Genomic DNA, 55,349 nt, shown 5'->3' on the forward strand with positions numbered 1-55,349 from the left:
CCAACATTGGTCACTTCCACTGTGCCGTCTGTTTTGACTTGGAAAGTGATATCAGTCACTTTGAGGTAACCTGTTGGTGCTGCTTCCTCATGGAAGGTGTAAGTGCCTGGTGCCAAGTTCAATTCTTTAGACTTACCAGCTTCTGAAGTCCAGCTTTCTACTGCTTGACCTTCTGCCTTGTCGCCCTTGTAGATCTTGATCTGAGCTCCCGCGATTTCTGTACCACCAAGGTTTACTTTACTGAAAGTAATCGCTTTTTCAGTTGGTGTCTTCTTGTTGACAATATCACGAGATACCGATTTATCAGTTCCGAAATCTTGTGAACCAATCTTGATTTCCTCAGTTGATTTGTCATATCCTTCTGGCGCTGTCACTTCCCGGATGGTATAGTTGTCTCTCAACAACTCTCCTACGCTCGCATTACCATCAGCATCTGTTGTCAACTTGCCAACTACTGCTCCAGTACTGTCACGAACCACTTCAAATTCAGCACCTTGAAGATTTTCACCTGCCTCATTTACCTTATGGATCTTAATAGAGAATACATATCCTTCAGCCACCCCACCAGCAATCTGATAGGTACGAGTGCTAGTTGATTGTTCAGTCAGACCACCATTATAATTCATCTTGGCTACGTTCGTAATTTTTTCGCCATCAACTAAATCATAATTTGCTTTAGCCCTATATTCAATCATATAACCAAAGCCATTAGTATCTCCTAGAGGTAAAGTGAATCCATCTCCGCCCGGATTTACAGTCATTTGTTTCTTAAATGTTTCTGTCATATCCTGAGCATTAGACCATTTCCAATCTCCGTTATTCCAACGCCAATCTACTTTATAAATACGAAAAGTATCTGGTAAGAAGGTAATATTTGGAGATGAGAACGCATCTTTGATGGTTACATCACTGTAGTTAGCCATATTACGGTTTACAGTAATATTGTAACGAATGACATTTTTCTCGTCATCCTTATACTGGAAAGAACTCTTTTCAATCTTAGAGTCATACTGTTTAGGAGGTCCATTATAATGAACAGTTCCTGGAACTAAGGTCCGTGTTCCTATTGTAAATCCAGCATTCAAGTCGCCTTCTTGACTCACTACATCATGGTCAACCCGAGCATAGAAGAAAAATTCTCCACGGACACCAGATTTTTGCTCAACATAATTTGTATATGTTAAGGTAATCGTTTTGTTTGCAGAATCCAAAAAACCATTTGCAACAAGATTACCTGACTCGTCCTTAAGCTCAATGGCTGAAGAGTTCGCAAAAGCATACTCTGGCGGCAAGGTGATTGTCGTCGTATCTCCTTGATGTACTTGGTTATCAGGCAATACAAACTTTGCGTAAACTCGGAAATCTTGCCAAATATCAATCCCTTGTGTTAAGTCTCCTCCAGAAGAATTTTTGAGACTCATCTCAGTAATGACATCATTAAATTCGGCTGCCTGCACTTGGGCAAGAGGAGTTAATGATGGCAAAACCACTCCCAAACAAAGAATAATGACGTGAAGCCAAGTTCTAATTCTTTTGTTCATGCAATCTTCCTTTCTCATAATATTCAGTTTTGAATGTACAATGTAATTGTATACTAACTGATTTCCCCATCTTATCAGTGTTTACCTTTACAAAAAAGTAAACATTTTTTATAGATACATTACGCCTTCATTCTACCATACTATCAATAAAAAGACCATACGTAATCAGTCTTTTTTTAATATTCATTCAATTTTCATTAACTTGCTAGCATTGAACAAATAATTACATTAACTTTCAAATTAAATCTGGTGCTACTAAATCCAATCTTTTCTTACTTTTTTGTGTCTGAAATACCACAAAATACCGGAATAATATCCGGTTCAAATGATTTATTTTCTAAAAGTCAAGGCGTAGAATTTACCATCCCAGAGGAATTTCAACTCCTTCTCTTTGACGCCCGCTGGAACTGCCGCCTCAATTTCTCCAAGATCAACAGTAGCATCCTTAAAATAGTCCTTGCTAAAGTGGTTTTTCTTATATTGTTGGTCCACATAATCCGCCGTCTCATCTGAAATCAAAATCTTAGTCCCTGGTTTGGCCACCCTTAGCATTTCCTGCATGGCCTTGGCCTTATCGGTAAAGAAATTGATTCCACCAATATGATAAACGATATCAAAACTATTATCCGCAAAGGGTAGATCTTCCGCACAGGCATGAAAGAGTTGCAGATTGGTCTTCTTGGAGCAAGATTTCTGACATTTTTTCAGCATGCCTATAGAAATATCTGCCCCGAAAAAGTCTAAGCTTTTCAGATCAATATTCTTAGGGATGTAGCGCAGGTCTTGACCAGTCCCGATAGAGACATAAAGAACTGACAAATGGTCCTTCCATTCTATTTCAGCCATTAGCTCCCTTCTCAGCTTATCGACTGCTTTTCCATAAAGAAGGCCACCCAGCCATTTTTCACTCAAATCATACCAGCGAGCAAAGCGATTATACATAGTCATATACTTAGCATTGTCGCCTGAGATATAGTCTGGATTCAGAGCCAGGTAGATGTCTCCATCTTTTTGAAAATCATCCACCTCCAAGCCTGACTTTAGTTTCTCTTGTATCTTTGTTTCCATCATGTTTCTTGTCTCCTTTTTCTATTTGACAATTATTATAGAGAATTCTGAAACAAAAAAAAGAGATTTTCAGCAAGTGGCTACCCAGCATTAGCAACCGGAAGAAATCTCTTAACAAGTTGCAGAAAAAGAAACGAATTTTATACAAAAGAGTCTAAATTTTTCTGCTTTCAGCACTTTTTGTCCAATCGATCCGAGTTCTTCCAGCCTTGAAGTTGCATCAACCTGTTTCTTACCTGGTTCTTTTTGTTTGGAAGATTTTCTTTCCTCCTTATCTGAGGTGTCGTACTATTTCTATGCAAGTCCGCGATCTCTTAGGATAAGAACGGAAATCAGAGCCAGTCAGATGCCCCAATTTTCTTGAACCTAAACATAGGAGTCCTCCATTTAGGTGAAACTTGATGAGACTAGAACTCCGCCAAAAATGTCTGTACAGTCTTGACATCTTCTGAGCTACCGCCTCGGTCAATATCACAGATATGCTGGAGACCATATTTTTCGATAATCAAGGCAGTCGCCCCACAGAAGGTCCGGCCGTGTTTAACAGAGTCGCCATTGTTAACAAAACCTTTAATCAGCCCAGGATGTTTCTTGATAAAGCGTTTGGTAGACCAAGGAATTTTCCCAGCACCAGCATTTCGAGTAATGAGAATACAAGGCTCTTCCAGTTTCTCCTTGATGCTCTGTGTCGGATAGCCCAGTGATTCTGCAAATCGTTTTCCAATACCAGTATTTGAATCATAAACTACAATCATCTTCATCACCTACTTTCTTAAAAAAGGATAGCAAACCAGGCCGCAAAGCCTAAAACCACAACATCAGAGATGAGCATAAGCATAAACTCCAAATCTGGCATCATGTGAATGTACATCAGCAATGATAACGTTGCCAAAGCCAGCACTGTCAGCTTCGCAACTACTGGCAATCCCGGAATCAAAGTTGCTCCAATTAGGACAACGATGAGACCTCCGACTAAAAATGACTGAAAATCTATACTTAAACTAAAACCAACTGTTACACCGCCATAGCCAATAGTCAAAAGACCAATCGCGACCAGACAGATACCTAAAATAAGCATTCCACTCATGGCAAATCCTCCTTGCTTATTCATTCTTTTCCTCACTTTCTATTTTTGAATGAATAATTCCAGATATTCATTCATATCATGATAAAAAATATTGTATTTTATCTAATTACGTTCCTTTCCATTTCCGAATCACAGGGCATAATCCATCACCTCCTTTGTTTATGAATGAATAATTTTATAAATTCATTCATTGTCACTTCTAAGAAAAGGAATTTCCTCTATTTGGAAAAAATCCCCTTAACAAAATATTTCACTAAAGTCTCAAGACTATCGAAGTAGCCTGAAAATTCCTGCTCTGTGACATGCATGTCTATGTAGTAAATCAAGTCATAAACCTTCATGATCTCAGAAATTCTTTCCTCCGAAAAACCCTCTTCCTGCAAGCGCTGGCTGAAAGTCTGAATCAGAAACTGATGAAAGGCATTGGACGCTCGGCCGGAATCTTGATTATAGTAATTGTGCAGAATCTGAGAAATGCCTGGCTTGTTCCACTCGGCTAAAATTTTATTGGGCGAAATCAACTCAAAAGTGACTGCAAAAAGCTGTTCAACAATTGCTTCGGGCTCGCCCTGCCAGTCTACGCGTTTCATGGTTTCCTCACGTATACGGCTATTTTCAGCTACATAAACCTCCAAGAAGATAGCTTCCTTGGACTCATAATATTTGTAAAAGGTTCCAACAGCCATCTGGCTTCTCTTGGCAATATCAGAAATTCCAGCTGCCTTATAGCCTTTTTCTGCAAAGACTTCTCTAGCTGCAGCCAGGAGCTCATTTTTTTTATCCATTTTCCTGTCTCTTTTGTGAATGAATTTTATTTTTTATTCATTCATATTTTAACACTTGTTTTACAAAAGTCAAGTATTTTGCTATACTACAGTCTAGATATTCTTTGAATATCAAATTATTATACCGAATTTTATTGGAGGTTTAGTAATGCTTAAAGAAAAACGCAATCAGGGAATGATTGGCCTACTAATTATTACTCTAATTTTTCTTGGAATAGCTGGCGCCATGGCCTTTATCCAGTACCAAAAGGCTAATCCTAAAATTGCCTACTCAGCAGACACCGCTAAAGTTTCTTCTGAAACAGTTTATACTGAAGTTTATGATATCTCTCCAGAACCTATTTTCCCAGTAAATGATAAAACTGAGGTTTGGCTGGTTCAATATAAGGATGGATATGTTGGCATTCAAGCAAAAAAAGGTGACAAGCAAATCGCCAAGCTAGTTGAGCAAGCAAATAAAGGAGAGCTAAAGAAAAATCCTGCACGACTTGTCGGTACTTACATAAATACAGGTGTCCAAAAGAAGGATCAATCATATATTTCCAACTATGCTAGCTTGATGCATAGTCTAAGAAATGAAGCTGGGGATATCTCAGGCAAAATTGCAACCAGCTCTTATATCTCTCTTTCTGAGTTTGACTCTGATAATTCCAAATTCGTCTTTTACGTCCTTTTCCTAGTCGGTTTATCTGTCTTTTTTGTCGGAACTGGACTTTTCAACCGCAGAAAGAATGTTCAAGCTTATAATGAAATTTACTCAATTTATCCAGAAGTCCAAGGAAATCTTAATCTCTTACTAGAACAAGCTTCCTTCCATGACGAAGAATTGAAAATCATCATCTATAAAGATCACCTGATCACTTATTATCGTGGTGTAAGAACTGTTGACCTCAAACAGGTTATCCACCTCTATCACCATATTTTCACCATGCATCGAGGCTTTGCATCCAACAGAAATTCTACTCTGATAGCTGTTCGATCAAATAACAAGAAATATCAGATGCCTATTCGAAATATTGGCAAAACGACAGATATTCAACTTCGGTCTACTTTTGACTATCTCTACAATTACTTCCCTCATATCAGATTGGGGATATAATATCACATAAAACTCAAGCTAGAAAATCTAGCTTGAGTTTTTTAGATATAAAAACAGGAGCAGGATACAATCCCAGCTCCATTTTTTATGATATGCTTGTCAGAACATTTTTCAGTAGATTACTTGCCTTCTTTTTCCCTTCTGCGCTTGGCCAAGGCGCTGTTAATCTTCTTGGTCTTAAGATTTGTATCCAAGTAAAGAAAGAGCCATACAAAGAGATAAATCAGAATAAAATCTAGCCAAAAATGCCAGTTGAAAATTAAAAATCCCCAGTTATTGTAGACCATGAAACAGCATGCTAAGACTGCGACAGCGACAAAATGCAGTAAAATCGAGACTAAAAAAGAGAATCGGTCTTCAAGAGTTTTTAAAATTGAACTGACAATCCCAATCAAACCGCTCATCACCATGACACTGATGATATTACTAGTTGTGGGCGGATGTTTTTGAATAGAGAAAGCAAGGACAATCAGATAGACTGCACTCCCTGTCTGGATGCCCATTAATAAAGCGTGTAGACATTTTTTTATACTCATCACTTACCTCCTAGATTCCCAGATATTCCATCAAGAACTTGACATAGCGACGGCTGACTTCAGTCTTGATTTGATTGGTCAGCTTGGCCGTCATATTGCCAGAAAAGCTGTCAGACAAAGACTCCAAATGGTCAATATTGATGACAGCATGCCGGGAAACCTGGATAAAGTTCGAGCTGTTAATCCGCTGCTGAAAACGAGTCAAGGTCTCTGTTGTCTGGTAGATGCCTTCTCTGCTGTAAATCATCAGAGTTGTCTGGTTGATGTCTGCTAGGATAATATCTTCAGTCTTCAGCATGACCAGTTTATCATCCGACTTGATAGGCAGGACGCCACTTGGCCCAGCCTTGTACTGCTCTAAATAATCTAAGATGGCCTTGGCTTCTGCCGCTAGCTGGTCTGCCTTGACCACAACCAGCGGATCCTTGGAAGAAACGGTCGGATCTGTTTCAAATTTTGCTTGCAAGAGGAAGCTCCCTATTCACATTCTATTGTAGTTTCAGCCGGCGGATGACAATCATATTTTGCACTATCCAAATAAGCGCTATTGCAACTAAAACTATTCCAACTATATAGAAAGTTTCTGTCCTTGTCAAGAGCTCCTGCCATTCAATGCGAATTCCCATTGTTTTTTCAAAAGCTACTCGTGACTGGCTGTTATTGGCAAAAGTGTCTGCTAGACTTTCCTTCATGAGAAGCTGTCTGAAAAGAGATGCCATGTAGTTAGAAGGCGTAAGCTTCATCAGGTTTTGTGCCATGTTCGGCAAGTTTCCAATAGGGATATAGGTTCCCACTAGAAAACCAGAGGTCGCTCCGACTACTGTCGCTAATTTACCTAGACTATCCACTGATTTGAAGCGTTGAACAATCAGAGCATTTATCAGTGTGGCCAAGAGGCTGTTCAAGATCATCAGAAGCACCAGGTAAGAAAGATTTCCCCATTCAAAAGAAATTTTATCCGCCTGCATAAAATAGCTGAGCATAAAGGTAAACATAATGACCTGCATCAAAAAGCCGATTATAATAGAGCTGATAAGATAACTAAGCTGCAAGCCCCACGGTCCTAAGTCCGTGATAAAAAGATCGTCTGTTACCATCCGCTCCCGGTCTTCGACCTGCCGTGAGAAAGCTGCCAATGTGGTTGTTAATGCTGTAACTGCCAACACACCACCAATCAGCCACAAGTCCATCAGCTGGCTGGAATAGCCTCCAGAATTACTTTTCAAAAAAACGATATAAAGCACAAAGGGAATAATGGCTCCAAAGAGGGACAAAATTACCCCACTGCGGTTGCGAAAATAAAGTAAAAAATTGCGTTTAATCAAAGCGAGCATATTAGCGTACCTCTCTTCCTGTCAGTGCCATAAAAGCATCGTCCATGGTTCCGGGTTGGAATTCAAATTGTTCAATATAGGGACCTGTCTGAGCCAATAAGGTCAGTGCTTCTTGAGTCGTTTTAGGGTGGAGGATAAATTCCCCTTCCTTGATTTGCTCCCACGCGCAGTCTCTTGGCAAACTTTTCTCTAAACCTACTACATCTTGACTCAAAATCCGTAAGATATTGCGGGCGTAGTTTCCCTTAATCTGGTCTGCAGAGCCTTGAGCAATAACCTGACCATGATCTACGATATAAATCTTATCCGCATCGTCTGCTTCATTAAGATAGTGGGTTGTCAAGACAATGGTCATCTTCTCTTCTTTCTGAATTTGCTTGAGCAGGCTCCAGATACTCTCCCGAGTCTGAATGTCCAGCCCCGTTGTAGGCTCATCTAGGAAAAGCAGGTCGGGACTATTGAGCAAGGCTCGTGCAATGTCCACCCGACGCTTTTGACCACCAGAAAGTGTCCCGTACGGTTGCTTGACAAAGGCTGAGAGACCAAGCTGAGAGACCAAGCGTTCGATTCTACCTGCAGGCATCTCCTTGTACTGCTTGGCTCTGATAGTCAGATTTTCCAAAACTGTCAGTCGAGCGTCCAACACACTGTTTTGGAAAACCACACCCAACCTAATTTTTTCAGCATAGCAAATCTGCCCAGACGACGGCTTCAAGAGACCTATCAGCATCTGGATAGTCGTAGACTTGCCTGCTCCATTAGGTCCTAGAATAGCTGTAAAACTGCCTCTCTCAATCTGAATATCGAGGCCATTAACTGCCACCTTATCGCCATAAAGCTTGCTAAGATTTTTTGTTTCTACTAACATGATATTTTCTCCTGTCCTTAACTTCTGAGACTATAATAGCAAGTCTTTTTTGAAAAATCTCAGCTTTTTGGACAAGCGGTAAAATGAGGGAGACAAGAGGTAAAAATCTAGACATCAAAAAAGCCCTGACCAGAGGTCAGGGATAATAGACTAGCGTGTAACAATCTTTCGATAGCTACGTGAAGTTAATAAGAACACTAAAATATAAGCTAGTAAAAAGACGCTACAGGTGATAATCGTTGTCTGAATTAATAAGGGCGTATTAGTCACACCTAAAAGCGCCACAATCAAACTAAGCATATGAAAAGCAGCTGCAACATGGCAGAAAGCAAAAATAAGTGGCAAGAAGAACACTGTTACGATTTGCTTACGTATAGTGCGCTTGGTTTGCTTCTCATCAAGACCAACCTTTTGCAAGATGACAAAGCCATCACGATCTTCATAGCCCTCAGAAATCTGCTTGTAGTAAATCACCAAAACAGCCCCCAACAAGAAAATGACTGAGAGAAACAGACCTATAAAGAGTAAGGTACCTGTCACCTGTTTTTGATTTTGCTCTGCCACTTCTCTATCAAAGCTTACTGCATAACCACCAACTTGCAGACGGTCCATTTCTTCTGTTACTGCTTTTTGTACTTTATCAGAAAACTCCTGGTTGCTCTTCGTGTTACTAGAGATACCAATATAATATTCATGCAAAGCGTCCAAACCTACCTCATTTATATCATTAACAACCATGTTTAACATAGCACCCCCAACCATCATATGCCCGTTGGGTAAGTGTCCATGAGTAAAATCTTGTGAGGAAATTTGCTTGATTTTCCAATCCTTGCCATTGATACGTAAAGGTTGATTTTTATCTAGTGATAAGTTTCTACCATAGATAAGTGTTTCACCATCAGCTAAGTTCAATGTTTCTCCTGTCATCTTTTCATAGTCCCGACGGCTTACAAGCATAAAGCTACCTACCGCCTTGCTGAAAGATTGAGGTGCTTGCATAAAGTTACGATCTCCAACGGTTACTTCATTACCTGATATCTTAGAAAGCATTGATGTTTGATAGAGATAGTCAGAGTAAGTCGGATTTTTCAGTCCAGTCTCTTGAGCGATTTGCTTCACTTTTTCTAGTAGAAGTTCATTTCTATCTACTGTATCTGGCAAGGATACTGTGACATTATAGTCTTTTGGATAGAGAGTATCAATATAGTCTTTGCCGCCAACATAGATATTAATTGTTCCTACCAAGGTCACCAGAAGCATGGTTGAAAGGATGGAAATCGTAGCCAGACCTGCAGCATTTTTACGCATCCGAGAAATCAAGTTAGATACTGAAATAAAGTTCTGAGGCTTGTAATAGTAACTTTTACGTTTTCTTAGAAAATTTAAAAATGTAATCGATCCAGCATTAAAGAGCAAATAGGTTGCTACAACAACCATGAGGACCGCAAGAAAGAAATTGGCAATTGCTGCAACAGGCTTTGTAACTGTCAAGGCTATATAATAAGCAACTCCCATGAGAATGACTCCCAAAAGGGTCTGCAAACCTAAGAATTTCCCTTTCTTTTCTCCTGCTTTCTTTTCTCGCATAAGGTGGAGCGAGCTATAGCGCAAAAGTCTCATTGAATTAAGAAAAAGAATGATAACAAAAGCTAAGCCCAGACTGACTAAAGTCAACCAAATGTTAGACCATTGGAAGGTTGAGGCTAGCACAACAGGCATCCCCATAAACTTCAAGAGCAGGGCATAAAGGAGCTTATCTAGTAGCATACCACAGATAATTCCTAGTCCGACAACCCCAGTATATAAAAGACACAGCTCTATGAACGTCATAGTGAGTAGGTGCCTTTTTTCCATACCAAGTATACTATAAATCCCCAGCTCTTTGGAGCGATTTTTCATGACAAAACTATTGGCATAAGTCACAAGAATCAATACCGCAATTTGAATAACCCAAATCCCAAACTGCAGGGTCATACGAGCCGCTGTCCCACCATAAGTTGTCTCCATATTACTACTATAAGTCAAGGAAATAAAACTATAGAGTATCGCTGTTGCTACAATCGTGGATAGAACAAAGGGATAATAAAGACTGCGGTTCTTAACAAGATTTGAAAGAGCTAGTTTACTGGTTAGTTTGAACATAATCACCCACCTCGCTTGCCATAACGGTTAAGGTATCAGAAATCTCCTGGAACATCTGACGTTCCGTCTTGTCACCTCGAAAGATCTGATTGTAAAGAATACCGTCCTTGATAAAGAGCACCCGCTTGGCTCGGCTAGCTGCTGATGTCGAGTGGGTCACCATGAGAATAGTCTGACCCCGATCATTAATATCGTCAAAAACATCCAAAAGCGCAGCCGATGACTTGGAATCCAGTGCCCCTGTTGGCTCATCCGCTAATAAAATCTCTGGCTCAGTGATGATGGCACGCGCCACTGCAACCCGCTGCTTCTGACCACCGGAAATCTCATAAGGAAACTTCTCTTGCAGCTTGTTAATTCCTAATTCAGTACAAGTGTTGACCAATTTTTGCATCATCTCGGTGACGGGACGTCGAGAAAGCACTAAAGGCAAGAGGATATTATCCTTTACCGACAAGGTATCCAGCAGGTTAAAGTCCTGAAAGACAAAGCCTAGCTTTTCTCTGCGGAAGCTAGATGCTTGGCTATTTTTGATAGTCGCTGTATCAGTCCCATTCAGAAAGACTTGCCCTTCTGTGGGCTTGTCCAGCATGGCTAAAATATTGAGGAGTGTTGACTTACCTGAGCCAGACTCTCCCATGATGGCCACATAGTCGCCCTCATCCACTGTAAAGTGAATATCTTTCAGAGCTTCTACTTGATTACCCTGAAAACGGGTCTTGTAAATCTTTTTTACGTGTTGTACATCTAATAAACTCATAACTTCTCCTTTAAAATCCTAAGTACATTTCTTGAGCTACCTGATTGGCCTGGCATCCGAATTTCGTCCATTCAATTTCTTTTTGACTTGGACGAATGGAAGATCTGTCTTTCTTATGACTTATTTTAAATACTTTCATTCTGAACACTTCTTTCTTTTGATGATCTTATTCTACCGAATTTGCACTCGGCTTTCCATAACCTAACCTTACAATCCAGAAAGGAATCTTACACTTTTGTAAGATAGAATGAGCCCTATTTTACCCAAAAGGCTATCAAAGCAATCAGCCACAGATGGGCTGGATAGAAAATGTAGAAGAAATATTTGCTCCACTTACTGGTATTACCGCGCTCGCCATTGTAGAGATAAAGAAAAGGTAATACAGTGATAAAGAGCCAGTCTGAATTGTAGAGCATCATCGAAAGGGTTTCTGACAAGCTTGGATAAACTTCGATACTCATGACAAACAGCAGAACAGCTAGAGCAAGGTAGAGCAGATTGCGCAGAGCTTCGTTCTTTCGATACCCGTAAGTAATAAGCATAAACGGAATCATGACCATGCCACCTTCTGTCAAGAAAGCAGCTACTAGAAAGACTACTGCTCCTAAGCCATAACAGATCCATTTGTCGCGCCCATTAAGTTCAAGTTTCTCTTTAGAAAATCCAAAGAAAATCCCCAAACTCAAAACACCACAAGCTAGTGTTAAAAAGATATTATTGGAGTTGTGTATTTCTTTTGACTGTAAAAGAAAATTTAAAATTACATTTCCAAAGAACATGAGCCCCGCCCAGAAAAAGAGACGAAGATTATATATAATGCGGTTGCGCGTGTGAATAAAACCCTCTACTGCTGCAAAGGCGAACCAGACTCCTACACAGCGGGTCACTGCATGAAAGATACCATCCCATCCAGCTGGTAGTAAGCCAGGAATCTTATCAACGTGATCCAAAACCATTAAAAGTGCCATGATTAGTTTTATTTGAAAGCCATTGAGGCCATTCCCTTTTTTCATTTTCCTTCTCCTTTTTCTTTTATAGTCTTATCTTATAAAAATTAAAGAAAACCTGCCATAACATAACCTTTCAATTCAAAAGAAAAACCTTACAAATTTGTAAGGTTAGGTGAAAGTTATGATGTGGAGGAAAATTTCTGCTTTCTCGAAAGAATGTGTGCCTTGGACTTGACAGACCGTATTCCTCGCTCTCTTTTTTAATAAGCTAGATCGGCTCCTGCTACTTTCTAAGTATCTGTAATAGGCTATACCTTGCCTCCATACGAAAAAGGATAGGGAGCAAAATTAGACATAAACCCATAAGCATCATTTACTTTATAAAATTTAATTTCCTTCTGTCTTATCTCCTTTGTCTTTTACCAAATATCTACTGATTAGTCATTCCCTATTTTGGGGCTGTTCTTATGATGTAATCCACTTTACTATAAAGGCCAGTGCCCTGTTTCAGCATAAATCATGACTTCGTATGCTCCCCTAGAAGATTCAAATGCTTTATCCATCAGTTCTTTAGTAATAGGATAGCGGACTTCTGGACTCATGGCTCCGCCAATTTCTTTAAAGAAGCTAATTTCGTAATATCCGTCTGTCTCATATACAATAAATCCATTACCTCTATGTACAATCGTATCCGATTGATTATAATCTTCTAACTCATCTTTCTTTGGCCAACGATGATGTTCACAATAAAACATTACTTCTAAAGAATCTTTTTCTGATTTTGAAACACGTTCTGCTAATTTTCGGCTAATGGGAAAGTTAAGCACTTCTTTCCCTCTACTCCACAGAATCTCATAATCATTATTGTTTTTTAATATCGTACAATTTTTGTATTGCTGCATTTCTGTTGTCATATAAATCAACTTTCTTTACTTTTTTAATTCTTCTTTATCATAGGCAAAAAAGATCTAGTTGGTGCGCACATTTCTTATCAAGCTCCCCATTACCCTCTTTCGCTTGTGCAAATTATTGGCTAAACACAAATAGAGAATAAACAAAAGCATCGAGTGGAAAAATAATGGCAAAAAACTAGGATATAACAGGAAGACGACTAAAGATACTAACAAACTAATAAAGCTACCACGAATTACGGAAGAAACAACAGCTCCACTTTTCTTTACTACCTCTAGGAATTCTAAATACTCCAAATCAGTAAATAGAGCCGGATATAAATCCAAATCTTTCTTAAAATGGACATCTAGCAATTTTCCGATAAATAAGGAAAGACAAGAGAATAAAATTAAATAAAGATACTTGTGCTCAGCTATACTAAAAATTATCAGACCATTCAGGAATCTAATAAATGGAAGAACTAGTAATATCAGGGAAAGAATAACGTACTGTTGACTCTTAGAAGTTCTTTCTGGAATCGAAAAAAACAATTTCTTTGTCTTTAAGTCATAATAGACTAATTTGTTCTTAAATTCTCCTAGATGAACTAGTTCTTTATAATGCTTTCTCTTTTCTTTCATTTTCTTTTTTCAGTTCTTTCTCCAATTGTTTTAAAAAAACTAAAATTTCGCTTTTATAATCCATGGTCTCATCTACAAATCTTCTTGCTAAACCAAAAAAGCTGACTTCATCCATCGTTTCCCCTTGTCCTATGCGTTCAGCCAGCTTGTAAATATCCTGAATGACCCCAGGATATCGTTTCTGGCTCGGATATTCCAAGTTAATCAGTCTTTTAATTATTTCTTCGTATTCTTGCTAAATAAATATGCATCACACCGCTAATCCTGTAACATAGCTAAAAATTCTGTAAAGTTATTAGCTACAAACTCTATAGCAGGCTCCAGTTCGTAGGATTCCTCGTGGTACCAGATACAAATGCTTGGATTTTCGGGATTCTCAATATAGTTTAGACAAATAAAGTCACCGCCAAACAATGCTGCTATGGGGACCAACTCAAACCCCAAAATATCTTCATGGACAAACAAACGTTCATCCAGTTGGGACATTACAACATCAATGTCATACATGCCAAGTGGATTGTCTTTTGTATTTTCTAATACACACAAGAATCTCTCGATCAAAAAGGACCTATTTGTATTTTTAGAAGGACGAAAACCATTTTTTCTCTTTATAAAATTCTTATAATCATCAGGTAGTCGAACTTTCCACGCTACTTCTCTTTCCTGTAATAACGCATCAGTTGGCAAGGGGTAGATAATCGATTGATCTTGTTGTGTCATATTCTTCTCCTACAGTTCCTCGCCTTTTACTTCCTCAAACCATTTTTCAAACTCTAGACGTGGAAGCAATTCTTCATCCTTGTCATAACGCCCTTCATAACTATAGCGACTATCAAGGCTGTTTTTCTGTGCATCGTAAATCAACCACATTTCAGTTGGATGTTCACGATTGTATTCTTGGCAAACATCAAGCATTTTCTGTATATCTTCAAGACCATATCGTAATACTGAAAACATCATATTATCAGAATCGTCTACTTTAGTATCTAAAACACTGTTAACCTTGTGTAATTTGACAAAAACTCCATTAATTTTATAAAAAACATCAAAAGAAAGTAATGCTTCTTCAGAAATGCAATAAATGTATACTTTTTCAGACTGATTTTGGACATATTCTAGTGCTAACGAAATCATGCTAGCCTGAACTTCCATAAATTTATCTTCAAAATTTTTCATAGCAACAATCCTATTCTCTCTAATTCTTTTATGGCCTCTTCCTTCGAGGGCAATTGATCACGCGCAAGGAAGTCTTTAACATCCTGTACGTGCTCATAAAAATTACTATTGATTTCTTTTAAATTCTCAATGAAAATCTCTATCAAAGAACCGTCAATATTTTCCAAAGGAGACGGAAGCTCTTTCTTATTTTCATATGAATAAGCTTCTTTTGCAGTGGTAGCTATCGCATAACTGATATTATCCCATGATGCCACATGCACCTCATTGTCATCTAATTGCATATAGATAAAAAGTCCACCAAAATCCGTACCATCATCTAATAGAGCATAGAGCTCATCTCCACTTTTATCTCTCTTTTCCCAAAAACTCCAGCAAGCATCCAAGGCCGTCTGAATATGAGAGTTATAGGGCGAGCTCAACTGATGAGCAATTTCTTCAGAAAAAGTAAGCATAAAATAGCTTTCAAACATATTCTCTCCTTGTCTAGTACTATCTGGACGAGTTGGTTTTAGAAAGTCCTGTCGTCAATTTAAGACTGCTGAATCATTGTTTCAACTTGATTTCTTGAAGCAAATCACCAAAGTAATTGTTAACCAGAGGATCATTCGAAAGCTGTCCAAGATTTAGTGCTGGTATTTGGTCCAATAATTTGTTATTTTCAGCTATCAGTTGCTGGTAACTCGAAACAAAAGCTTCTAGCGTTTCCTCATCAACACATTCAATTGTTTGGGGTAGGTACTTTTCTCCAGAATGCTGATACGAATGATAGCAAACCAAGACAAAATAATTGGCAATACAGCTCCATACAAGAGGATTGGTCTCCTTATCCAGCTCCATAAATGTTAAGATATCCTTTTCATCCACATTCTCCAATCGACTATACAAAATATCTGGACAAATCTTACTATCCTGGTCAAGCGCTTGATTAGCAAGCTTCAAGGAATCCATAACGAAGTCCTTGTATTCTTTATGACTAATTAAATCGACTAGATTAAAGGTCAATTCTTGAAGGAAGTATAATAAGCTAGCATTACATTTCATTTGTTTTTCCTTTTATTTCACTATCTTACAATAAATAAACTACGCCTCTTTATAGCTAACAGTTCCGATAAATCTTGTATTTTCCCTTGCTAGTACATTAGCACTATAATGATAATTGTAAAGCAAAATGATGGTGTTGCTTGGAGGAATAACCGTTTTGATTCCTTCCTCTTTTAAATTTCGAAGAATAGTCTGTTCATAAGATGCACCTTTCAACATCTGTTCGAGGTTTGAGTGATTCCTATCATCAACCTGAGCTTCTAGCCAATCGTCATCAATATCATCCAAATCAATGCCATTCTCTATTAAGAATTGAGACGGAACTGCCTCTCCATCCTCATCATAGCGTATCTGGAAATAATGGTCTAATTGAGATTTATCAGCAAAATTTCCAATCCAAATGGACGCTGTATTTTCTGTTTCCATTCATTTCCCCTTTCGATTAATCAACCTATATTTCAAATCCATGATTAGTTTTCTTGGACTAGAAGGTCATATGGAAAGTACTCCAACTCCTTTAAGCGTTCATCAAAGATTCCTTTGATCTTACAAGTAGCAGCGGTGTCAAAACTCCAGTAGCCATCATAACCTCTATTGTCATACTTATGTGTTCCATACCAAGGTTCATCCGAGTGGCTATAATACCAGAAACCCTGCGCCTTGGCTACACTCTCATAGTTGTCCTCAATCATATTTTGATACTCTAGAATCGAATGGAAAGGGACTATCTTATCATGGAATAGATAAACCATGTAGTATTCAATCAAGCCATCTGTGTGGTCCATATGCTCATAAATAGCCTTTAAATCATCCAGAAACTCTTCCTTGAGCTCACTATAGAGAACTCCCAAGGAAAAGATGTTAACTGCCAAGTCAAATGGAACTCCCTCTGAGGCAATGAGTTTGAGATAAGACAGAATCCCTTGATAATAGGGAAAAATCTCCTCTTTCGAAGCCCCTATAGAATAGGAAAGTTTCACTAGTTCTTCATTATTCAAAACCAAATCTTGATAATGGAACAACAAATACTTCTCCGCAATTTCATCCGTCATCTCGATATCTTCTCTTAAACGGTTTTGTAAACGAGTAACGCGTCTTTCAAAATACTCTTGATTTTTATGTTTATCTCTTAACATAAGGTAACTCCTGACTTTGCTCAACATCACTACTAATCTAATATCTCTGATAGTTTCTCTATTATCTTTTCTTTGTTCTTTTCCTTATCAACTGATAGGTAGTTTTTAAAGTTATCTAGGGACTGGATTTGATTTCCAATAATAGTTCGCAACTGCTCATTGAAGAATTCTTCTTGTTCAGCATCGATCTCTTCCAATAAGGCAGGTTTATAGTCTTTTCCCTCACACTCATAAGCTAACGAGGCTATGGAAGCACCTGCTTCAATAATACAATTCCACCTTGATTCATATTTTGGATCATCCTCTTGCATATAAATAAAAGCCCCTCCAAATTCAGTTCCATCATCGAGAAGGAAATAGAGGTCATCTGCAGACACTTCATGATTCTCTAGCCATTTCCAGCATACTTCAAGAATCTCTTCAATCTGCTTATAAAACTGGCTTCCCTGCATCGATTTGGATAACCATATAGCTATTCCTAACTTAAATAGTGCTTTATTATATTTATTCATGGGTACGCATTTCTTTCAACTTTGCTCTTAGTTCTGTATCAACTCTTTGAATTCCGAAAATGTTTTAGCTAAAAAATAAGCATTATTCTCATCGCTCGAGGCTTCTAATTGATACGTATCATCGTAATAGTATATACCTTCGTTATCATCACCACTTTGCCAAAATAGTAGAAATCCGTGCTGAATAGTATCACCAATAATAATGGAATGGTCAAAAATATAGTTACGATATTCTTCTGTCCACTGTTCTATATCTGCATTTTTAATTCCAGTATTTATACCAAACATAGTATCAATATTAATAACTTCATCAATTTGATGAATCTTAATTGAATTTTCAAATGTATAAGATAAATTCCTTCCTCCGTTTTGTGTAACTAAAAATTCTTTATAGTCAACTGGAAGTTTGATATCAAATCGTTTTTCTAAAGGTTTGATATTTTCATCTTCTGTATGCCCAAATGGGTCTATAATTAATACCATTTTATCTACCTCCGATATAATGCCTCTTTGCTTGAGGTTCTCAGCCATGTTTAGATGTCCCTGCTAAGAATAACCTTGTTAACGTAACAAAAAGGAAAGGACATTTTCGATAAAAACTAGGAGAAAAACCAGCTTTCCTACTTTTCTTGGACTAGAAGGTCATATGGAAAGTACTCTAGGTCTTTCAAACGTTCGTCGTAGATTCCTTTGATCTTGCAGGTTGCGGCGGTGTCAAAGCTCCAGTAGCCATCATAACCTCTATTGTCATACTTATGTGTTCCATACCAAGGTTCATCCGAGTGGCTATAATACCAGAAACCCTGCGCTTTGGCTACACTCTCATAAGTATTTTCTATCATATTTTGATACTCTAGAATCGAATGAAAAGGAACTATCTTGTCATGGAATAGATAGGTCATGTAGTATTCAATCAAGCCATCTGTGTGGTCCATCTGCTCATAAATAGCCTTCAAATCATCCAAAAACTCTTCCTTACGATCACTATAAAGAACTCCTAATGCAAATATATCAACCGCCAAGTCAAAAGGAACTCCTTCCGAAGCGGCCTCTTTTAAGTTGGAGAGGATCCCTTGGTAATATGGAAAGAGCTCCTGAACATCCTTCCCTAGAGAGTAGCCAACTCTTAATAAATCTTCATAATTAATGACCATGAACCTAAAATGACTCATGAGATCTTTAGGTTTTTCCTTTTCATAATCTTCTATATCTTCCTGTAAGCATTTAGAATACCATTCAAATGCCTCTTGGAAGTATTCCTCAGTTTTGATTCTATCTCTTATCATGTATTAACTCCTTGTCTATGGGCGGATAATGTTCGCCTTCTTATCGAGATTATTAATCATAATGTCGCCATTCTTCCTAACCTTCACTAACTGATAACCAACATCTCCAGAGTCCATTGCAGTCACAATTTCTTCAAAATTTCTACCTACGACTGCATCTTTTAAGCGATCTCCTATCCACTCACGGCTCATCTGCTTGATTTCCGGATTCTTCAAGTAACTTAAGCGAGCACTACCATACTTAGCTTCTGCGATGATATAGGGTGGGTGACCATTAGGGTTGTGGTAGACTCCATCAATTCCCAGATGGGTGGCTCCATCGATTTCTGTGGTCATGTCCAAACTGATGCGCTCATAACCCAGCTGACGATAGATTTCGTCCGTACTCATCTCGCCGTAGTTCCCTTTACGCATATTACTGATCAGCTCAATAGTGCCGTCATCAACCTCTGATATGATCCCTCTTTCTACATTCAAAAATTGAGATAAACTTTATTGTTTTAAGAATGACTTTATTCTTGTTTAATTGTTTCTATAATATATTTAAAATCGGCGACTAATTCATCATAATTCTTTTTAACAAATAAATAATAAGCCTCAATCCCCCTGTGGATAATAGCATTTACAGTAGGGTGAAATTCTCTATCTGTTGCATCAATCATAAATTGCGTCATCTGATAAGCAGTTTCCGTTGGATAACGGAGTTTATCAATGCCGATACGAATCATCAGCGCTTGTACATCGGTTGGTGGTATTGATTCTTCATGAGCTTTTCCGTTTAACATCCCAAAAATATAGGCTGCCACTAACTGTTTGTCAAGATCATCATCCAAATCAATCGTGACCAAACTTAAAAATTTGTCGACCATTTCGATAGCTTCATTTACAGTGTTTTCTTTCATGTTTTCTCCTTATAAAACCTTATAGTACCCCTTGGTATAACCGCAAGGGATGTAGCCTGCTTGATATAAAGCATACAAATCATCATAAAATGTTGACTCAGCTTGGGGAACCTCTTTTTTGATGGTCAAGTACCTAGCTATGCCAATGATATCAAATTTAATCTGATCTTTCATGGATGCTACTAGTTTACCTTCCCCGATCAGGTTATCTAATCGTGCTTCAATTTCAGGAATTATTTCCTCTTTTGCGCTAATTCCCAGTGAGTTCCAGTGCTTATGAATATCACTATGATTTTTAAAAATATAAACACTAAAATCACCACCTTTCTCTAACACAAAATTCTCCCACTTCAAACTATTGATACTCTTTTCTGCTTCCTGAAGTTTCTTTATCTGTTTGATGGGAACAATCGTTTCTCTGCTTTCCTTTAAAAAAGGAAGCGAGATTAAACTTTTAATAACGTCATCGTTTATTTTCATAAATAACCTCTATTTTATTTTGGGTAGATTCAGTTTTCCTGGTATTCTAGGAACAAATTTTTGAGCTGTTAGTCCATAAGAAATCTGCTGTTCCATAGCTTTGGATACAACATCCTTGGCTTGCGCCCAGTACCCCAGTCCTTTGTGAAAAGGCACTTAACTGAATATTAAGTGCCGATATCAAAAATATTATAGCTGATTTTCTTTCACTTCCTCAAACCATTTTTCAAATTCTAGTCGTGGAAGCAATTCTTCATCCTTGTCATAACGTCCTTCATAACTATAGCGACTGTCAAGGCTGTTTTTCTGTGCATCATAAATCAACCACATTTCAGTTGGGTGTTCACGATTGTACTCTTGGCAAACGTCAAGCAATTTTTGTATATCTTCAAGACCAAAGTGTTGTACTGCTACCATCATATTTTTTGAAGTGTCTACTTTTTTATTTATAATTTCATTCACTGCATACATTTTTGTCACAATTCCATTAATTTTATAAAAAACATCAAAGGAAAGTAATGCTTCTTCAGAAATGCAATAAATATATATTTTCTCTGCCTGATTTTGGACATATTCCATAGCTAGTGAAATCATACTAGCCTGAACTTCCAAAAAATTATCTTCAAATTGTGTCATTGCTACATTCCTTTTATATTTTCAATAAAACTTCCGCTTTGTCTGAGTTTAGAAAATCTTTCAGTATATGCAAAGTATGTTCAATAGAATCTTTATTACCACCATACACTCTTCTTATACTCTTATCATCAATAAGCTTGGATAAAAATGTGACTGAAAATTTCTCTTCATCAGTTTGAGTAAACCAAATGTTAAATAATCCACCCTCTCCTGCTTCCAATTGCGTATTTTTACCTGTTGATGAAATACCTATTATCATATGATAACCGTTATACACGAACGGAAAATTAAAATTTTCATCTTCTCCTTCATTAATCGCAATCGTATCAAGATCAATCGAAAAAATTTTCTCTAAAGCTTGCTTGACATTCTGATAACCTAAACTATCTCTTATTGGTAAGTATTGTTCGCTCATTTCTAAGGACTCCACATATTCCTAAAAATCCTCACTTTTATATCTTTTTTCTCTCAAAAGATTCATTTCATTCTTGAACATTTCATCTTCTATGAAAAAAACTATCCTTATAAAACCTTATAGCATCCCTTGGCAAAACCACAAGGAATGTAGCCTGCTTGGTATAAAGCATACAAATCATCATAAAATGTTGACTCAGCTTGGGGAAGCTCTTTTTTGATGGTCAAGTAGATGGCCAAGCCAATGATATCAAATTCAATCTGACTCCTCATTGAGGCAAGAAGTTTACTATCCGCAATCAGTTTATCTCAACGCGTTTCAATTTCAGGAATGATTTCCTCTTCTGCACTATCTACTAGTTCATTCCAGTGCTTATACATGTCGCTATGATTTTTAAAAAGATAAACAGTAAAATCTCCACGTTTATCTAAGACAAAATTCTCCCATTTTAAACTATTAATATTCTTCTCCGCTTCTTTTACAGTCTTTAACTGAGTAATCGGTAGACTTGTTTCTCTTTCTTCCTTCAAAAAGTCTATACTTATTAATTCATTTATCACCTCTGAATGGATCTTCATCTTTATCCCCTTTCTAGAAATCAAGCTATTCTTTCAGATAAAAAGCTTCGTTTTCTATTCTCCCTGCACCAACAAGTCATATGGGAAGTACTCTAGATCTTTCAAGCGCTCGTCGTATATTCCTTTGATCTTGCAGATTTCATCAATAAATATAAAAACTACAAATAATTTGAAGAAAACTTATACTTATAGGAGTATATCCTGATAACCAATTTCAGACAATACGCCATTGACAAATTTTATTCCTATGCCATTTTCTTTATCCCAATCACACTCACATAAAAAACCAAACTCTTCAACATTTTCGTCAAAAGTTAAAGGAAACATGATTTTCTTTGGTTGTAACAAAGAATAAATCTTATCTTTGTCACCAATTATATCTAAAAAATATTGTTTTTCTTTATGATTCGTGTAGCTTGAAACAATATCTGATATTTCACGATTGTAATATGATAAAATTGCCACATCTGCCTCTTTTGCTATTTCATCCATGTGATTCTCGAAAAATATATAGGCTTTTTCCTGATTAATTTCAAAATCAGCATCTTCATTCGCATCAATATTGGTTTCCAAAATATGGTGCTTATTGAAAATCTCTAGAGAAATGTCTTTTGTCCAACCGTAATTAAATTTTATTTTACCAAAAGTCTTATGATTTATTCCCATTGTTTTTACAACTGTTTTTTCTTTCAATATAGTATCGCTAAAAACTCTGTAAAGCTATTTGCTACAAACTCTATAGCAGGTTCCAGGTCATATGATTCTTCGTGATACCAGATACACATGCTTGGATTTTCGGGATCCTCTGTATAATTTAGACAAACAAAATCACCACCAAATAATGCTGCTATGGGGATTAGTTGCATTCCGACATAATCTTCATCAAAGACAATGCGACCTTCCAATTGTGTACTCACAACTCCGATATCATAATCCTCTTCTGCCTTCTCACCTGAAATAGCTAGTATAGCTAAAAAGCGATCGATTACTTTCTCATTATTCCCAAAATGAAAATACCGTTTTGACGGAATCAATCCATTCTCATTCTTTATAAATTCCTTATAATCGTCAGGTAATTTAACCCTCCACGCTACTTCTCTTTCCTGTAATAGCGCATCAGTTGGCAAGGGATAGATGATTGCTTGTTCTTTCTGAGTCATATTTTCTACTTCTTTCTCTATTTAAAATCTTTATACTTCTAGCTCTGAAGAATTAATCAGTCTCTTCCTTGTACCATAATGGAGAGGGGTACATATAAGTTCCGCTGTTTGCTACATCTCTTCGTCCTTCAGGAACTGTAAAATCTAACAGCTTGAAGAATTTCTCTTTTGCTTCCAAAAAATTAGTAAATTCAAATGTTTTTCCCATAATATAAGACCTATCATCTCTACAATTTAGCAAATAAAATATGACAAGACAATTTATCGTTTTTTTGACTCGCTATTTTTGAATATAGTTGATCTTATTTGAACTGTTTTTTCCTCTGATTTCATCTGAATTGTAACACCATAGATTGTATAACTAGAATAGCTAACTCTTATTCGACAGGTCGTATCTTCTGGCATATCGTACTTATTTTTAAGATATTTATAGAGGTCAGAATGATTTTCTGGTTCATAGATAATATCACGAAGCTCTGTTTCCGCACTCTTAAAAGTTTCCTTCACATCCAAGGAGATGAAATAATCTCTAGAAACCACTAAATTAAGAATTTCTTCGTCAAATAAAGAATTTATCTCTGAACCATAATTTAGTTTACCATTAGAATAAGTAACAGGAACTGTCTCTTTAGTGTCCCTAGTTGTTATTGTGTAATTCCCCTTAATATCAGCTTGAGTGATATCTAAGTCCACTTCGTATTTTTTGACTTCATCTTGATTTTTTATATAAACTCTACTAGTGTATGACTTTAGCCCAGTAAAATCTTTCTTGTCTTGTTCTAAAAATTTAAACAGGGGTTCAAACATTTTTTCAAATTCATACTGTTCCTTTGTTCTGTTTTTGGGAATGGTTTCACCACCAAAACTACATCCATTCAGGACAAAAAGTGTCGAAAGCATTAGCGTTACACTGACAACCCACAATAAGTCTTTTTTCATTTCTTTCTCCTTAATATTTTATGTCCTATTATACCACACCTCCATTTTCATCTGAAATGGTTTCCATTTTAGGATAAGAAAAAAACACTGATCCTTCAGTGCTTTTTTGATTGAATTATTGCCCCCTGCAGGAATATAAAATATGCTCAGAAAGCCTATTCTAATAGGATTTAGGATAAACTTGGTCAATATTTGGTCAAAAATTTCGCTAACTTTTTATCCAACTCACTCTGGCAATTCTACCTTTAAGCTCATATCCGTTGGTTGCAATACCTTCTGAACAGCTGCGAGAAAGGCCAACCCATTATCAGATGGAGAATACTGGAATGTGATATGGATGACTTTTTTGTCAAACTTATCACCGTATCGTGCCACATACTGCTTGCTTTCGAGGAAGTGAATGTAATTGTTAATTTTTTCTTGCAGAATTTCCAGATGGACTGCTTCTATCTCCTCCTCCCAGCCAACTGGGTCCGCTAAGAGAAGCTCCAAATGATTATCAACGGTGCCAATAGCATCAAGTTCAGTTGGCTTGAGTTCTGAAGAGATAGCTTTATGTAACAGTTCTTCAAATTCTTGATTAGAAAACAGCCGTTTCACTGATGATGGATTTACTAGAATACGAGTAGGTGTTGATCTAAAATAATTTTGTCTAGCGATTTCCTTACTTTCCTTAGTCACCCATTCTCCAGTTTCTAAGAATAGTTCCACCTCATAAGCATCTTGTTCGGATCTCAAAGCCTTGTCTACTAATTCTTTACTAACTGGATAAGTAACTTCTCTTTCTTGAAGTCCCCCTGTCATCCAGGACATTGTATAACAACCATTTTCTTCAGTTATAATAAACCCATTTCCTTTTATTTGACTCATACTACCACTCCCCAGTTCTTTCTCTTATGAAACGTTTCTCTCACTAGCCTTCTTTTCTCCCACAAGTAATTGCATGATCGCTGGCCATTTTCTAAATTGATAGTCAAATCTGAACATGAAGATTACTAATAGACAGAGGAAGCAAAAGATCACTGCCTTGACTTCTTTCTCTATAATAAATAAAGCTACGGAAAATGGAGTTGTGATGATGAAAAAAGATAGTATAAGTTGCAAAAAAACTTTTCGTCTTTTTAATCCCTTAATAAATGCTTCTTTTTGAGCACCTTCTAACTCTGATTTTTTTAATTTTAGACTAGAATGATAATAGCCAATTATTAACTTTGCTGAAAAATAAGCTGGTAGACTCAGGAAAACGACCAAAAATACTCTGATCCACATATTTTCCAATAAACCAATTTGAGTGATTAGAGCAGAAATTTTATCTATAAGGAATAAAGTGATGGGGACCCAGACGTAATACCAGTTACTTGGAGTAGAAGTCTCCTCCATTAGGATCTTATTTTCCCAATCAAAATGGTATTTTTTATTGTTCCAGATTCCTAAATTAATGATTGACTTCACATTTTCACTTACCTTTCAGTTAGAACTTTCTACTAGGGATTATACTCAATCAATCGCCAAGCGTTTTTCAGCTAGTCCAATTTTTACCGTTGTTCCTTGACCGACTTGGGATTCTAAGGACAAGGAATTACCCAGTTGATCGGATATTTTTTTTGATAAATAGAGTCCTAATCCAGATGATTGATGAGTAAGGCGACCATTATAGCCTGAAAAACCTCTTTCAAAGACACGTAAAATATCACTGTCCTTAATTCCCAAACCAGTATCTTTCAAATAGAGGAAATCATCTTGGCAGAAGATTTCAATTCCGCCTTCCTTGGTATACTTGAGGCTATTAGATAAGACCTGCTCCAAGATGATCATAAACCATTTTTTGTCTGTCACAATGGTTCGATCCAAATCGTGCAGGTTCAGTGTCAAACCTTTCTGGATAAAGAAAAGAGCATATTTTTTAACTACTTCCTTGACCAAATCTTCCAGATTTTCCTTCTTCAAGACGAGGTCGTCATGGAAACTTTCCAAGCGCAGATATTGAAGAACTAGGTTGACATAAGATTCGATTTTGAAAAATTCTTGGCCCAGTTGCTTCTTGGCATCTGGATCTGTCAAGTCCTGCACCAGCAAAGATCCAGCAGCGATTGGCGTCTTAATCTGGTGGGCCCAGAGGGTATAGTAGTCCATCAAGTCGTTGTAGCGCTCTCGTTCTAGGACTGATTGACTCTTTTTTTCAGCTTCCATTTTTTGGATCTTATCAAATAGCAGAGCTTCTACAGCTGTTTGAGCCTGTTCTTGTCCATAAAGTAGCTGATTGTGATAGTTCTTATAGGCTATCAAGCTGTCTATAGAAAGAGTCAGAATCCCCAAAACCAGCAAAAGAATAAAAATATACTGAAGAACTACCCGACTATCTTCAAATATAAAACTAAAAAATAGTAACAAACCAAAAAACAGCAAGAACTGCAATAAAAAATAGCGTCTTGAGTAAATATAATATTTGATAAAGAAAAACTTATTCCGTATGTCCATTTGTCAGACCGTATCCAATCCCTTTTTTTGTCTCAATAAAGTTCTTGAGACCTGTTTCTTCCAGTTTTTTCCGGAGTCTAGCAACATTGACAGATAGGGTATTATCATCAATAAAGAAATCGCTGTTCCATAGCTCTTTCATCAAATCTTCCCGCTCAACTATACTGCCTGCTCGCTCAAATAAAACACGTAAAATCTGGAATTCATTCTTAGTCAGCGTAATGACCTGACCATTATACATCAAGTCCATAGACTTGAGATTTAAAATCACGCCTCGGTGTTCTAGGAGATTTTGATCTGTACCAAACTCATAAGAGCGGCGCAACAGTCCTTGAACCTTAGCCAGAAAAACATTGTTATCAAAAGGCTTGGTCACGTAGTCATCACCACCCATATTGATAGCCATGACGATATCCATAGCCTGGTCCCGTGAGGACAAAAACATGATGGGAACCGTTGAAATCTTACGAATCTCCTGACACCAATGGTAGCCATTAAAGAGGGGCAAACCAATGTCCATCAAAACCAGCTGAGGTTCCTCCTTAACAAAAAGAGATAAAACCTCCATAAAATCTTCAACCGCAAAAACTTGATAACCCCATTGTTCCAACATCTTTTTAATCATTTGACGGATGACTGGATCATCCTCTACTAACATAATCTTATGCATTTTCGCCTCGCTCAAAATTATTTATAGCTATTATACCAAATTCTTTAGCAATTCACAGAAGTTCTCTTGATGAGACAAAAATCAGACGTTTTTCATGAAATTTCAAGTATTTTCCGAAAATTTGTTGATATTTTCTTTATAAATTGATAGAATAACAGAACATTCGGAATTATCTGAAAATTCATTCTTTGTACGAAAAGGAGATTATTATGATTGAACAAACTCAAACATCTACCTGGCAGTCAAAAATAAAAGCCTTAGGGCCAGGGATCCTTATGGCTTCTGCTGCTGTTGGTGGCTCTCATATCGTTTCATCTGCTCAAGCAGGCGCTATGTATGGCTGGTCCCTTCTCTTGCTCGTCATTCTTACCAACCTTTTTAAGTATCCATTTTTCCGGTTTGGCGCTGAGTATACGCTAGAAACAGGAAAAAACTTGGTAGAAGGCTACGCTGAAAAAGGAAAGGTCTACTTGGGTATTTTCTTTATCCTCAATGTTTTCTCTGCCTTAGTCAATACTGCTGCGGTTGGGATTTTGTGTGCTGCTATCGTAGCAAGTGCCTTTCCTAATGCTCTAGGCCTAAGTATCACCCAATGGTCCCTAATTTTGATCGTTATCATTTGGGCTATGCTTCTCTTTGGAGGCTACAAATTCCTTGACGGGCTGGCCAAATGGATTATGTCTGCTTTGACTCTCGCTACTGTCTTAGCTGTCATTGTTGCAATCATTGAGCATCCAGAATACGGGGCGGATTTTGTTGAAAAAACTCCTTGGCAAATGACTGCTTTACCATTTATCGTCTCTCTTATGGGTTGGATGCCAGCTCCAATTGAAATCTCCGCTATCAATTCCCTCTGGACCGCTGAAAAAGGAAAAACAGTTGACATCTCTATCAAGGATGGTCTCTTTGACTTCAACGTTGGTTTCATCGGGACTGCTATTTTAGCCGTTTTCTTCGTCGCCCTAGGCGCTTTAATCCAATACCCAACTGGGCAGGAAGTCCAAGCAGCTGGAGCAGCCTACATCCAACAATTCGTGGGAATGTACTCTTCTGTTCTTGGGGATTGGTCACGCTTCTTGATTACCTTTATCGCTTTTCTTTGTATATTTGGAACTGTAATCACAGTCATCGACGGCTACTCTCGCGTCAATGCTGAGTCTCTTCGCCTTCTTTTCAAGAAAAAAGAAATCTCACAAAAAGAGCTGAATATTTGGATGACTGCTACTTCTATCATCGGTGGTATCATCATATATTTCTTCCAAGGAAGCGTTGCACCTATGCTAAGATTTGCTATGATTGCATCCTTCTTAACTACTCCATTTTTTGCCCTACTGAACTACCTTCTAGTTACAGGTGAAAATAAAAACCTAGCAAAATGGTTGAAAGCACTCTCTATTCTCGGTCTTATTTTCCTCTTTGGTTTTGCTTTCTTCTTTATCTACGCATTAGTAATTGGTAAAGCCTACTAATAAAATAAAGAGCAGATGGCTCAAAAGTTAAGCTTTTGTCCTCTGTTCTTTTTTGTCTTCTTCCAGCAAACCGTACTAGCTTATGATATACTATCTATATATCGATTCCTAGGAGATAGACAAATGGAAAATATTTTTAAGTACCTAGATGATACGCAGTATGATAGTATCTATGACCGTCCCTTTAATGAACTTGACCTACTTATCCTAACAGAATTAGCCTACCTTTCTTTTGACGGACTCGTCACAAGAGAACTGGAACTAGATAAGAGCAAGCGGCTACAAGACATTGCAGAAAATTACCCTCAAGAGCAATCTATGATGCATACCCGAAATCGTCTTAAACTACTTGAAAAAGCCTCCCAAACTAAACGTTTTAAGAATATTAAACTAATGGGCTTTATAAACGACATCGACTTGGAGATTGAAAAACAATTTGCTGCCTTAGTATACTGTATTCAGTCTAAACCTGCCACCTACGTCCTAGCCTACAGAGGGACCGACGACTCTATTATTGGTTGGAAAGAAGACTTCCATATGACCTATATGGATCGGGTTCCAGCCCAAAAAAATGCCAAGAAATACTTAAAAGAGGTTCTCAGAGAGCTCGATGGAGACTTCATCTTGATTGGGCACTCTAAAGGAGGGAACTTGGCTGCTTATGCTGCTAGTCAAGTTAATCCTCTCTTGCAGGGGCGTATTAAAAAGATCTATAGTTATGATGCCCCTGGACTAAACAAAGCCATCATTGAAAGCGATGGTTATAAGGCAATTGCCAATAAAATTCAACACTACATTCCGCAAGGTTCTATTGTGGGCATGATGTTAGAAATTCCTAAACAGATGGCAATCGTCAAAAGCACTGCCCTAGGAGGTCTAGCTCAACACGATACTTTTTCATGGCAGATTGAGGGAGACAGTTTTGTCCTCCTAGACAGCTTAAATCCAGATAGTCTTCAGACGGATAAAACATTGAAGAATTGGGTAAGAAGTACATCTGATGAAGAATTAAAAGATTTCTTTGATTTGTTCTTCGGACTTGTACTAGATGCCGGTATCACTTCTATTGATGATTTCTCTAAGATCTCAAACGTTAGAAAAGTTTTAGAGATTTTTAAAAACGCCAACGCATTATCGGATGAGGAAAGAGAAATGCTGACACGACTCACTAGTCTTTTAGTAGATATGCGAGTCCAAAGCTGGAAGGACGATATTAGTCTACCTAACCTTTCTGAAATTGGAAAAGATATCCGAGAAAATCTATCACGCTGGAGTAAGCAGCTTCCTTTCGGCCAGTCTGATACTGACAAAACGGAAGACACCACCTCAGATGTTTAAGAGTAACATCGCAAAAGTGCTCTCTATCTTATCTAATATTAGACTTGACCTATCCATCCCAAAAACGAAACAAGTTTGTCCTTGACAGCTTGTTTTTTCTTTGTTAAAATGTAACAAAAAATATTACAACTAATTAGTGATATTTTTAGAAAGGACACAAACTATGAAATCTATCAAAGGAATTGCCCTTATCGCTGTTAGCATACTCTTGACCATCTATGATTGGACTTCATCTGGAATGACCAACTTTATCGTACCCGGTCTGGCCTTGACTACCCTTTCGCTGACCTTTTTACTTGCGACTCGGAACGCCCTATTGGAAAAATGGTTCCATGGCATTGAAAAGATGTACGCTTATCATAAGTTTACAGCTATCTTTTCCGTCGTTCTGCTTGCTCTCCACAATGTTGCCATGGGTGGTAGTCTCTGGGGCTCTCATCTGGCAGCCCAGCTTGGTAATGTTGGTATCTATCTTTTTATAAGTATTGTACTGGTGGCCTATCTTGGCAAGCACATCAAATATGAGGCTTGGCGCTGGATTCACCGCTTTGTTTATTTGGCCTATATCTTTGGTCTCTTCCACGCTTATATGCTAATGGGAGCTCGACTCCTAACGCCGACCTTGCTGGGCTTCGTAGTCGGATTCTACGCGATCATAGGTTTAGCTTCTGGCTTTTACATCATCTTCCTCTATCAAAGTTTGGCCTTTCGCCATCTGGGAAAAATTCTTCAGGTCAAGCGACTGAATCACGATACCGTGGAGTTGAAGATCCAACTCAGTCAAAAGCTAGACTATCAGTACGGTCAGTTTGCCTTCGTCAAGATTTTCCAAGAAGGATTTGAAAAAGTGCCACATCCTTTCTCTATCTCTGGTGGTCATGACAATATCGTCTACTTTACTATTAAGAACTCTGGCGATCACACTAAAAAAATTTATGACAAGATCCAAGAGGGAACCAAGGTCACCATTGACCGAGCTTATGGTCACATGATTCTTGACCAAGGGCAGGAAAAACAAATCTGGATTGCTGGTGGGATTGGCATTACGCCCTTCATTTCCTATATCCGTGAAAATCCTAATCCGAATCGTCCAGTCAGCTTCTACTATGCTTATACTGGAGCAGAAAACGCTGTTTACCTAGACCTACTCAAAGACTACGCGGCTAAGAATCCGCAGTTTAACCTTCATTTGGTTGATAGTAAGTTCTCTGGCTATTTGGACTTCAAGAATTATCCTCTGGGCAACCAAACCACCGTCTTCATGTGCGGACCTGTCAAGATGATGGATAAACTAGCCAGCGAATTTAAAAAGACCAATCCTAAAGCAGATCTAGTCTATGAAGGCTTTAAGTTTAAATAAAGAGTATAAAACATCAGGAGCAACCTTATTGTTGCTCCTGATGTTTTATTGTCTAGTAATGGATGGAGCTGAATCAAGATACAGATTGGGAGGTCTACGACATATTTAGAATATCCAGCAATCTCTAAATAACCTATAACAAGTAAATCCGAAACAATGAAATCCTCATCTTTATTGCTTACAGCTATGCTTTTAATAGCAAAATTATCCAACCCAATATATTTTTATTTTCAAATCAAATACGTTGATACATCCAATGATTCTCTACATTCATAAATATACTAGCTTATCTTGGTAAACAATACATTATAAATAGTGTCTTGGAGTAACTTTTGAAACGATATAACAATCCCCCTCCCAACGATACCTTTACAGATTTTTCACCTACTAATCTAATAAAGCAAGTACTTTTTATCCATTATTCGTTTAAATTTCTGTTATCTCAATGGAATAAGTTTTATAATCAGACATTTCAGGCTCAATAAAAGTTACATTTTCCTTGTAATTAAAAAATACAGATTCTTCTTTTGATGTAGATAAGCCGCCCCATGGTTCAATTGCAATAAACGGCCCTTTATTCGCAGTAGACCACAAAATTAAAAATGGAAAATCTTGGAAATCAATTTTTACTGCTTTATTATGATTTTTAGACTTTAATGTTACCGAACGAGAAACCAGCTTATCCAAAGTAATTGCATCCTTTGAAAATAGATCATAATCTAAAGCTAATACTTTTTCTTTATTTAAAAAAGGCGAACGGCTTTTTATGTCAAGTAATCCCGTCTCGGGATATGATGCTGGAATACTACAATTTTCTTCGTTTTCAAACTCGAGATAATAATCTTCATACCGTTCATTTTCAAATAAGGGACAATTAAAACCCGGGTGCGCGCCTATGAAATAAGGCATATCTTGATTTAATCCTAAGTTCTCAACTAAGTATTCTACTTCAATCTTAGATTTATCTAAAGTATAAAATATACTTAAACGAAAAGGATAAGGATATTGTTTTAACATTTCCGAATTACTTTCAATTGAAAACATAATTTGATTGTCATTTATTATCTTATGCTCAAAATCTTTCTTTCTAACTAAACCATGACGAGGAAGATGGCCTTCTATAACTCCTTCATCTCCCATAATAAAGAGAGGAGCATCATCAGGGACACTACCACAGTTAGGAAACAAGACAGGAGCCTGTCCTCCCCAATATTCAGGATTTCCCTGCCATAAATATTCCACGCCATCCTTATCTTTTATAGAAGATAATTCTCCACCCTTTTCCTTAAATTGAACTTTTAGAAAATCATTTGATAACTCTAGTACCATATTTTTACCTCTCTTTTTACTATTTATCCTTTTCATAGGGTATTATATCTATATCAAAACTAACCAAACTTCTGTCAGATTCCTCAACTAAACTTAGAAACATGTACTCAAAACTATCAATAGTCAACTTAGAATAGCAAATCCCTTCTAAACCTTCTGATACGAACCAATCTCCAATAAAAATAAGTTCCGTTTTTTTAATCCGAGGTGCTTGAGAACATCGTTCAAAATTAATAATATAAACTTTTTTATATAGAGAACCTGATACTGCTTTTAGTAAACTCTTTGTTTTTTTCAAGCATGGCTTCCCTCTTTTCGAAAAGCCGAAAGAGTTCAACTCTAACGGCTTTACTTTCTATTCAATCATTTGTGTTTCAGCCAGTTTCTTATACCAGTGAGCGGATTTCTTCGGATAGCGTTCCTGTGTTTCGAAGTCTACGTAGAATAAGCCGTAGCGTTTTTCATAACCGTTAGACCAAGAAAAGACATCCATCAGAGACCAGATAAAGTAGCCCTTGACATTAGCCCCGTCCGCAATCGCATCGGATAAAACTTCCAGATGCTGCTTAACATAGTCAATCCGAGCATCGTCGTAAACTGTATTGTCCACAAATTCATCTTTATAACCCAGACCATTTTCCGTGATATAGATTTTCTTGTAGTTTGGATAATCTTTCTTAATCCGCATGATCTGATCATAAAGACCTTGCGGATAGATAATCCAATCCCAATCAGTTTTCGGAATATGGGTTGGAGATTCTCTGCGCCCTACACCCTTAATCTGGTACTTGGAGCTTCCCTTTTCGCCTTTTCCGTTATGGATAATTTCTGTTTCACCGTCAAAGTCGCGCATCCAATCACTCATATAGTAGTTGATGCCGAGGAAGTCATTGAGGTCTTTAGCTGCTTCTAAAGCCGCAAAGTCTTCATCTCGTAGATCCAGCTGACCACCATTGACCTTAAGGATATGATTTACTCCTGCTAGAGTTACATCTGAATAGTGCCCCAGATAAGTCGCATCTAGGATAAACTTGTTATGGATAATATCTTCCAACTCTGCTGCTCTGACATCTGCTGGATTTTCTGGATCGTAAGGATATTTTGTAGGAAGTGCATGAACGACACCGATTTCACCCTTGTATCCCTTGTCCTTATAGAGCTTAACGGCACGGGCATGAGAGACCATCATGTTGTGATGAGATTGGAAAACCTTGGCCAAGTCATACTGAATACCTGGGGGGAATTTTCCAACTAAGTACTGACCATCACCAATTGGGCCAATTTCATTGAAAGTTGTCCAATAGCGAACTTCTGGAAATTCTTCAAAACAGAAAGCTGCATAGTCCACAAAGTGCTCAATATTTTCCCGATTGAGGAAATCGCCATTTGAATGAAGAGCCTCTGGTGTATCAAAGTGGTGAAGGGTCACAAAAGGTTCTACATGACGCTTGTGGCATTCTGCGAAAAGATTATGGTAAAATTCCACACCTTTTGGATTGACCTCGCCATAGCCCGTCGGGAAAATCCGTGACCAGGCAATGGAAATCCGAATACCATTGACGCCATACTCTTCAGCCAATTTCAGATCCACAGGGTATTTGTGGTAAAAGTCGCTGGCAGGTTCTGCCGTATACCAGTAGTTATCCTCCAGGTACTTATCCCAAGCAACAGGTCCTTTTCCATCTGTGTGGGTTGCTCCCTCAGCTTGATAGGCCGCTGTTGCACCACCGAAAATAAAATCTTTAGGTAAGCTTTTTGTCATCTTATTTTCCTTTCAATAGTATTTGAGATGAAATCAAGCTTGATGACATGCTTATCAAGTTGCTTCATCTCAAATAAACAGATTTAGTTGTTAAATTGCTCCTGAACGAAGGCCAGCGCTCCTTTGCCATCACGAGTGAGCTTGATGTATTGGCCACCTTCGGTCTTAGCTAGCTTGATACCCAATTTATCAGTTTCCGCCTTCATGTCTTCAAAGTTGGAGGCAACTTGAGGAGCCAGGATAACGAGATCAAACTCAGGCAGCATTTCACGGTGAGCACCGTAGCCACCCGCTGCTGCTTTGACAGGAACATTGTATTCAGCTGCTGCTTTATTCAAAGCGTTGGCCAGTAATCCACTAGTACCACCACCTGCACAGAGCACCAGAACATTGGTTTCTTCGCTAATATTGTTTTGAGCTGGAGCTTCTTCATCCACTCCTGCTTTTTCAAGAATAGCATCCGCTTTAGCAGTGTTAAAGTTAGCTGCTACTTTTTCTTTAAGAGCATCGTTAGCTTTGCCAGAGCGTTCTTCTTCTAGGATTTGTTCGTCATAAACCTTGACAAATGGATAGTAAATAACCACATCTACTACGACAAGAAGAACTGCAAGAACAAAGGACAGAAGTTGGAAGTTGGTACCCAACACGATTCCCAGAGGTCCAGGTGTCACCCAAGGAAGGTTGGCTGAGAAGGAGTTCATGTTTAACGCATCAACAAAGAATTTGAAAATCCATACGTTTGCGATAGGAGCAAAGATAAATGGAATAAAGAAAATCGGATTCAGTACGATTGGAGCACCAAAGAGAATGGGCTCATTGACACCAAAGAAGGTTGGGACAACAGATGCCCGTCCAATTGCACGGTTGCGCTCAGACTTACATATCCACATGAAGAGGAATGGAACAATCAAGGTAGCACCAGTACCACCCATGGTAACGATGAACATTTGAGTACCAGAAGTAATAACCTTATCCGCATGTTGACCAGCTTGTACCAGAGCTAAGTTGGCATCGATATTGGCATAAGTAATAGCAGCAATGGCAGGCTCAACGATAGACGGACCGTGAATTCCCACAAACCAGAAGAAAGCATAAGCACCAAAGATAAGAGTGATTCCCAGATAGCCATCCGCAGCTGAGAAAAGCGGAGCAAGAAGCGTTCCGATGGATTCAGCAACCGTCACTCCCAGACTTGCTTTAACAAGCAGTTCCAAACCATAGAGCAAAACGACTGAGACAGTAAATGGAATCAAGTCTTTAAATACTTGCGAGATATTTGGTGGAACTTCTTCTGGCATACGAATGGTGACATTATTTTTCACACAAACCTTGTAGACATTAACGGTCACAAAGGCAGCGATGAAAGCTGTCAAAAGACCTTTCGTTCCCATGAAGGCAGTCAGGAAGCCACCTTCCTTGGCAGGCTCAGCTGCCATGAGGAGGAAGCCGACCATAGAAGCCAGCATAGTAGACAAGAAGTTAATCTGGTTTGTCGCAGGCAGGTCGCGGTTGACAGAGTCAGTCAGAGCCTTGGCAGTGGTCCCACCCACAAAGAAAGCCAGAATCCCCATCGAATAGCTATAAGGGGTCATTAGGAAAGTTTCAATGTCCTTAGACCAATGGAAGCCCCATGCATTTGGCACATAGGCAATCAAGATAAAGATAGATGAGAAGAGGATGACTGGCATACCAGCGATAAAGCCATCCCGAATAGCGCGGAGATAGATATTCCGAGAAATCTTCTCAAAGAAAGGCTTCCCTTTCTCAATAAGTCCGATGAGTTTGTTCATTATTTTACTCCTCTTTTGTATAGTTCAATCAAATGGTGCATCATGTCTTTGAGCAAGATGGTAGTCATTAGATGGTCTTGGCCGTGCATCATGGTCACACTGTAAGCCAAGTCCTCCCCAGCAGCTTCTTTTGTCAAGAGACTGGTCTGAGCATGGTGAGCTTCAGCAATGCAGCCATTGGCTTCTTCCACCAAGGCATCTGCCTTAGCAAAATCCCCAGCCTCTGCAGCTTTCAATGCTTCCAGGAGCTTGGAGCGAGCGTCACCAGCGTAGGCCACAATTTCAAAACCGAGCAATGTTACTTCTTCTCTATTCATGAGAGATCCTCCTTGTATTCTTATGTAAAATGTTATTATTGTTTTCTATTTATAAAAGACGTTGAATATGCAACACCAGGTAGACCCGTTCGCTGCGGTAGAGATCAATTCCCGTCTTCTGGGCAATGATTTGGTAAATATCACTTCCGACCTGATAGGCTTGAGGGTATGTCATTTGAATCTGACTTTCCATTTCCAGCAGGGAAACATTGTCATCACGGCTTCTGTCCAGATAGTCCAAAAAGTAGTTCAGGTGAATCATAAAACGGTCATAAAAGTTGCTGTTTTCTGCACTTCTTTTAATGCCATTTTTCTTCAGCTCTGCCTCAACAGCAGCCAGAATATCTTTTCGTCTGCCCAAGTGGCTTTGCCCCTCTAGATTGGTCTCCCCTTCAGCATTGATAAAGTGATAAGCAATGCGATTGACCTCGTCGCTAGGGAAATTATCCAACAACCTCTCGCGGTATATCGCTAAGGCTTCCTGAGCAATCTGATAAGGAACAGGGTATTTATCCGAAGCATCCGGCAGGTCACTCTCCTTGTACCGCCCCTGCTGCACAGCCTGATAAGAACAGTAGATGTGATCCGTCAGCGTGACATAGATATACTCCTGGACAGGGTAATCATACTTCTTAGAAAGGGTGTCAATCACATCATAAGTCACTGTGATAAAGTCTAGCGGAACGTCTTTGAGCAAGGCCACAAAGTTTTCTTTAGACTCTTCCGTTCTTAGGCGAAAGATTTTCTCAATCTTACTTTCAAGAACGATATCACCCTTCTTTTTATTAAAAGCTATGCCACTGCCAATCAGAACAACCTCTTCACCATTTTCATGTTTGGCTAGAGCAACATTGTTGTTCATAGGATGTATGATTCGATACATATCTCCTCCTCTTCATTTTCTAGGGTTCTGGCAAAACAAAAAGACCACAAACAAACTAAGGCTATATCTTCCCTCAATTTATTTGTGGTCACGCCTAATCCAGCTTAGTAACGCTCACCCTATTCAATTTCTGACTTCATTATAGCATATCAGTCTCAGAATGTAAACCCTTACTTCATTTATTTTTTAACAAATTTTAGGCTCTTTCTTTCCAAGAGGTAGCTGTTTTTTGAAGAACCTTGTTGAGTTCGTCAATATTTTCAAATCCTGTTGTACGAAGCCACTTGCGAGCTGCTTCTTCACCTTGCTCAATGTAGTCTTTGACACTGCCAGCCCAAGTCGCACGTCCGCAAAGAACTCCGTTGAAGTTTGCACCTGACTCATGAGCGAACACAAGTGTTTCTTGGAAAAGTTTCGCAGATACACCTGCACTCAAGTAAATGTATGGAAGGTTAGTTGCCTCATCTTGTTCCTTGAAGAAGGCAGCTGCTTGTTCTTTAGTATACACCACTTCACCATCGCCAAATCCTTCAACATATTTAACATTGACTGGAACTTCCACTTTCAAGACATCAATATTGAAACGTGGGTCTGAGAAGACTTTCATGGCACCGATAACCTTGTGTGGTTTTACTTTGGCATATTCTGCAGAACCTGCGTCAGCGATTTTTTCATCGTAAGCCAAGATTTCAAGGAAGAATGGAATATCTTCTGCCACACACTCTGAACCCACACGCTCGATATAAGCCTGCTTTTGCTGATTGAGTTCTTCAGAGCTGTCTACATCATAGTAAAGAAGGAATTTCACTGCATCTGCACCTTGTTCTTTAATACGTTTGGCAGACCAAACATCTAAACAGTCAGGCAAGCGTTTGGTGCTTGTTGTGTCGTAGCCAGTTTTCTCATAAGCAAGGAGAAGACCAGCATTGGCATCAAGCGCTTTTGTAGCTGGGAGACCATACTCAGGGTCAAGAAGCATAGATGAAGCGTATTTTGTCAATTCATCTGCTACCAAGACTTTGAGTTCTTCCATTTGAACTACTGTTGGCTCTTCTGTTTGGTATTGAGCCATGAGGCGTTTCAAAGCACCTCGTTGGTCAAAGGCAAGAGCTGAGATAATGCCGTTCTCGTCAGAAAGTTTTTCCATGTACTTGCGTTTTTGTTCTGTTAATACCATTCTTTATACCTCTTTTACTGTGATTTGATTGTATAGGCCGTCGTAATTTTCAACATTGACATGACCGGTCAATTTTTCTTGGGCATTGAGCATGCCCAGAACATTTGCTTTTTTGAGCAGAGAGACAGCATCTGCTTGATGACTCAAAGCTGAAGAAATCCCTGCAACAGTTGAGTCGCCAGAGCCAACTGGATTGACCACTTGGATTTTAGGAATATCTACTTTATAGAAAGTATCCCAGTGCTTAGCGAAAGCTCCATCTGCACCGAGTGATACGATGATCCACTCGATTCCTTCAAATAGCTGTTCTGAAAGGACAGCTTTTAACTCATCCAAATCTTTGGAAATTTCGCGACCCAACAACTGAGAAAGTTCTTCGTTATTAGGTTTGATGGCAGTTGGTTTGACATCAGATTTAAGCACAGCTTCCAGAGCTGCTCCAGAGCAATCCAGCACCACCTTATTGCCAGCTTGATTAGCAATTTCAACCAATTGAATATAATATTCAACTGGTAAACCGGCTGGTAGACTTCCCGAGATACTAACTACCTCAGCTGATTCCATTAATGATTTAAAATGATGTAAAAAACCATTTGCCTCATCCGCTGTAATAGTCGGACCGGCTTCTAGGATTTCTGTTTGCTTACCTTCGTGTAAGATAGCAATACAGTTTCTCGTATCTCCCGAAATGTTATAAAAGCATTGTTTAACATTAGGATGAAGGTTTTGTAATAAGAACTCTCCATTAGTCCCACCAATCAGGCCCGTCGCAGCGACATTGTCTCCAATTTCTGCCAAGACCCTGGTTACGTTGAGACCCTTTCCCCCCGCTGTCTTACTGACTTCTGAGACACGATTAACAGTATCAATTTTCAATTCTTCTAAAGGATAGGAAATATCGATAGAAGGATTCATGGTCACTGTAAGAATCATCTGACTACCTCACTAGTCGTGGTATTCACCACGATCCCATTTTTCAAGAAATTCTGTAAAGAAGTTTGCATCTGCTTGATGAGCATTGTGAGTTTCAACGTGCTCAATTTTCGCAATCAATTTTTTGTTTTCTTCTGATGGTTTGTATTCAGCATTGATGAAAGCTTCAATGATATCGCACATGAGCAATTCACCGGTGATTTTACCACCAAAACCGATAACGTTGGCGTTGAGTTCTTCTTTAGCATAGAGAGCTGAAGTCATATCACGAACCAAGGCAGAACGTACACCTGGAACTTTATTGACAGCGTTGTTGATACCAACACCAGTACCACAGATACATACTCCAAGATCAGCTTGTCCACTAGTTACAGCTTCACCAACTTTTTTACCAAAGATTGGGTAGTGAGTACGAGTATGGTCATAAGTACCAAAGTCAAGGACTTCATAGCCTTTTGATTTCAAAAAATCTGAAACCGCCATTTTTTCATTGGTAACGATATGGTCACATCCAATTGCAATTTTCATTTGACTTCTCCTTTTCTTAGCACATTTTGTTGAGCATGTCGACCCGAATTTGGTGACGTCCGCCGTCGTATTTACCATTGACAAAGCCTTTGGCAATATTCTTAGCCAGGCCTTCACCAACGATTTCAGCTCCCATTGTAATCATGCGAGAGTTGTTATGGCCACGAGTCATATAGGCAGAGCGTTCATCTGAGACTTCTGCCGCAACCATACCTTTGATTTTGGTCGCTACCATGAATGGACCAGCTCCATAAGCATCGATGACAATACCAAGATTTTCCTCTTGCTTATTCACCTCAGCTGCAACTGCAAGGGTCACATCAACAAAATCCTGACCTTCTTTCGTCACATCGACCACTTCAAAGTTTTCTCCGACGAGAAAATCCTTGACCACATCTTTCAGCTTGCTTCCAGCAGCATCTGCTCCAATAATAATTGCCATGAGCATTCTCCTTTGTTTGATTTTTTGCACAGATTATTGTTTATAAAAAACACTATCTGTTTCTTATACTCATACTATACACCATCTTGAGTTTATTGTCAACACTTTCTTGTTTATTTTAATCGTATTTTTTAAAAAACTGATTAAAATAAACAAGAGTTCTCTAAACAAACTTAATGGTTCTTACATATTCAAGAAAAAATAAGGAATAACATCTCTATTTTTACCAATTATCTTTAAATAAGTATAAAAACATCTTAGACCAATTTATTTATTAAAAACTCTATGCATAAACTAAGCTAAAAGAAGTGAAATAAAACAATCTTTTGTCTTCTTGAAGGTCTGATTGCAAATAAAAAATCCCAAATCTGATAAACAGAAATGGGAGGGGGACAAAATATAAGAATAGATTAATAGAGTCCTATTCAAGATTATCATACTAAAACTGCTCATAAAATTCTAGAAGCTAACTAGTCAATTCTATCTAGAAAGAGACCGTCAGCAAGTTCATATTCATTATTTCCTTGATTTTAGGTCTCTTCTCTTTTCAATTTAATCTATTTCTATCTAAGAATAAACAAACTTATTATGTTTTCATTCTTTTCTCAAAAGAACTATTTATTAGTTTTTACCTTGAGCTACATACTCTTCATTACGTTTGATCATTTGTTTTCTGTACCAAGCAAAGATACCGATATAGAATGCAAGGAAGACTACAACACCAAGAATAGCTTTAATATCACCTGTTGTTGCGTTACCAATTGTCCAACCCAAGAGTTTTTCAACTGGACCTTCAAGAGTTGAGTGAGTGATCAATTGAGTAGAAGCTACCCCTTTAGGGAAGGCATCAACACTCTTAGCCAACTCAGTTGCAAATGGAGCAATCAGAGTTCCTGAAAGAAGGAAGAGTGGCAAGAGAAGACTTCCAAAAACAATCATACGGATCAATTTACCACGAGTAACAACCAAGAGAGCTGGAGTTACACCCATCGCAATGATACCAGCAAGTGGCAAGATACCATTTCCAACTTTAGAAAGAAGTACTGCTTCGATCAACATGATTGGTGCAAGTACGTTAGCACAAGCCCAGATTTCAGCACGACCAGCAATGAAAGGCCAGTCAAGACCGATATTGAATTTACGTCCTTGTAGACGTTTTGTAGCAACGTTTGTAATACCTTGTGAAAGTGGTTCAACCGCTGCAATGAACCATGAACCGATCAATGAGAACAATTCCAAGCAGACACCAGCTGTTAAGCCAAGGCTCAACCAAGATTTAATAACCAATTCCCATGTTTTTAAGTCTTCCACGTTTGCTTCTGGATGTGGTGTTCCCATAATTCCGATTACAATACCAAGAAGGAAACCAATAAAGAATTTAGAACCCCAGAAACCAATTTTCTTATTTAGTTTAGCGGCATCAAAGTCATATTTATCAAGTCCAGGGAAGAATTTATCAAAGATCTTATCCAACACCATGATAATAGGGTTCATCATGTAGTTCATGTGAGTAGATGTCATTGGAGATGAACTTGGAGCATTTAGGAGGTCGTCAAAAGTTGGTTTCATCAAGTCAGAGTTGATGATCTTCATGATTCCTACTAGTACGACTGCAAGAGTTGCTACAAAAAGAGAAACACCTTGACTTACTCCGTTTTTATCTGCATACCATTTAATCAAGAGACCTGTGATAGATAGATGCCAAATATCAAAGATATCTACATCGAGTGTATCTGTTTTCTTCATCAATAGCATCACAACATTGACGATCAACATAACCAACAAGAAATACAGAGTCCAAGCAGAACCCCAAGTAATCGTTGCAAGTGGTGCCCAACCTACGTCTGTAATATTAAGCTGAATCCCTGTATTGGTTACAAATTTTTCTAAAGAAGATGAAAAGGCTCCATTCAACATTCCAATAATTGCACCAATACCTGTCAAGGCGATCGCTAATTTAATACCACCTTCAAGGGCTTTGGAGAATTTAACCCCAAACAAGAGGGCTAGGACCGTCAAAATGATTAACATGATGATTGGACCACCCATTGCCAAAATTGGCTTAAAAATATCGTTGGCTAATTTAATAATGCCATCCATAATAAATCCTCCCGATTTATATTAATTTATATATTATTTATAATTTATGAACTCCAGCGCACTCTTTAGACAGCGCTTTCATACACTTTGAAAAATTAACTCAGGCCATGCTCTTTGATGGCTGCTTCAATATTATCAAACACTGGAGCGCTCATTGCTGGAATTCTGAACAAAATTGGACCAGCTTCTACTACTGGAATACCAGGATCAAAACCTAAATCTGTCGCAGCAATTGGTGTGAAAATGTCATAGCCTTTAATCAAATCTTCATTGACATCTTTAACCATCACTGCATCACAGCGAACATCATAACCACGGTTAGATAATTCTTCTTCTACCGCATTCTTAATTTGGTGACTTGAATTAACACCAGCTCCACAGGCTGCTAAAATTTTAATCATTTGAATTGCCTCCATTTTATATATTTATTTGATTATTTTATCCGATTTCTTTTGTTATATAGTCATATAATTCATCTTCATTTGCCAACTTAGATAAATTATCTAAATTTCCATTCTTAGTAAAGAAATCCATCAATTGTGCCAGAATATTCGTCTGGCTAGAACTTGAGTTGTTAATGATAAAGAACAAAAGTGAAACTTCTACTTCTTTATCAGGAGCTATCATATTGTGAAAAGTCACAGCTTGATTTAGGCGTACCACAACAACTTTTTCAGCTAAGTTATGTTCAATATCTGTATGAGGGATTGCTACATTCGGTAAGTCTTTCCCTAGAAACTCCATGTCCAATCCAGTTGGAAATGACTTTTCTCTCTCGATTAATGCTGCCCTATAAGAAGGAGTTACAATCTTTCTTTCTTCAAGAAGATTAGCGACTTGATTAAAAAGATGTTCTTGATTATCTGCTTGTAGGCAGAAGACCAAGTTCTTATCAAACAATTGATTTAGTCCCATAAAACTTCACCCCTTTCTATATTTAATATATCTTTATTTCAATATAAAATCAATCTACTATTTATAACTAAAAACCTACAAATTATGCTAAGACATATATTGATTTTCTCTTTAAAATATAATCTATGATTCTATTTCCAAGAGGTTGCACTGCTCTTTAAAACTTGATTTAATTCTTCAATGTTTTGACGTCCTTCAGTACGAAGCCATTCACGAGCTGCTGCTTCACCGTCTTTGATGTAAGCTTCAACTGACCCAGCCCAAGTCGCACGTCCACAAAGAACTCCGTTGAAGTTTGCACCTGATTCGTGGGCAAAGACAAGTGTTTCTTGGAAGAGTTTAGCCGACACACCAGCACTCAAGTAGATGTAAGGAAGATTTGTTGCTTCATCTTGCGCTTTGAAGAAGGCTGCTGCTTCTTCGCGTGTATGCACGATTTCACCATCGCCAAATCCTTCAACGTATTTGACGTTGACTGGAACTTCCACTTTCAAGACATCGATGTTGAAGCGTGGGTCTGAGAAGACTTTCATAGCACCGATAACCTTGTGTGGTTTTACTTTAGCGTATTCAGCAGAGCCAGCGTCAGCGATTTTTTCATCGTAAGCAAGAATCTCAAGGAAGAAAGGAATATCTTCTGCCACACACTCAGAACCGATGCGTTCGATATAGGCTTGTTTTTGTTGGTTGAGTTCGTCAGAGCTATCTACGTCATAGTAAAGCAAGAATTTGACCGCATCTGCACCTTGTTCTTTGATGCGTTTTGCAGACCAAACATCCAAGCAGTCTGGCAAGCGTTTGGTGCTTGTTGTGTCGTAGCCAGTTTTCTCATAAGCAAGGAGAAGACCAGCATTTGGATCAAGCGCTTTTGTAGCTGGAAGACCATACTCTGGGTCTAGAAGCATAGAAGATGCGTATTTGGTCAATTCATCTGCTACCAAGACTTTGAGTTCTTCCATTTGAGCCACTGTTGGCTCTTCAGTTTGGTATTGACCCATGAGGCGTTTCAAAGCACCACGTTGGTCAAAGGCAAGAGCTGAGATGATCCCATTCTCGTCAGAAAGTTTTTCCATATATTTGCGTTTTTGTTCTGTTAAAGCCATTTTATACCTCTTTTACTAATAGTTGATCATACAGGGCTTGATAGTTGGCCATATTGACATGACCTGTCATTTTTTCTTGAGCATTGAGCATACCAAGGACATTGGCCTTGATGAGGAGTTCTTGATCAGATTCCTTATGAAGAAGACCTGATGAAATACCTGCAACAGTAGAATCTCCAGATCCAACTGGGTTAACTACTTGAATTCTCGGAATATCTACCTTGTAGAAAGTATCACCATGTTTTGCAAAAGCACCATTTGCACCAAGTGAAACGATAATCCACTCAATCCCTGCAAATAAAGGTTCTTGAAGAACTTCTTTTAATTCATCCAAATCTTTTGAAACTTCTTTTCCAAGAAGCTGAGACAATTCTTCGTTATTTGGTTTAATAACTGTTGGTTTGTGTGGTGATTCAAGGACAGCCTGAAGAGCAGCACCTGAGCAATCCAGAACGACTGGTTTTCCTGCGCGATTAGCAAGTTCTACTAAGCTCGAATAGTAGTCAACTGGAAGGCCAGCTGGAAGACTACCTGAAATGGCTACTACTTCCACAGTGTCAAGGAGATTTTTGAAATGAGCCAAGAAATTTTGCCCTTCTTGTTCAAGAACTTCAGGCCCTTTCTCAAGAATTTCTGTTTGGTTGTCTCCGTGTAGAATAGCGATACAGTTACGAGTCTCTCCTTGAATTGAGAAGAAACGTTTCGTTACTTTATCGTCGATATGATCTACTAAAAACTCACCAAGTTTACCACCGACCAAACCAGTAGCAACAACAGAATCACCAAATTCTGAAAGAACTCGTGTAACATTGAGCCCTTTACCACCAGCTGTCTTGGTTACGTCCACCACACGGTTGACAGTGTCAATTTTTAATTCATCCAAAGGATAGGAAATGTCAATGGATGGATTCATTGTGACTGTTAAAATCATGCGTCACCTCTTAGTCGTGGTATTCACCGCGATCCCATTTTTCAAGGAATTCTGTAAAGAAGTTTGCATCTGCTTGATGAGCATTGTGAGTCTCAACGTGCTCAATTTTCGCAATCAATTTTTTGTTTTCTTCTGATGGTTTGTATTCAGCATTGATGAAAGCTTCAATTATATCGCACATGAGCAATTCACCGGTGATTTTACCACCAAAACCAATAACATTGGCGTTGAGTTCTTCTTTAGCATAGAGAGCTGAAGTCATATCACGTACCAAGGCAGAGCGTACACCTGGAACTTTGTTAACAGCGTTGTTGATACCAACACCAGTACCACAGATACAAACACCAAGATCAGCTTGACCGCTAGTTACAGCTTCCCCTACTTTTTTACCAAAGATTGGGTAGTGAGTACGAGTATGGTCATAAGTACCAAAGTCAAGGACTTCGTAGCCTTTTGATTTCAAAAAATCTGAAACCGCCATTTTTTCATTGGTAACGATATGGTCACATCCAATTGCAATTTTCATTTGACTTCTCCTTTTCTTAGCACATTTTGTTGAGCATGTCGACCCGAATTTGGTGACGTCCGCCGTCGTATTTACCATTGACAAAGCCTTTAGCAATATTCTTAGCCAGGCCTTCACCAACGATTTCAGCTCCCATTGTAATCATGCGAGAGTTGTTATGACCGCGAGTCATGTAGGCAGAGCGTTCATCAGAAACTTCCGCTGCAACCATACCTTTGATTTTAGTAGCTACCATGAATGGACCAGCCCCATAAGCATCGATGACAATACCAAGATTCTCCTCTAGTTTATTCACCTCAGCTGCAACTGCAAGGGTCACATCAACAAAATCCTTGCCCTCTTCTGTCACATCGACTACTTCAAAGCTTTCTCCAATGAGAAAGTCCTTAACCACATCTTTTAGCTTATTTCCAGCAGCATCTGCACCAATAATAATTGCCATGAGCATTCTCCTTTGTTAAATATATCAGAAAGAATTTTAGTAAAACGCTTTCTTTTAATATATTAATAATATACTAAATTCATCGTTTTTTGTCAACATTATTTGTTTGTTTTTTTCATACGAATTTCACCGTATGATTAAAATAAACAAAAAGCCCTTTAAAGGGCTTTTGACTAATTGTTTATTTAATTAGATTAAACTAGGAAATTACTTTTGTATAAACTTCCAACTCTCCCTGAACAGCTTCTGAAGTCTGATCCGTGATTAAGGCTGTTATCTCCGATAAGGAGCAGATAGCAGTGAAATCCTCCTTGCCAACTTTAGATGAATCGATAAGAAGATAGCTTTCTTTTGAACGGTCTAAGGCTAGCTTCTGAGTATAAGCTTCCTCAAAGGAAGATGTCATAATTTGACCATCTTTGATGCCATTTCCACTGAAAAACATCTTACTAAAATACATACGATCCATAAGAGCATTGGTCATTTCACCGACAAAAGCTTGAGTAGCATCACGCATTTCTCCACCTAACAGAAAAACTTTAAAGGTATCTGATTTTTTCTTGAGTAGATCGTTAAAAATAGGCAAGCAATTCGTAATCACGCGCAGATGTTGATTTGATATTTCCTCAGCTAGCACTTCGACCGATGTCCCAGGACCTAGAAAGATAGTGTCTCCCTCCTCAATAAGCTGGACAGCTTTCTTGGCAACAGTTCGCTTGGCCTCAATATTTTTAAAAAGCTTTTCTTCATGTGGTAGCTCTCGATATTGTTGCACCTTATTACTCTTCGCCCCACCAAATACTCGCGTAAGCTTTCCTTGGTTTTCTAACTCTATCAAATCACGGCGAACTGTCATATCTGAAACCTTCATGGTCTCCATGATCTCAGCAACCGTTACAGTTCCAGCTCGATCCACAAATTTAAGAATTTCATCTTGTCTTTGATTCTTACCCATACTCCATCCTCTCTAGCTTGGTTTTGTTCATTATAACTCATTTCTCTCATTTTATCCACATATTTCTGTTTATTTCAAACATTTTTTGATTTATTAGCTAAAAAAAACGAGAATAGAGTTGTACTCCCTTCTCGTGTTTGATTCTTCTATTGTCTATAATAATACTGATCAGCAGGAAGATTTCCAATGTTTTGACCCAGTGCCAATCTAGCTTTGCTTGAATCTGAAAGGTCTCCATAAGGATTAGGAAATCCAATTTTTAATAGAGCAATTAGATATACCGTATTCCCAGACCGAACATTTAGGGTAGGAAATTGACTGCTAGAATGAGAATTAGGTGAGAGGAGCTTAGTGTTATTCACTTTTCCACCAACACAAATTAAATCTTCTCTCGTAATTCTATCTCTCAATCAATTTATTCTGTAGTCTGTGTTCCTTCACTATTCTCCTCGCTCGGTTCAAAAAAATCTTTTTGATTGGCAAAAACCATTTCATGGGAAGGATTGCCGTCTGACATGGTAATCGTTATGAGAGGTTGCTTGGCGGTCTTATACTTGAAAATACGGACAGTAATGGTAAAGTCGCTATTGCCGTCTGACTTTCTCATCTTATCAGTCGCTATTAAAGTCTCTCCTTCTGATTTCCATTCTGTCGTAAATTCTGCTGAAACAGCACCATCAGGAGTTTGGTAATTAATCTTCCATTCCTTATCACCACCGTCAATTTTAGCTTTATCACCCGTATTCGCTACATATTCACCTGAAATACTAACTTTTTGCTCTGAGCTGTCAGACTTAGATGTCGAAACTGATGTAGAAGAACTCGCTTGTTTTGGCTGCTCCTTATGACTAAACTTAGACACAAGAAGAAAACAAACTGTCACCGCTAAAGCCAGTGCGACAAAACTATATAGTAAGGTTAAGACTGTTTTTCTGTCCCATTTTTTTATCATCACTCATACCTCCAATAAAAAATCTTACACCTAGTATACCTTAATTCTTCATCTTGGTAAAATGCTAGGATAAAACCGACCTAATCAAAGAAATATCTTCTAGTATAGAGAACTGATTATATCTGGGAAAACTAAAACACTCTAAAAGCACCTTGCAATTTAATGCAAGATGCTTTTAACAGTTGATAGAACTTAATGTTCACTATTTATTAGTATTTTTAAACGTTAGCTTTGCTTCTGGATCGATACTAGTCACGATACTTGTATAGTATTTTTCAGCTGATTCAGTAATCTGCTCCTCATATTGTTTAAGGTATACTTCCTGTTCTTTATTACTGAGAGATTTAGTAACATGTTCTCCGGTATCAATGTTTTCTGTTGCTCCGCTCAACAATTGGCCACTCGAGTCATATAGTTTGTATCGGTCTTTGGGGTTATCTGGGACCTTAACTCCTATAACTTCATATTTAGGGATCGTTAACTCATATTCATGCTCAGCAATTTTCCTAACTTTAACTCCTTCTTTGATTCCAAATTTAGCCGTATAATTAAGGATGATAATTGCCTTTTTAACAGACAATGGAATACTGATGTTAGTACCAGGTATCTTCTTATCTTTCTCAATCGTTTCAACCTTCTGAATCCCAACATCTAAAAAAACACTTTGGTTAACTTTCTCTAAACGAGTTATTTGAGTGTAAACTTGACTACGCTCGGATGAAGCATTCTTTCCCTGAAAATATCCAATAAGATTGAAGGTTTTTGCCACTACAAATAAAGTAGTCAGTATAACTATTACAATCCAAACATAGATTTTTGCACCTAGTACTTTTTTAAAAAGAGTCTTAAACATTCTCATTCTCCTACTTCTTTACAATCAAAAATAAAGTTCCAAAACTAATCAGAGCCAGAAGAACTGATAGATATGGATTAAGCGGAAAGAGAACGACAATTAAAAGCACCACAAAAATAAGTGCTACTGTTTTTGCTATTTTCATAACATTACCCCTAAAACTTTTCAATAGATATTATATATGTATATACACTACTTGTCAAGCGCTTTCTCATATGCAAAAAAATCCCCCAGCAATATTTAGCTGCGGGGAAATTTAAGATAAAATCAAGACACTTCTTTCAAAAATTTTAATCCTTCTATCCAATCAAACTTCCATTTGGTACTTTCTCATCCACTGTAAGAAGAGTCAGTTGGTCGCCGTGTTCGGCTGAGAGAATCATCCCTTGGCTGACATATTTTTTCATCATTTTACGTGGCTTGAGGTTGGCAACGATTTGGACTTTCTTACCGACCAGTTCTTGCTCGTTTGGATAGTATTTCGCAATACCAGAGAGGATTTGACGGTCTTCACCGTCACCAGCATCCAAGCGGAATTGAAGCAGCTTATCTGAGCCTTCAACTTTAGACACTTCTTTGACTTCAGCAACTCTGATTTCTACCTTATCAAAGTCGTCAAACTTGATTTCCTTGCGGTTAAGTTTGAGCTCGACTTCTTCTGGATTCCATTCTTTTTCAACCGCAGGTTTGTTGCCTTCCATTTGTTCTTTGATATAGGCAATTTCTTCTTCCATATCCAGACGTGGGAAGATTGGTGTTCCTTTTTCTACGACTGTCAGACCTGCTGGAAGCTGATCAATTGCTAGATTTTCCAGAGACGTGGCTTGAGGCAAGCCTAATTGACTGAGGACAACCTTGCTCGTTTCCATCATGAAAGGATCAATCATGTGCGCCACAACACGAAGGCTAGCTGCCAAGTGGCTCATAACACTTGCAAGTTGATTGCGGAGGGCTTCATCCTTAGCCAAGACCCAAGGAGCAGTTTCATCAATGTATTTATTGGTACGAGAGATAAGCGTCCAGACTGCTTCTAGGGCGCGTGGGTAGTCAACTGCATCCATGTGTTTGTAGTAGTCAGCGATAGATTCAGTTGCCACCTGAGCCAGGGCTCCATCAAAGTCTGTTACATTTTCTTCATAGGCTGGCACTTGACCGTCAAAGTACTTGTTAATCATAGAAACAGTACGGTTGAGCAAGTTTCCAAGGTCATTGGCTAACTCGTAGTTGATACGACCCACATAGTCCTCAGGAGTGAAGGTTCCATCTGAACCAACAGGGAGACTACGCATGAGGTAGTAACGAAGAGGGTCTAGTCCATAACGTTCTACCAGCATTTCAGGATAGACCACATTTCCTTTAGACTTAGACATCTTACCATCTTTCATGACAAACCAGCCGTGAGCAATCAAACGGTCAGGCAACTTGATATCCAACATCATGAGCAGGATTGGCCAGTAGATAGAGTGGAAGCGCAGAATGTCCTTGCCCACCATGTGGAAGACTGTTCCGTTCCAGAATTTATCGTAGTTAGCATGATCATCCTGACCGTAGCCAAGAGCAGTCGCATAGTTAAGCAAGGCATCAATCCAAACGTAGACAACGTGTTTCGGATTGGATGGTACTGGAACTCCCCAAGTAAAGGTTGTCCGAGATACGGCTAGGTCTTCCAAACCTGGCTCAATGAAGTTACGCAGCATTTCATTAAGACGACCATCAGGAGTGATAAAGTCTGGATGAGTTTTGAAAAATTCTACCAAGCGGTCTTGGTACTTGCTAAGGCGCAGGAAGTAAGACTCTTCTGATACCCACTCCACTTCATGGCCAGACGGTGCAATTCCACCAGTTACTTTCCCATTTTCATCACGGAAGACTTCTGCCAGCTGGCTTTCGGTAAAGAATTCTTCATCAGATACAGAGTACCAGCCTGAATATTCACCCAAGTAGATATCATCTTGAGCTAGGAGACGTTCAAAGACATCAGCTACAACCTTTTCGTGGTAATCATCAGTCGTCCGGATAAATTTATCGTAAGAAATGTCTAACAATTTCCAGAGTTCCTTGACCCCAACTGCCATTCCATCAACATATGCCTGTGATGTAACTCCGGCTTCTTCAGCTTTCTGCTGAATCTTTTGACCGTGCTCATCTAGACCCGTCAAATAGAAAACATCGTAGCCCATGAGACGCTTGTAGCGAGCCAGAACATCACAGGCAATAGTTGTATAAGCAGACCCGATATGGAGTTTACCACTCGGATAGTAGATAGGGGTTGTAATATAAAACGATTGTTTTTCAGTCATTTTTTAATCCTTTCAAGGCTAATGAAACCTTTTTTGATAACACCTCATTATACCATATTTTGCAAGGTTTGAGAAAAGACAGTCACCCACAGTAAATATAATTAAAAAACCAGAAATTATTCTAGGTTTAATAGGTCACAACATTCAAATTCCGACTCTCATACTCCGCGATGAAGGTATTCAAAATATCAGTATAGCCGTCTTTAGACAGCCTTTCCACCAGCCATTCTTCTGTTTTGCCAATAGACTTGATAATATTAATTTGAACAAGATTATTTGGTGATAAGGTGGATTTAGTTTTTTTACGCCTCTTTATTCGACGATGAGTTAGCTGTTTCGTTCCAGACAGACCCGCTTGACTTGCTAGTGCTAGAAGATGCAAGCGAAACCCCATTTTTCTGACTGGTCTGACTCAAAACATAAATATAGAAAATCTTTCTTACTTCCCAAGCTTCTTGAAATCACTTTGCTATAAATCAGTTCTAAATTTTGTTATAATAAACTCAGCAAACTTCTACTAGAAAAGGAAATTTTATGAAACTCATTTCTTGGAATATTGACTCTCTCAACGCTGCATTGACCAGCGACTCTGCCCGCGCTCAGCTCTCTCAAGCCGTCCTTCAGACCTTGCAAGCAGAAAATGCAGATATTATCGCCATTCAGGAAACAAAACTATCTGCGACAGGTCCGACAAAAAAACACTTGGAGATTTTGGCAAATCTTTTCCCAGACTATGAAAACACTTGGCGTTCCTCCCAAGAGCCAGCCCGCAAGGGCTATGCAGGAACCATGTTCCTCTACAAAAAAGAACTAACGCCAACCATAACTTTCCCAGAAATCGGCGCTCCATCAACCATGGATGTCGAAGGTCGCATTATTACGCTGGAATTTGACGACTTCTTCGTTACTCAGGTCTATACACCTAATGCTGGCGATGGCCTCAAACGCTTGGATGACCGTCAAGTCTGGGATGCCAAATACGCTGAATACTTGGCAACACTAGATCAACAAAAACCAGTCCTTGCTACTGGCGACTACAATGTAGCTCACAAGGAAATTGACTTGGCCAATCCAGCCAGCAACCGCCGTTCACCAGGATTTACCGATGAAGAGCGCGCTGGCTTCACCAACCTACTGGCTAAAGGCTTTACCGATACCTTCCGCCACTTGCACGGCGATATCCCTAACCAATACACCTGGTGGGCGCAACGCAGCAAGACTTCTAAAATCAACAACACAGGTTGGAGAATCGACTACTGGCTGACAAGCAACCGAGTGGCAGACAAGGTGACCAAGTCTGACATGATTGACTCCGGTGCGCGCCAAGACCACACACCCATTGTCATGGAGATTGAACTCTAAGGAGAAAACAAATGGACTATCAAGCTGTCATTCCCGAATTTATGGTATCTGACATCGAAAAGTCGCGCCACTTCTACTGCGACTTGCTGGGATTCTCTGTCGAGTACGAACGTCCAGAGGACAAATTTCTCTTCCTCTCACTTGAAGACTGCCAACTTATGCTAGAAGAAGGTAGCGCAGAAGAATTAGCCCAACTGACCTATCCTTTCGGACGTGGCGTCAATATTTCCTTCGGCATTGAAGATGTCCCTCAGCTCCACCAAAAACTGCTGGAAGCTGACTATCCCATCCATCGTCCGCTGACAAAAAGAGAATTTCGAGTGGGAGATAACTTTATCTATCCCCATGAATTTGCGATTTTGGATCCAGATGGTTATTTTTTAAGATTTAGTGAATAAGAAAAGGAGGCTTCTAGCCTCTTTTTCAGTAAGTAAACATGAATTGACAGACCTGTAAATTCAGCGGTAAAAATCTTTTCTAAATCCTATGAAATCAACATGTCAAAGAACTTTGATAGCCAGTTTTTGTATAATTAGGTAGAATAAAATCAGAAAGCGAGGAAATCTTATGCAAGTCGGAAAGCAGATTCAGCACTTTCGTAAAGAGAAAAATTTATCTCAAGATGATTTGGCTGAGATAATCTTTGTCAGCCGTCAATCCATTTCCAACTGGGAACGAGGCGCAACCTACCCTGATATTCAAAACCTGCTTTTACTGAGCAAGGTCTTTGAAGTGTCATTGGACAAACTAGTCAAAGGAGATTTGGAAACCATGAAACAAATTATTCACGACCAAGAATTTATGCGCTATCAAAAAGATGGAGTGGTTTTTACCATTTTACTAATTGGAAGTCCTATAATAATGATTCCTCTAATTCTTTATTTGGATTGGTACGGCATCGCTATTAGTTGCTTGATTTTTGCTATCACTATGTTCTACGCCCTACGCATTGAGAAATTCAAGAAAAAGCATAATCTTCGTACCTATCGCCAGATTGTCGCCTATGATCAAGGACGCAGCCTGAGCGAGATTGAAGAAGCCGAGGAAAGAGGCAAGGCTCCTTACCAAAACATTGTCCTTCCTGTTCTATTTGGCCTTGGAATTGGCGCTATTACTCTACTGATTTCTTGGCTCTTACTTACTTTCTTCCCTATCAAATAAAAGCGAAGTCATCAGACCTCGCTTTTTAAATGTCTTTAAAGTTATAAAGTTGCGGATAGTGTTCGCACTCGGGATTTTTAGGATGGCAGATGGCACGTCCAAAGTAAATCATTGCCTGATGGGCTGGCAGCCAACGTTCCGGTGGAAGGACATCCATAACTCGCTTTTCTACTTCTAGTGGCGTTGCTGACTTTTTAACGATATCATGGTGCTTGCAGATGCGCTCCACATGGGTATCGACAGCAAAAGCTGGAATACCAAAGCCCACACTCATGACAACATTGGCTGTCTTGCGACCAACACCAGCTAGACTTTCCAATTCCGCCCGCGTTTTTGGTACTTGGCCATCAAAGTCGTCTAAAAGCTGCTGGGCACATTTCTTCAAAAACTTGGCTTTGTTGCGATAGAGCCCTAGGCGGGAGATGTATTTGGCGATGTCTGCTTCACCAGCCATAGCCATGTCTTGAGGACTTGGATAGGCCTCAAATAAAGCCGGCGTCGCCTTATTGACCGCAGCATCTGTCGTCTGAGCCGACAGCATGACCGCTACCAAAAGCTCAAAGTGATTGCGGAAATCCAGACTAGGCTTAGCGTCAGGGAAAAGAGCAATAATCTCTTCAATCACATGACGAGCCCGTTTTTTTGATAAAACCATGATTCTTCTTTCTAAGATTGAGATAGATTTATTATATCATGAAAAGCTTTTTAATGTCATTAGGAGCTTCTACTGACACGCTTTCTAACCCAGATTCGATCATACAATCTACTTGAACCACATTCTCTAAAAGAAAAATCATGACATCTTGTATATTCTTTCCTAAATATTTCTCTTTTCAATGCAGATTTCCTGTTGATGGGACTAAAAATATTTTTATCTCAATTTTATCACTGTGCAATATCGGACCAAAAAGAAATTTGGGGTAAATCAGATAAATTTGTCTCTCTGCTTATTGCAATTCCATGAAAATAATCTGTTAAACTTTTAGAATAATAAATTATATCGGAACCAACAATTGAAAATACTGGCGAAATCGGAGTATTACATGACGCAATATACCTATGACCAGAAATAGGAAATAATGTTGGAGAATTTATTAAACGACTTCGTATTTCTCTTTTCATAAGTTCTAAATCGCTAGGAGCTTCTCCCCAATTATCACTCCAATCAACATATTCTATTTCTTCTGCTATATTTTCTTTGATTATTTGTATGTAATTGCTCAGCATTTTAACATTCTGAGGTGAAAAGTCACTCCAATCATACCAGTTTTCAGGAAGTTCCTCCATATTTCCAAAAACTTTTTTAA

At 38.6% G+C, this 55,349-nt stretch carries 70 protein-coding genes and 3 pseudogenes (1 of these 73 running past the window's edge); 7 read left to right on the forward strand and 66 right to left on the reverse strand.

The window, feature by feature from the left end; all coding sequences use genetic code 11:
- The 5 genes from AWH02_RS09375 to AWH02_RS09395 all read right to left on the reverse strand — a co-directional run.
- On the reverse strand, positions 1 to 1,541 hold a 1,541-nt coding region (locus AWH02_RS09375; RefSeq protein WP_236708904.1), incomplete at its 3' end, for a SpaA isopeptide-forming pilin-related protein.
- A gap of 330 nt (positions 1,542 to 1,871) precedes the next feature.
- Complete coding sequence (locus AWH02_RS09380; RefSeq protein WP_060554281.1) at positions 1,872 to 2,612, reverse strand: class I SAM-dependent methyltransferase; 741 nt, start codon at positions 2,610 to 2,612, stop codon at positions 1,872 to 1,874.
- A 404-nt stretch (positions 2,613 to 3,016) separates the two neighbouring features.
- Entirely contained in the window at positions 3,017 to 3,373 is a 357-nt protein-coding gene (locus tag AWH02_RS09385) for a class Ib ribonucleoside-diphosphate reductase assembly flavoprotein NrdI (RefSeq protein ID WP_185952632.1), read from the reverse strand.
- Positions 3,374 to 3,381: 8 nt separating this feature from the next.
- On the reverse strand, positions 3,382 to 3,720 hold the full coding sequence (locus tag AWH02_RS09390; protein WP_060554282.1) for a hypothetical protein: 339 nt from the start codon (positions 3,718 to 3,720) through the stop codon (positions 3,382 to 3,384).
- Between the two features lie 194 nt (positions 3,721 to 3,914).
- Complete coding sequence (locus tag AWH02_RS09395) at positions 3,915 to 4,481, reverse strand: TetR/AcrR family transcriptional regulator (protein WP_060554283.1); 567 nt, start codon at positions 4,479 to 4,481, stop codon at positions 3,915 to 3,917.
- A 148-nt stretch (positions 4,482 to 4,629) separates the two neighbouring features.
- Between AWH02_RS09395 and AWH02_RS09400 the strand changes: the two genes are divergently transcribed.
- On the forward strand, positions 4,630 to 5,580 hold the full coding sequence (locus AWH02_RS09400) for a hypothetical protein (protein ID WP_060554284.1): 951 nt from the start codon (positions 4,630 to 4,632) through the stop codon (positions 5,578 to 5,580).
- Positions 5,581 to 5,699: 119 nt separating this feature from the next.
- Here AWH02_RS09400 and AWH02_RS09405 read toward each other — a convergent pair whose 3' ends face one another.
- The 36 genes and pseudogenes from AWH02_RS09405 to AWH02_RS09560 form a co-directional block, all read right to left on the reverse strand.
- Positions 5,700 to 6,116, reverse strand: a complete 417-nt coding sequence (locus AWH02_RS09405) for a DUF3021 domain-containing protein (protein ID WP_060554285.1) — start codon at positions 6,114 to 6,116, stop codon at positions 5,700 to 5,702.
- Between the two features lie 10 nt (positions 6,117 to 6,126).
- Positions 6,127 to 6,582: a LytTR family DNA-binding domain-containing protein gene (locus tag AWH02_RS09410; RefSeq protein WP_060554286.1), complete on the reverse strand. Its 456-nt coding sequence runs from the start codon at positions 6,580 to 6,582 to the stop codon at positions 6,127 to 6,129.
- A gap of 22 nt (positions 6,583 to 6,604) precedes the next feature.
- A complete protein-coding gene (locus AWH02_RS09415; protein ID WP_008809432.1) occupies positions 6,605 to 7,450 on the reverse strand; it encodes an ABC transporter permease in 846 nt (281 codons plus the stop codon).
- Between the two features lies 1 nt (position 7,451).
- Positions 7,452 to 8,318, reverse strand: a complete 867-nt coding sequence (locus AWH02_RS09420) for an ABC transporter ATP-binding protein (RefSeq protein WP_060554287.1) — start codon at positions 8,316 to 8,318, stop codon at positions 7,452 to 7,454.
- 150 nt (positions 8,319 to 8,468) lie between these two features.
- Positions 8,469 to 8,858, reverse strand: a pseudogene (locus tag AWH02_RS11335) (FtsX-like permease family protein); the annotation flags it as partial.
- Between the two features lie 119 nt (positions 8,859 to 8,977).
- Positions 8,978 to 10,460 (reverse strand): annotated as a pseudogene (locus AWH02_RS09425) (FtsX-like permease family protein); the annotation flags it as partial.
- Positions 10,441 to 11,220, reverse strand: coding sequence for an ABC transporter ATP-binding protein (locus tag AWH02_RS09430; RefSeq protein WP_060954927.1), 780 nt, complete (start codon positions 11,218 to 11,220; stop codon positions 10,441 to 10,443). The pseudogene AWH02_RS09425 and the gene AWH02_RS09430, both read right to left, overlap by 20 nt.
- Before the next feature lie 10 nt (positions 11,221 to 11,230).
- On the reverse strand, positions 11,231 to 11,359 hold the full coding sequence (locus tag AWH02_RS11270) for a hypothetical protein (RefSeq protein ID WP_263285454.1): 129 nt from the start codon (positions 11,357 to 11,359) through the stop codon (positions 11,231 to 11,233).
- A gap of 115 nt (positions 11,360 to 11,474) precedes the next feature.
- On the reverse strand, positions 11,475 to 12,233 hold the full coding sequence (locus AWH02_RS09435; protein ID WP_060554290.1) for a TraX family protein: 759 nt from the start codon (positions 12,231 to 12,233) through the stop codon (positions 11,475 to 11,477).
- A gap of 422 nt (positions 12,234 to 12,655) precedes the next feature.
- Positions 12,656 to 13,084, reverse strand: coding sequence for a hypothetical protein (locus AWH02_RS09440; protein ID WP_060554291.1), 429 nt, complete (start codon positions 13,082 to 13,084; stop codon positions 12,656 to 12,658).
- Positions 13,085 to 13,676: 592 nt separating this feature from the next.
- On the reverse strand, positions 13,677 to 13,901 hold the full coding sequence (locus AWH02_RS11225) for a hypothetical protein (RefSeq protein WP_060554293.1): 225 nt from the start codon (positions 13,899 to 13,901) through the stop codon (positions 13,677 to 13,679).
- A gap of 59 nt (positions 13,902 to 13,960) precedes the next feature.
- On the reverse strand, positions 13,961 to 14,422 hold the full coding sequence (locus AWH02_RS09455) for an SMI1/KNR4 family protein (protein WP_060554294.1): 462 nt from the start codon (positions 14,420 to 14,422) through the stop codon (positions 13,961 to 13,963).
- A 9-nt stretch (positions 14,423 to 14,431) separates the two neighbouring features.
- Complete coding sequence (locus AWH02_RS09460; RefSeq protein ID WP_060554295.1) at positions 14,432 to 14,878, reverse strand: hypothetical protein; 447 nt, start codon at positions 14,876 to 14,878, stop codon at positions 14,432 to 14,434.
- Positions 14,875 to 15,351: an Imm6 family immunity protein gene (locus tag AWH02_RS09465; protein WP_060554296.1), complete on the reverse strand. Its 477-nt coding sequence runs from the start codon at positions 15,349 to 15,351 to the stop codon at positions 14,875 to 14,877. Before AWH02_RS09465 ends, AWH02_RS09460 begins: the two co-directional genes overlap by 4 nt.
- A 73-nt stretch (positions 15,352 to 15,424) precedes the next feature.
- Entirely contained in the window at positions 15,425 to 15,922 is a 498-nt protein-coding gene (locus AWH02_RS09470) for an Imm6 family immunity protein (protein WP_060554297.1), read from the reverse strand.
- A 39-nt stretch (positions 15,923 to 15,961) separates the two neighbouring features.
- Positions 15,962 to 16,348, reverse strand: a complete 387-nt coding sequence (locus AWH02_RS09475; RefSeq protein WP_060554298.1) for an immunity 22 family protein — start codon at positions 16,346 to 16,348, stop codon at positions 15,962 to 15,964.
- 44 nt (positions 16,349 to 16,392) lie between these two features.
- A complete protein-coding gene (locus AWH02_RS09480) occupies positions 16,393 to 17,058 on the reverse strand; it encodes a PoNe immunity protein domain-containing protein (protein WP_060954928.1) in 666 nt (221 codons plus the stop codon).
- Positions 17,059 to 17,090: 32 nt separating this feature from the next.
- Positions 17,091 to 17,570 carry an Imm6 family immunity protein gene (locus tag AWH02_RS09485; RefSeq protein WP_060554299.1) on the reverse strand — a complete coding sequence of 160 codons (480 nt, stop codon included), beginning with the start codon at positions 17,568 to 17,570 and terminating at the stop codon, positions 17,091 to 17,093.
- A gap of 27 nt (positions 17,571 to 17,597) precedes the next feature.
- Positions 17,598 to 18,053: an SMI1/KNR4 family protein gene (locus AWH02_RS09490; RefSeq protein ID WP_060554319.1), complete on the reverse strand. Its 456-nt coding sequence runs from the start codon at positions 18,051 to 18,053 to the stop codon at positions 17,598 to 17,600.
- 137 nt (positions 18,054 to 18,190) lie between these two features.
- A complete protein-coding gene (locus tag AWH02_RS09495; RefSeq protein ID WP_060954929.1) occupies positions 18,191 to 18,856 on the reverse strand; it encodes a PoNe immunity protein domain-containing protein in 666 nt (221 codons plus the stop codon).
- 15 nt (positions 18,857 to 18,871) lie between these two features.
- Positions 18,872 to 19,333, reverse strand: coding sequence for a hypothetical protein (locus tag AWH02_RS09500; RefSeq protein WP_223358753.1), 462 nt, complete (start codon positions 19,331 to 19,333; stop codon positions 18,872 to 18,874).
- A gap of 35 nt (positions 19,334 to 19,368) precedes the next feature.
- Entirely contained in the window at positions 19,369 to 19,758 is a 390-nt protein-coding gene (gene imm48, locus AWH02_RS09505; protein WP_060554301.1) for an Imm48 family immunity protein, read from the reverse strand.
- 9 nt (positions 19,759 to 19,767) lie between these two features.
- A complete protein-coding gene (locus AWH02_RS09510; protein WP_060554302.1) occupies positions 19,768 to 20,238 on the reverse strand; it encodes a hypothetical protein in 471 nt (156 codons plus the stop codon).
- Positions 20,239 to 20,427: 189 nt separating this feature from the next.
- Positions 20,428 to 20,874, reverse strand: a complete 447-nt coding sequence (locus tag AWH02_RS09515; RefSeq protein WP_060554303.1) for a hypothetical protein — start codon at positions 20,872 to 20,874, stop codon at positions 20,428 to 20,430.
- A 13-nt stretch (positions 20,875 to 20,887) separates the two neighbouring features.
- Complete coding sequence (locus AWH02_RS09520) at positions 20,888 to 21,289, reverse strand: hypothetical protein (protein WP_060554304.1); 402 nt, start codon at positions 21,287 to 21,289, stop codon at positions 20,888 to 20,890.
- A 107-nt stretch (positions 21,290 to 21,396) separates the two neighbouring features.
- The gene (locus tag AWH02_RS11230) at positions 21,397 to 21,561 is read right to left on the reverse strand and encodes a hypothetical protein (protein WP_223358751.1); all 165 of its coding nucleotides are present in this window, start codon (positions 21,559 to 21,561) and stop codon (positions 21,397 to 21,399) included.
- A gap of 36 nt (positions 21,562 to 21,597) precedes the next feature.
- Positions 21,598 to 21,867, reverse strand: coding sequence for a hypothetical protein (locus AWH02_RS11235; protein ID WP_223358749.1), 270 nt, complete (start codon positions 21,865 to 21,867; stop codon positions 21,598 to 21,600).
- A gap of 54 nt (positions 21,868 to 21,921) precedes the next feature.
- Positions 21,922 to 22,002 (reverse strand): annotated as a pseudogene (locus tag AWH02_RS11350) (PoNe immunity protein domain-containing protein); the annotation flags it as partial.
- A 51-nt stretch (positions 22,003 to 22,053) separates the two neighbouring features.
- Positions 22,054 to 22,560, reverse strand: a complete 507-nt coding sequence (locus AWH02_RS09530; protein ID WP_223358747.1) for a DUF6985 domain-containing protein — start codon at positions 22,558 to 22,560, stop codon at positions 22,054 to 22,056.
- A complete protein-coding gene (locus tag AWH02_RS09535) occupies positions 22,557 to 23,027 on the reverse strand; it encodes an SMI1/KNR4 family protein (protein WP_060554306.1) in 471 nt (156 codons plus the stop codon). The genes AWH02_RS09530 and AWH02_RS09535 overlap by 4 nt, the downstream gene beginning before the upstream one ends.
- Positions 23,028 to 23,079: 52 nt before the next feature.
- Positions 23,080 to 23,268 (reverse strand): Imm59 family immunity protein, encoded by a 189-nt coding sequence (locus AWH02_RS10955; RefSeq protein ID WP_223358745.1) that lies wholly within the window; start codon positions 23,266 to 23,268, stop codon positions 23,080 to 23,082.
- A 20-nt stretch (positions 23,269 to 23,288) separates the two neighbouring features.
- Positions 23,289 to 23,966, reverse strand: coding sequence for a hypothetical protein (locus AWH02_RS09540; RefSeq protein WP_060554307.1), 678 nt, complete (start codon positions 23,964 to 23,966; stop codon positions 23,289 to 23,291).
- A gap of 225 nt (positions 23,967 to 24,191) precedes the next feature.
- The gene (locus AWH02_RS09545) at positions 24,192 to 24,836 is read right to left on the reverse strand and encodes a DUF6572 domain-containing protein (protein WP_060554308.1); all 645 of its coding nucleotides are present in this window, start codon (positions 24,834 to 24,836) and stop codon (positions 24,192 to 24,194) included.
- Positions 24,837 to 24,860: 24 nt separating this feature from the next.
- Entirely contained in the window at positions 24,861 to 25,418 is a 558-nt protein-coding gene (locus AWH02_RS09550) for a hypothetical protein (RefSeq protein WP_060554309.1), read from the reverse strand.
- Between the two features lie 45 nt (positions 25,419 to 25,463).
- Complete coding sequence (locus AWH02_RS09555; RefSeq protein ID WP_060554310.1) at positions 25,464 to 26,444, reverse strand: sensor histidine kinase; 981 nt, start codon at positions 26,442 to 26,444, stop codon at positions 25,464 to 25,466.
- Positions 26,428 to 27,114, reverse strand: a complete 687-nt coding sequence (locus AWH02_RS09560; protein ID WP_008809440.1) for a response regulator transcription factor — start codon at positions 27,112 to 27,114, stop codon at positions 26,428 to 26,430. The genes AWH02_RS09555 and AWH02_RS09560 overlap by 17 nt, the downstream gene beginning before the upstream one ends.
- 209 nt (positions 27,115 to 27,323) lie before the next feature.
- Between AWH02_RS09560 and AWH02_RS09565 the strand changes: the two genes are divergently transcribed.
- From AWH02_RS09565 to AWH02_RS09575, 3 genes are all read left to right on the forward strand, one after another.
- Entirely contained in the window at positions 27,324 to 28,583 is a 1,260-nt protein-coding gene (locus AWH02_RS09565; RefSeq protein ID WP_060554311.1) for an NRAMP family divalent metal transporter, read from the forward strand.
- A 123-nt stretch (positions 28,584 to 28,706) separates the two neighbouring features.
- Positions 28,707 to 29,921, forward strand: coding sequence for a DUF2974 domain-containing protein (locus tag AWH02_RS09570; RefSeq protein ID WP_060554312.1), 1,215 nt, complete (start codon positions 28,707 to 28,709; stop codon positions 29,919 to 29,921).
- Positions 29,922 to 30,084: 163 nt separating this feature from the next.
- The gene (locus AWH02_RS09575; protein ID WP_060554313.1) at positions 30,085 to 31,281 is read left to right on the forward strand and encodes a ferredoxin reductase family protein; all 1,197 of its coding nucleotides are present in this window, start codon (positions 30,085 to 30,087) and stop codon (positions 31,279 to 31,281) included.
- A 426-nt stretch (positions 31,282 to 31,707) separates the two neighbouring features.
- Here the strand turns inward: AWH02_RS09575 and AWH02_RS09580 are convergent, their stop codons facing one another.
- From AWH02_RS09580 to AWH02_RS09690, 23 genes are all read right to left on the reverse strand, one after another.
- Entirely contained in the window at positions 31,708 to 32,610 is a 903-nt protein-coding gene (locus AWH02_RS09580) for an aldose 1-epimerase family protein (protein WP_060554320.1), read from the reverse strand.
- Positions 32,611 to 32,629: 19 nt separating this feature from the next.
- Complete coding sequence (locus AWH02_RS09585; RefSeq protein ID WP_045635125.1) at positions 32,630 to 32,908, reverse strand: DUF3884 family protein; 279 nt, start codon at positions 32,906 to 32,908, stop codon at positions 32,630 to 32,632.
- A 57-nt stretch (positions 32,909 to 32,965) separates the two neighbouring features.
- On the reverse strand, positions 32,966 to 34,372 hold the full coding sequence (gene lacG / locus AWH02_RS09590) for a 6-phospho-beta-galactosidase (protein ID WP_002899825.1): 1,407 nt from the start codon (positions 34,370 to 34,372) through the stop codon (positions 32,966 to 32,968).
- An 83-nt stretch (positions 34,373 to 34,455) separates the two neighbouring features.
- A complete protein-coding gene (locus AWH02_RS09595) occupies positions 34,456 to 36,162 on the reverse strand; it encodes a lactose-specific PTS transporter subunit EIIC (RefSeq protein WP_060554314.1) in 1,707 nt (568 codons plus the stop codon).
- Positions 36,162 to 36,479 carry a PTS lactose/cellobiose transporter subunit IIA gene (locus AWH02_RS09600; protein WP_002894735.1) on the reverse strand — a complete coding sequence of 106 codons (318 nt, stop codon included), beginning with the start codon at positions 36,477 to 36,479 and terminating at the stop codon, positions 36,162 to 36,164. Before AWH02_RS09600 ends, AWH02_RS09595 begins: the two co-directional genes overlap by 1 nt.
- A gap of 49 nt (positions 36,480 to 36,528) precedes the next feature.
- Positions 36,529 to 37,362 carry a PRD domain-containing protein gene (locus tag AWH02_RS09605; protein WP_060554315.1) on the reverse strand — a complete coding sequence of 278 codons (834 nt, stop codon included), beginning with the start codon at positions 37,360 to 37,362 and terminating at the stop codon, positions 36,529 to 36,531.
- A 196-nt stretch (positions 37,363 to 37,558) separates the two neighbouring features.
- Positions 37,559 to 38,539 carry a tagatose-bisphosphate aldolase gene (lacD, locus tag AWH02_RS09610; RefSeq protein WP_060554316.1) on the reverse strand — a complete coding sequence of 327 codons (981 nt, stop codon included), beginning with the start codon at positions 38,537 to 38,539 and terminating at the stop codon, positions 37,559 to 37,561.
- Between the two features lie 3 nt (positions 38,540 to 38,542).
- A complete protein-coding gene (locus AWH02_RS09615; RefSeq protein WP_060554317.1) occupies positions 38,543 to 39,472 on the reverse strand; it encodes a tagatose-6-phosphate kinase in 930 nt (309 codons plus the stop codon).
- 12 nt (positions 39,473 to 39,484) lie between these two features.
- Positions 39,485 to 40,000 carry a galactose-6-phosphate isomerase subunit LacB gene (gene lacB, locus AWH02_RS09620; RefSeq protein WP_060954930.1) on the reverse strand — a complete coding sequence of 172 codons (516 nt, stop codon included), beginning with the start codon at positions 39,998 to 40,000 and terminating at the stop codon, positions 39,485 to 39,487.
- A 16-nt stretch (positions 40,001 to 40,016) separates the two neighbouring features.
- The gene (gene lacA, locus AWH02_RS09625) at positions 40,017 to 40,442 is read right to left on the reverse strand and encodes a galactose-6-phosphate isomerase subunit LacA (protein ID WP_009659075.1); all 426 of its coding nucleotides are present in this window, start codon (positions 40,440 to 40,442) and stop codon (positions 40,017 to 40,019) included.
- A gap of 621 nt (positions 40,443 to 41,063) precedes the next feature.
- Complete coding sequence (locus AWH02_RS09630) at positions 41,064 to 42,542, reverse strand: PTS galactitol transporter subunit IIC (RefSeq protein ID WP_060554322.1); 1,479 nt, start codon at positions 42,540 to 42,542, stop codon at positions 41,064 to 41,066.
- Positions 42,543 to 42,637: 95 nt separating this feature from the next.
- Positions 42,638 to 42,943, reverse strand: coding sequence for a PTS sugar transporter subunit IIB (locus tag AWH02_RS09635; RefSeq protein ID WP_008809454.1), 306 nt, complete (start codon positions 42,941 to 42,943; stop codon positions 42,638 to 42,640).
- Positions 42,944 to 42,980: 37 nt separating this feature from the next.
- Positions 42,981 to 43,457, reverse strand: a complete 477-nt coding sequence (locus tag AWH02_RS09640; protein ID WP_060554323.1) for a PTS sugar transporter subunit IIA — start codon at positions 43,455 to 43,457, stop codon at positions 42,981 to 42,983.
- 131 nt (positions 43,458 to 43,588) lie between these two features.
- The gene (lacD, locus tag AWH02_RS09645; RefSeq protein ID WP_060554324.1) at positions 43,589 to 44,560 is read right to left on the reverse strand and encodes a tagatose-bisphosphate aldolase; all 972 of its coding nucleotides are present in this window, start codon (positions 44,558 to 44,560) and stop codon (positions 43,589 to 43,591) included.
- A 1-nt stretch (position 44,561) separates the two neighbouring features.
- A complete protein-coding gene (locus tag AWH02_RS09650) occupies positions 44,562 to 45,491 on the reverse strand; it encodes a tagatose-6-phosphate kinase (RefSeq protein ID WP_060554325.1) in 930 nt (309 codons plus the stop codon).
- Between the two features lie 10 nt (positions 45,492 to 45,501).
- Positions 45,502 to 46,017: a galactose-6-phosphate isomerase subunit LacB gene (gene lacB, locus AWH02_RS09655; protein ID WP_060954930.1), complete on the reverse strand. Its 516-nt coding sequence runs from the start codon at positions 46,015 to 46,017 to the stop codon at positions 45,502 to 45,504.
- Positions 46,018 to 46,033: 16 nt separating this feature from the next.
- The gene (lacA, locus tag AWH02_RS09660) at positions 46,034 to 46,459 is read right to left on the reverse strand and encodes a galactose-6-phosphate isomerase subunit LacA (RefSeq protein WP_060954931.1); all 426 of its coding nucleotides are present in this window, start codon (positions 46,457 to 46,459) and stop codon (positions 46,034 to 46,036) included.
- Positions 46,460 to 46,658: 199 nt separating this feature from the next.
- Positions 46,659 to 47,414: a DeoR/GlpR family DNA-binding transcription regulator gene (locus AWH02_RS09665; RefSeq protein ID WP_060554189.1), complete on the reverse strand. Its 756-nt coding sequence runs from the start codon at positions 47,412 to 47,414 to the stop codon at positions 46,659 to 46,661.
- 415 nt (positions 47,415 to 47,829) lie between these two features.
- Positions 47,830 to 48,366 (reverse strand): hypothetical protein, encoded by a 537-nt coding sequence (locus tag AWH02_RS09675; RefSeq protein WP_060554187.1) that lies wholly within the window; start codon positions 48,364 to 48,366, stop codon positions 47,830 to 47,832.
- A gap of 202 nt (positions 48,367 to 48,568) precedes the next feature.
- Complete coding sequence (locus tag AWH02_RS09680; RefSeq protein ID WP_060554186.1) at positions 48,569 to 49,225, reverse strand: DUF4230 domain-containing protein; 657 nt, start codon at positions 49,223 to 49,225, stop codon at positions 48,569 to 48,571.
- Between the two features lie 4 nt (positions 49,226 to 49,229).
- Positions 49,230 to 49,364 (reverse strand): hypothetical protein, encoded by a 135-nt coding sequence (locus tag AWH02_RS11275; RefSeq protein WP_260469974.1) that lies wholly within the window; start codon positions 49,362 to 49,364, stop codon positions 49,230 to 49,232.
- A gap of 154 nt (positions 49,365 to 49,518) precedes the next feature.
- Positions 49,519 to 51,519, reverse strand: coding sequence for a methionine--tRNA ligase (gene metG, locus AWH02_RS09685; protein WP_060554185.1), 2,001 nt, complete (start codon positions 51,517 to 51,519; stop codon positions 49,519 to 49,521).
- Positions 51,520 to 51,646: 127 nt separating this feature from the next.
- A complete protein-coding gene (locus AWH02_RS09690) occupies positions 51,647 to 51,913 on the reverse strand; it encodes a YetF domain-containing protein (RefSeq protein WP_052702425.1) in 267 nt (88 codons plus the stop codon).
- A gap of 140 nt (positions 51,914 to 52,053) precedes the next feature.
- On the opposite strand from AWH02_RS09690, the gene AWH02_RS09695 reads away from it, so the two are divergent.
- The 3 genes from AWH02_RS09695 to AWH02_RS09705 all read left to right on the forward strand — a co-directional run bounded on the left by AWH02_RS09695 (position 52,054) and on the right by AWH02_RS09705 (position 54,042).
- A complete protein-coding gene (locus AWH02_RS09695) occupies positions 52,054 to 52,881 on the forward strand; it encodes an exodeoxyribonuclease III (RefSeq protein ID WP_060554184.1) in 828 nt (275 codons plus the stop codon).
- A gap of 11 nt (positions 52,882 to 52,892) precedes the next feature.
- Positions 52,893 to 53,279, forward strand: a complete 387-nt coding sequence (locus tag AWH02_RS09700) for a bleomycin resistance protein (RefSeq protein ID WP_060554183.1) — start codon at positions 52,893 to 52,895, stop codon at positions 53,277 to 53,279.
- Between the two features lie 169 nt (positions 53,280 to 53,448).
- Positions 53,449 to 54,042: a helix-turn-helix domain-containing protein gene (locus AWH02_RS09705; RefSeq protein ID WP_060554182.1), complete on the forward strand. Its 594-nt coding sequence runs from the start codon at positions 53,449 to 53,451 to the stop codon at positions 54,040 to 54,042.
- A 25-nt stretch (positions 54,043 to 54,067) separates the two neighbouring features.
- Here the strand turns inward: AWH02_RS09705 and nth are convergent, their stop codons facing one another.
- Together nth and AWH02_RS09715 are read right to left on the reverse strand one after the other, a co-directional pair.
- Positions 54,068 to 54,697: an endonuclease III gene (nth, locus tag AWH02_RS09710; RefSeq protein ID WP_060554181.1), complete on the reverse strand. Its 630-nt coding sequence runs from the start codon at positions 54,695 to 54,697 to the stop codon at positions 54,068 to 54,070.
- Between the two features lie 230 nt (positions 54,698 to 54,927).
- On the reverse strand, positions 54,928 to 55,349 hold the 3' portion of the coding sequence (locus tag AWH02_RS09715; RefSeq protein WP_053794483.1) for a hypothetical protein. The gene runs 73 nt beyond the window's last position; the window shows 422 of its 495 coding nt (coding positions 74-495); its start codon lies off the right edge, out of view — the gene reads right to left on this strand; its stop codon occupies positions 54,928 to 54,930.

Source organism: Streptococcus gordonii (assembly GCF_001553855.1).
Lineage (GTDB): Bacteria > Bacillota > Bacilli > Lactobacillales > Streptococcaceae > Streptococcus > Streptococcus gordonii.

What these genes read in the sequence shown, in the direction of transcription:
- AWH02_RS09650 (WP_060554325.1), bottom strand. Translation starts at nt 45,491, where the DNA reads ATGATTTTAACAGTCACAATGAATCCATCCATTGACATTTCCTATCCT.
- AWH02_RS09495 (WP_060954929.1), bottom strand. Translation starts at nt 18,856, where the DNA reads ATGATAAGAGATAGAATCAAAACTGAGGAATACTTCCAAGAGGCATTT.
- AWH02_RS09630 (WP_060554322.1), bottom strand. Translation starts at nt 42,542, where the DNA reads ATGGATGGCATTATTAAATTAGCCAACGATATTTTTAAGCCAATTTTG.
- AWH02_RS09665 (WP_060554189.1), bottom strand. Translation starts at nt 47,414, where the DNA reads ATGGGTAAGAATCAAAGACAAGATGAAATTCTTAAATTTGTGGATCGA.
- lacA (WP_009659075.1), bottom strand. Translation starts at nt 40,442, where the DNA reads ATGGCAATTATTATTGGAGCAGATGCTGCTGGAAGCAAGCTGAAAGAT.
- AWH02_RS09570 (WP_060554312.1), top strand. Translation starts at nt 28,707, where the DNA reads ATGGAAAATATTTTTAAGTACCTAGATGATACGCAGTATGATAGTATC.
- AWH02_RS09515 (WP_060554303.1), bottom strand. Translation starts at nt 20,874, where the DNA reads ATGACACAATTTGAAGATAATTTTTTGGAAGTTCAGGCTAGTATGATT.
- AWH02_RS09560 (WP_008809440.1), bottom strand. Translation starts at nt 27,114, where the DNA reads ATGCATAAGATTATGTTAGTAGAGGATGATCCAGTCATCCGTCAAATG.
- AWH02_RS09395 (WP_060554283.1), bottom strand. Translation starts at nt 4,481, where the DNA reads ATGGATAAAAAAAATGAGCTCCTGGCTGCAGCTAGAGAAGTCTTTGCA.
- AWH02_RS09455 (WP_060554294.1), bottom strand. Translation starts at nt 14,422, where the DNA reads ATGACACAACAAGATCAATCGATTATCTACCCCTTGCCAACTGATGCG.
- AWH02_RS09460 (WP_060554295.1), bottom strand. Translation starts at nt 14,878, where the DNA reads ATGAAAAATTTTGAAGATAAATTTATGGAAGTTCAGGCTAGCATGATT.
- AWH02_RS09470 (WP_060554297.1), bottom strand. Translation starts at nt 15,922, where the DNA reads ATGAAATGTAATGCTAGCTTATTATACTTCCTTCAAGAATTGACCTTT.
- AWH02_RS09520 (WP_060554304.1), bottom strand. Translation starts at nt 21,289, where the DNA reads ATGAGCGAACAATACTTACCAATAAGAGATAGTTTAGGTTATCAGAAT.
- AWH02_RS09440 (WP_060554291.1), bottom strand. Translation starts at nt 13,084, where the DNA reads ATGACAACAGAAATGCAGCAATACAAAAATTGTACGATATTAAAAAAC.
- AWH02_RS09555 (WP_060554310.1), bottom strand. Translation starts at nt 26,444, where the DNA reads ATGGACATACGGAATAAGTTTTTCTTTATCAAATATTATATTTACTCA.
- AWH02_RS09690 (WP_052702425.1), bottom strand. Translation starts at nt 51,913, where the DNA reads ATGGGGTTTCGCTTGCATCTTCTAGCACTAGCAAGTCAAGCGGGTCTG.
- AWH02_RS09595 (WP_060554314.1), bottom strand. Translation starts at nt 36,162, where the DNA reads ATGAACAAACTCATCGGACTTATTGAGAAAGGGAAGCCTTTCTTTGAG.
- AWH02_RS09380 (WP_060554281.1), bottom strand. Translation starts at nt 2,612, where the DNA reads ATGATGGAAACAAAGATACAAGAGAAACTAAAGTCAGGCTTGGAGGTG.
- lacB (WP_060954930.1), bottom strand. Translation starts at nt 46,017, where the DNA reads ATGAAAATTGCAATTGGATGTGACCATATCGTTACCAATGAAAAAATG.
- AWH02_RS09580 (WP_060554320.1), bottom strand. Translation starts at nt 32,610, where the DNA reads ATGGTACTAGAGTTATCAAATGATTTTCTAAAAGTTCAATTTAAGGAA.
- imm48 (WP_060554301.1), bottom strand. Translation starts at nt 19,758, where the DNA reads ATGAAAGAAAACACTGTAAATGAAGCTATCGAAATGGTCGACAAATTT.
- AWH02_RS11275 (WP_260469974.1), bottom strand. Translation starts at nt 49,364, where the DNA reads ATGAAAATAGCAAAAACAGTAGCACTTATTTTTGTGGTGCTTTTAATT.
- AWH02_RS09545 (WP_060554308.1), bottom strand. Translation starts at nt 24,836, where the DNA reads ATGAGTCAAATAAAAGGAAATGGGTTTATTATAACTGAAGAAAATGGT.
- AWH02_RS09680 (WP_060554186.1), bottom strand. Translation starts at nt 49,225, where the DNA reads ATGAGAATGTTTAAGACTCTTTTTAAAAAAGTACTAGGTGCAAAAATC.
- AWH02_RS09640 (WP_060554323.1), bottom strand. Translation starts at nt 43,457, where the DNA reads ATGGGACTAAATCAATTGTTTGATAAGAACTTGGTCTTCTGCCTACAA.
- AWH02_RS09510 (WP_060554302.1), bottom strand. Translation starts at nt 20,238, where the DNA reads ATGAAAATAAACGATGACGTTATTAAAAGTTTAATCTCGCTTCCTTTT.
- AWH02_RS09575 (WP_060554313.1), top strand. Translation starts at nt 30,085, where the DNA reads ATGAAATCTATCAAAGGAATTGCCCTTATCGCTGTTAGCATACTCTTG.
- AWH02_RS09600 (WP_002894735.1), bottom strand. Translation starts at nt 36,479, where the DNA reads ATGAATAGAGAAGAAGTAACATTGCTCGGTTTTGAAATTGTGGCCTAC.
- metG (WP_060554185.1), bottom strand. Translation starts at nt 51,519, where the DNA reads ATGACTGAAAAACAATCGTTTTATATTACAACCCCTATCTACTATCCG.
- AWH02_RS09605 (WP_060554315.1), bottom strand. Translation starts at nt 37,362, where the DNA reads ATGTATCGAATCATACATCCTATGAACAACAATGTTGCTCTAGCCAAA.
- AWH02_RS09485 (WP_060554299.1), bottom strand. Translation starts at nt 17,570, where the DNA reads ATGAATAAATATAATAAAGCACTATTTAAGTTAGGAATAGCTATATGG.
- lacD (WP_060554324.1), bottom strand. Translation starts at nt 44,560, where the DNA reads ATGGCTTTAACAGAACAAAAACGCAAATATATGGAAAAACTTTCTGAC.
- AWH02_RS09700 (WP_060554183.1), top strand. Translation starts at nt 52,893, where the DNA reads ATGGACTATCAAGCTGTCATTCCCGAATTTATGGTATCTGACATCGAA.
- AWH02_RS09675 (WP_060554187.1), bottom strand. Translation starts at nt 48,366, where the DNA reads ATGATAAAAAAATGGGACAGAAAAACAGTCTTAACCTTACTATATAGT.
- AWH02_RS09705 (WP_060554182.1), top strand. Translation starts at nt 53,449, where the DNA reads ATGCAAGTCGGAAAGCAGATTCAGCACTTTCGTAAAGAGAAAAATTTA.
- AWH02_RS09490 (WP_060554319.1), bottom strand. Translation starts at nt 18,053, where the DNA reads ATGGTATTAATTATAGACCCATTTGGGCATACAGAAGATGAAAATATC.
- AWH02_RS09430 (WP_060954927.1), bottom strand. Translation starts at nt 11,220, where the DNA reads ATGAGTTTATTAGATGTACAACACGTAAAAAAGATTTACAAGACCCGT.
- AWH02_RS11230 (WP_223358751.1), bottom strand. Translation starts at nt 21,561, where the DNA reads ATGAGGAGTCAGATTGAATTTGATATCATTGGCTTGGCCATCTACTTG.
- AWH02_RS09475 (WP_060554298.1), bottom strand. Translation starts at nt 16,348, where the DNA reads ATGGAAACAGAAAATACAGCGTCCATTTGGATTGGAAATTTTGCTGAT.
- lacA (WP_060954931.1), bottom strand. Translation starts at nt 46,459, where the DNA reads ATGGCAATTATTATTGGTGCAGATGCTGCTGGAAATAAGCTAAAAGAT.
- lacB (WP_060954930.1), bottom strand. Translation starts at nt 40,000, where the DNA reads ATGAAAATTGCAATTGGATGTGACCATATCGTTACCAATGAAAAAATG.
- nth (WP_060554181.1), bottom strand. Translation starts at nt 54,697, where the DNA reads ATGGTTTTATCAAAAAAACGGGCTCGTCATGTGATTGAAGAGATTATT.
- lacD (WP_060554316.1), bottom strand. Translation starts at nt 38,539, where the DNA reads ATGGTATTAACAGAACAAAAACGCAAGTACATGGAAAAACTTTCTGAC.
- AWH02_RS09535 (WP_060554306.1), bottom strand. Translation starts at nt 23,027, where the DNA reads ATGACTCAGAAAGAACAAGCAATCATCTATCCCTTGCCAACTGATGCG.
- AWH02_RS09565 (WP_060554311.1), top strand. Translation starts at nt 27,324, where the DNA reads ATGATTGAACAAACTCAAACATCTACCTGGCAGTCAAAAATAAAAGCC.
- AWH02_RS11235 (WP_223358749.1), bottom strand. Translation starts at nt 21,867, where the DNA reads ATGAAGATCCATTCAGAGGTGATAAATGAATTAATAAGTATAGACTTT.
- AWH02_RS09405 (WP_060554285.1), bottom strand. Translation starts at nt 6,116, where the DNA reads ATGAGTATAAAAAAATGTCTACACGCTTTATTAATGGGCATCCAGACA.
- AWH02_RS09390 (WP_060554282.1), bottom strand. Translation starts at nt 3,720, where the DNA reads ATGAATAAGCAAGGAGGATTTGCCATGAGTGGAATGCTTATTTTAGGT.
- AWH02_RS09435 (WP_060554290.1), bottom strand. Translation starts at nt 12,233, where the DNA reads ATGAAAAAAGGGAATGGCCTCAATGGCTTTCAAATAAAACTAATCATG.
- AWH02_RS09635 (WP_008809454.1), bottom strand. Translation starts at nt 42,943, where the DNA reads ATGATTAAAATTTTAGCAGCCTGTGGAGCTGGTGTTAATTCAAGTCAC.
- AWH02_RS09695 (WP_060554184.1), top strand. Translation starts at nt 52,054, where the DNA reads ATGAAACTCATTTCTTGGAATATTGACTCTCTCAACGCTGCATTGACC.
- AWH02_RS09400 (WP_060554284.1), top strand. Translation starts at nt 4,630, where the DNA reads ATGCTTAAAGAAAAACGCAATCAGGGAATGATTGGCCTACTAATTATT.
- AWH02_RS09540 (WP_060554307.1), bottom strand. Translation starts at nt 23,966, where the DNA reads ATGAAAAAAGACTTATTGTGGGTTGTCAGTGTAACGCTAATGCTTTCG.
- AWH02_RS09480 (WP_060954928.1), bottom strand. Translation starts at nt 17,058, where the DNA reads ATGTTAAGAGATAAACATAAAAATCAAGAGTATTTTGAAAGACGCGTT.
- AWH02_RS09415 (WP_008809432.1), bottom strand. Translation starts at nt 7,450, where the DNA reads ATGCTCGCTTTGATTAAACGCAATTTTTTACTTTATTTTCGCAACCGC.
- AWH02_RS09420 (WP_060554287.1), bottom strand. Translation starts at nt 8,318, where the DNA reads ATGTTAGTAGAAACAAAAAATCTTAGCAAGCTTTATGGCGATAAGGTG.
- AWH02_RS11270 (WP_263285454.1), bottom strand. Translation starts at nt 11,359, where the DNA reads ATGAAAGTATTTAAAATAAGTCATAAGAAAGACAGATCTTCCATTCGT.
- lacG (WP_002899825.1), bottom strand. Translation starts at nt 34,372, where the DNA reads ATGACAAAAAGCTTACCTAAAGATTTTATTTTCGGTGGTGCAACAGCG.
- AWH02_RS09465 (WP_060554296.1), bottom strand. Translation starts at nt 15,351, where the DNA reads ATGTTTGAAAGCTATTTTATGCTTACTTTTTCTGAAGAAATTGCTCAT.
- AWH02_RS09615 (WP_060554317.1), bottom strand. Translation starts at nt 39,472, where the DNA reads ATGATTCTTACAGTGACCATGAATCCTTCTATCGATATTTCCTATCCT.